Source organism: Bartonella sp. CL266QHHD, assembly GCF_042195355.1.
Taxonomy (GTDB): Bacteria; Pseudomonadota; Alphaproteobacteria; order Rhizobiales; family Rhizobiaceae; genus Bartonella.
In genome coordinates this window covers 1-57,671 of record NZ_JBHIOD010000008.1, presented here as the reverse complement: position 1 = coordinate 57,671, position 57,671 = coordinate 1, and the positions used below count along the sequence as shown (strand labels likewise).

At 37.7% G+C, this 57,671-nt stretch carries 39 protein-coding genes, 1 rRNA gene and 1 pseudogene (1 of these 41 running past the window's edge); 13 read left to right on the top strand and 28 right to left on the bottom strand.

All coding sequences use genetic code 11. The annotated features are described in order from the left end of the window. The 20 genes from ACFIK7_RS00385 to ACFIK7_RS00290 all read right to left on the bottom strand — a co-directional run. Positions 1 to 65, bottom strand: the 5' portion of a protein-coding gene (locus tag ACFIK7_RS00385; RefSeq protein WP_375662731.1) for a BID domain-containing T4SS effector. It extends 3,154 nt beyond the left edge of the window; only the first 65 of its 3,219 coding nucleotides appear in the window; its start codon is at positions 63 to 65; its stop codon lies beyond the left edge, outside the window. Between the two features lie 317 nt (positions 66 to 382). Continuing rightward, a complete protein-coding gene (locus ACFIK7_RS00380) occupies positions 383 to 2,263 on the bottom strand; it encodes a BID domain-containing T4SS effector (RefSeq protein ID WP_375662730.1) in 1,881 nt (626 codons plus the stop codon). 211 nt (positions 2,264 to 2,474) lie between these two features. Next, a complete protein-coding gene (locus ACFIK7_RS00375; protein ID WP_375662729.1) occupies positions 2,475 to 3,755 on the bottom strand; it encodes a BID domain-containing T4SS effector in 1,281 nt (426 codons plus the stop codon). A 353-nt stretch (positions 3,756 to 4,108) separates the two neighbouring features. After that, entirely contained in the window at positions 4,109 to 4,951 is an 843-nt protein-coding gene (locus tag ACFIK7_RS00370; RefSeq protein ID WP_375662728.1) for a BID domain-containing T4SS effector, read from the bottom strand. A 341-nt stretch (positions 4,952 to 5,292) separates the two neighbouring features. Further along, complete coding sequence (locus ACFIK7_RS00365) at positions 5,293 to 6,840, bottom strand: BID domain-containing T4SS effector (RefSeq protein WP_375662727.1); 1,548 nt, start codon at positions 6,838 to 6,840, stop codon at positions 5,293 to 5,295. 310 nt (positions 6,841 to 7,150) lie between these two features. Beyond that, entirely contained in the window at positions 7,151 to 8,749 is a 1,599-nt protein-coding gene (locus ACFIK7_RS00360; RefSeq protein ID WP_375662726.1) for a BID domain-containing T4SS effector, read from the bottom strand. Next, entirely contained in the window at positions 8,743 to 8,964 is a 222-nt protein-coding gene (locus ACFIK7_RS00355; RefSeq protein WP_375643570.1) for a hypothetical protein, read from the bottom strand. Before ACFIK7_RS00355 ends, ACFIK7_RS00360 begins: the two co-directional genes overlap by 7 nt. A 1,066-nt stretch (positions 8,965 to 10,030) precedes the next feature. Continuing rightward, entirely contained in the window at positions 10,031 to 11,947 is a 1,917-nt protein-coding gene (traG, locus tag ACFIK7_RS00350) for a Ti-type conjugative transfer system protein TraG (protein ID WP_273790952.1), read from the bottom strand. A gap of 155 nt (positions 11,948 to 12,102) precedes the next feature. Continuing rightward, complete coding sequence (locus tag ACFIK7_RS00345; RefSeq protein ID WP_375654521.1) at positions 12,103 to 13,734, bottom strand: BID domain-containing T4SS effector; 1,632 nt, start codon at positions 13,732 to 13,734, stop codon at positions 12,103 to 12,105. A gap of 10 nt (positions 13,735 to 13,744) precedes the next feature. Continuing rightward, positions 13,745 to 13,918: an antitoxin VbhA family protein gene (locus ACFIK7_RS00340; protein WP_275065231.1), complete on the bottom strand. Its 174-nt coding sequence runs from the start codon at positions 13,916 to 13,918 to the stop codon at positions 13,745 to 13,747. 107 nt (positions 13,919 to 14,025) lie between these two features. Continuing rightward, the gene (virB11, locus tag ACFIK7_RS00335; protein WP_273790955.1) at positions 14,026 to 15,096 is read right to left on the bottom strand and encodes a P-type DNA transfer ATPase VirB11; all 1,071 of its coding nucleotides are present in this window, start codon (positions 15,094 to 15,096) and stop codon (positions 14,026 to 14,028) included. After that, positions 15,093 to 16,253 (bottom strand): type IV secretion system protein VirB10, encoded by a 1,161-nt coding sequence (gene virB10 / locus ACFIK7_RS00330; protein ID WP_375631334.1) that lies wholly within the window; start codon positions 16,251 to 16,253, stop codon positions 15,093 to 15,095. Before virB10 ends, virB11 begins: the two co-directional genes overlap by 4 nt. Beyond that, positions 16,246 to 17,112 carry a P-type conjugative transfer protein VirB9 gene (gene virB9, locus ACFIK7_RS00325; protein WP_375660912.1) on the bottom strand — a complete coding sequence of 289 codons (867 nt, stop codon included), beginning with the start codon at positions 17,110 to 17,112 and terminating at the stop codon, positions 16,246 to 16,248. Before virB9 ends, virB10 begins: the two co-directional genes overlap by 8 nt. After that, positions 17,109 to 17,813: a virB8 family protein gene (locus tag ACFIK7_RS00320; protein ID WP_273790958.1), complete on the bottom strand. Its 705-nt coding sequence runs from the start codon at positions 17,811 to 17,813 to the stop codon at positions 17,109 to 17,111. Before ACFIK7_RS00320 ends, virB9 begins: the two co-directional genes overlap by 4 nt. Then, positions 17,767 to 18,081: a type IV secretion system protein VirB7 gene (locus ACFIK7_RS00315; protein ID WP_273790959.1), complete on the bottom strand. Its 315-nt coding sequence runs from the start codon at positions 18,079 to 18,081 to the stop codon at positions 17,767 to 17,769. Before ACFIK7_RS00315 ends, ACFIK7_RS00320 begins: the two co-directional genes overlap by 47 nt. A gap of 210 nt (positions 18,082 to 18,291) precedes the next feature. Beyond that, a complete protein-coding gene (locus ACFIK7_RS00310; RefSeq protein ID WP_273790982.1) occupies positions 18,292 to 19,269 on the bottom strand; it encodes a type IV secretion system protein in 978 nt (325 codons plus the stop codon). Continuing rightward, entirely contained in the window at positions 19,256 to 19,741 is a 486-nt protein-coding gene (locus ACFIK7_RS00305) for a type IV secretion system protein VirB5 (protein WP_375660914.1), read from the bottom strand. The genes ACFIK7_RS00310 and ACFIK7_RS00305 overlap by 14 nt, the downstream gene beginning before the upstream one ends. Then, positions 19,738 to 22,092 (bottom strand): VirB4 family type IV secretion/conjugal transfer ATPase, encoded by a 2,355-nt coding sequence (locus ACFIK7_RS00300; protein ID WP_375637760.1) that lies wholly within the window; start codon positions 22,090 to 22,092, stop codon positions 19,738 to 19,740. Before ACFIK7_RS00300 ends, ACFIK7_RS00305 begins: the two co-directional genes overlap by 4 nt. Before the next feature lie 22 nt (positions 22,093 to 22,114). Beyond that, complete coding sequence (locus tag ACFIK7_RS00295) at positions 22,115 to 22,423, bottom strand: type IV secretion system protein VirB3 (protein ID WP_212112790.1); 309 nt, start codon at positions 22,421 to 22,423, stop codon at positions 22,115 to 22,117. After that, a complete protein-coding gene (locus ACFIK7_RS00290) occupies positions 22,424 to 22,744 on the bottom strand; it encodes a TrbC/VirB2 family protein (RefSeq protein WP_273790962.1) in 321 nt (106 codons plus the stop codon). Positions 22,745 to 23,142: 398 nt separating this feature from the next. On the opposite strand from ACFIK7_RS00290, the gene ACFIK7_RS00285 reads away from it, so the two are divergent. Together ACFIK7_RS00285 and ACFIK7_RS00280 are read left to right on the top strand one after the other, a co-directional pair. Then, the gene (locus ACFIK7_RS00285; RefSeq protein WP_375654523.1) at positions 23,143 to 23,868 is read left to right on the top strand and encodes a hypothetical protein; all 726 of its coding nucleotides are present in this window, start codon (positions 23,143 to 23,145) and stop codon (positions 23,866 to 23,868) included. Positions 23,869 to 24,948: 1,080 nt separating this feature from the next. After that, on the top strand, positions 24,949 to 25,050 hold the full coding sequence (locus ACFIK7_RS00280; RefSeq protein WP_375662725.1) for a hypothetical protein: 102 nt from the start codon (positions 24,949 to 24,951) through the stop codon (positions 25,048 to 25,050). 1,112 nt (positions 25,051 to 26,162) lie between these two features. On the opposite strand, the gene ACFIK7_RS00275 is transcribed toward ACFIK7_RS00280, so the two are convergent. After that, the gene (locus ACFIK7_RS00275) at positions 26,163 to 26,522 is read right to left on the bottom strand and encodes a helix-turn-helix domain-containing protein (RefSeq protein ID WP_375637740.1); all 360 of its coding nucleotides are present in this window, start codon (positions 26,520 to 26,522) and stop codon (positions 26,163 to 26,165) included. 1,181 nt (positions 26,523 to 27,703) lie between these two features. Here ACFIK7_RS00275 and ACFIK7_RS00270 point away from each other — a divergent pair. From ACFIK7_RS00270 to ACFIK7_RS00260, 3 genes are all read left to right on the top strand, one after another. Then, positions 27,704 to 28,549, top strand: coding sequence for a TIGR01459 family HAD-type hydrolase (locus tag ACFIK7_RS00270; RefSeq protein ID WP_375660101.1), 846 nt, complete (start codon positions 27,704 to 27,706; stop codon positions 28,547 to 28,549). Then, positions 28,549 to 29,550 carry a bifunctional riboflavin kinase/FAD synthetase gene (locus ACFIK7_RS00265; protein WP_273790966.1) on the top strand — a complete coding sequence of 334 codons (1,002 nt, stop codon included), beginning with the start codon at positions 28,549 to 28,551 and terminating at the stop codon, positions 29,548 to 29,550. Before ACFIK7_RS00270 ends, ACFIK7_RS00265 begins: the two co-directional genes overlap by 1 nt. 1,328 nt (positions 29,551 to 30,878) lie before the next feature. After that, a complete protein-coding gene (locus ACFIK7_RS00260) occupies positions 30,879 to 31,019 on the top strand; it encodes a hypothetical protein (protein ID WP_375662724.1) in 141 nt (46 codons plus the stop codon). A 655-nt stretch (positions 31,020 to 31,674) separates the two neighbouring features. On the opposite strand, the gene ACFIK7_RS00255 is transcribed toward ACFIK7_RS00260, so the two are convergent. After that, positions 31,675 to 32,004, bottom strand: coding sequence for a TIGR01244 family sulfur transferase (locus tag ACFIK7_RS00255; RefSeq protein ID WP_375610590.1), 330 nt, complete (start codon positions 32,002 to 32,004; stop codon positions 31,675 to 31,677). 993 nt (positions 32,005 to 32,997) lie between these two features. On the opposite strand from ACFIK7_RS00255, the gene parA reads away from it, so the two are divergent. From parA to ACFIK7_RS00220, 7 genes are all read left to right on the top strand, one after another. Next, complete coding sequence (parA, locus tag ACFIK7_RS00250) at positions 32,998 to 33,627, top strand: ParA family partition ATPase (RefSeq protein ID WP_273790968.1); 630 nt, start codon at positions 32,998 to 33,000, stop codon at positions 33,625 to 33,627. Next, the gene (locus ACFIK7_RS00245) at positions 33,624 to 33,854 is read left to right on the top strand and encodes a plasmid partition protein ParG (RefSeq protein ID WP_273790969.1); all 231 of its coding nucleotides are present in this window, start codon (positions 33,624 to 33,626) and stop codon (positions 33,852 to 33,854) included. Before parA ends, ACFIK7_RS00245 begins: the two co-directional genes overlap by 4 nt. 1,091 nt (positions 33,855 to 34,945) lie before the next feature. Continuing rightward, entirely contained in the window at positions 34,946 to 35,233 is a 288-nt protein-coding gene (locus ACFIK7_RS00240; RefSeq protein WP_273790970.1) for an EexN family lipoprotein, read from the top strand. A gap of 186 nt (positions 35,234 to 35,419) precedes the next feature. Then, entirely contained in the window at positions 35,420 to 35,689 is a 270-nt protein-coding gene (locus ACFIK7_RS00235) for an EexN family lipoprotein (protein WP_375662723.1), read from the top strand. A gap of 3 nt (positions 35,690 to 35,692) precedes the next feature. Then, positions 35,693 to 35,911: an EexN family lipoprotein gene (locus ACFIK7_RS00230; protein WP_375662722.1), complete on the top strand. Its 219-nt coding sequence runs from the start codon at positions 35,693 to 35,695 to the stop codon at positions 35,909 to 35,911. A gap of 884 nt (positions 35,912 to 36,795) precedes the next feature. Then, positions 36,796 to 36,942 carry a hypothetical protein gene (locus ACFIK7_RS00225; protein ID WP_273790973.1) on the top strand — a complete coding sequence of 49 codons (147 nt, stop codon included), beginning with the start codon at positions 36,796 to 36,798 and terminating at the stop codon, positions 36,940 to 36,942. A gap of 2,826 nt (positions 36,943 to 39,768) precedes the next feature. Next, positions 39,769 to 40,173: a flagellar protein FlgN gene (locus ACFIK7_RS00220; protein WP_273790974.1), complete on the top strand. Its 405-nt coding sequence runs from the start codon at positions 39,769 to 39,771 to the stop codon at positions 40,171 to 40,173. 405 nt (positions 40,174 to 40,578) lie between these two features. Here the strand turns inward: ACFIK7_RS00220 and rrf are convergent. The 5 genes from rrf to ACFIK7_RS00195 all read right to left on the bottom strand — a co-directional run bounded on the left by rrf (position 40,579) and on the right by ACFIK7_RS00195 (position 52,765). After that, positions 40,579 to 40,693, bottom strand: a 5S ribosomal RNA gene (gene rrf / locus ACFIK7_RS00215). A 1,326-nt stretch (positions 40,694 to 42,019) separates the two neighbouring features. After that, a complete protein-coding gene (locus ACFIK7_RS00210; RefSeq protein WP_375662721.1) occupies positions 42,020 to 45,004 on the bottom strand; it encodes an autotransporter outer membrane beta-barrel domain-containing protein in 2,985 nt (994 codons plus the stop codon). Between the two features lie 133 nt (positions 45,005 to 45,137). Next, positions 45,138 to 47,216, bottom strand: coding sequence for an autotransporter outer membrane beta-barrel domain-containing protein (locus ACFIK7_RS00205; RefSeq protein ID WP_375662720.1), 2,079 nt, complete (start codon positions 47,214 to 47,216; stop codon positions 45,138 to 45,140). 147 nt (positions 47,217 to 47,363) lie between these two features. After that, positions 47,364 to 49,775, bottom strand: a complete 2,412-nt coding sequence (locus ACFIK7_RS00200; RefSeq protein WP_375662719.1) for an autotransporter outer membrane beta-barrel domain-containing protein — start codon at positions 49,773 to 49,775, stop codon at positions 47,364 to 47,366. Positions 49,776 to 50,293: 518 nt separating this feature from the next. Further along, positions 50,294 to 52,765 carry an autotransporter outer membrane beta-barrel domain-containing protein gene (locus ACFIK7_RS00195; RefSeq protein WP_375662718.1) on the bottom strand — a complete coding sequence of 824 codons (2,472 nt, stop codon included), beginning with the start codon at positions 52,763 to 52,765 and terminating at the stop codon, positions 50,294 to 50,296. A 2,371-nt stretch (positions 52,766 to 55,136) separates the two neighbouring features. Between ACFIK7_RS00195 and ACFIK7_RS00190 the strand changes: the two are divergent. Further along, positions 55,137 to 55,726: pseudogene (locus ACFIK7_RS00190) on the top strand (integrase arm-type DNA-binding domain-containing protein); the annotation flags it as partial. Positions 55,727 to 55,837: 111 nt separating this feature from the next. Here ACFIK7_RS00190 and ACFIK7_RS00185 read toward each other — a convergent pair. Next, the coding region (locus tag ACFIK7_RS00185) for an autotransporter outer membrane beta-barrel domain-containing protein (RefSeq protein ID WP_375662717.1) at positions 55,838 to 57,671 on the bottom strand (1,834 nt) is incomplete at its 5' end.

Sequence of the window (57,671 nt, the reverse complement as noted above, 5' to 3'; positions counted from 1 at the left end):
ACAGAGTGTTGTTCTTGCAATTCTTCCTGTGTAGAGGAGGCACAATGTTCTGTGTTTTCTTTCATGCATATTTCCTTTCAAATGGTAACATTATTTTTTGAAATCTTCTTTGTTTACATTTTTTGCCTTATGTTATTTTCATAGCGTTTTCTTCAAAGAAGAATGCCTATTTGAATGATTGAAAAAATTGACCTTATTCGCATGGAACAAAGTTAAAGTTTATAATTTTGAAGTATTATCGTGAAATTTTATCAATGAATTCTGTAAAATAATGGGGTGTCTTATTCAAAGTTTTCTGTATTTCACACACCGTCTTTGATGCAATCTTGGCAAGATAATTGCACCAAAGTTTTGGATAAAAAGCCAACAATTAGGAGATTTATCACGACAAAGCCATTGCTTTTGATGTTTCGGCTCTGCGCGGTCGAACTTGCGGCTGGTCTTCTTGTCTAGAAGTTTCTGTAACCTCTTTATGCCGCTTTGCTGTTGAGCGTTCAGGCAGCTTCAGGGGCTGCGATAAGCTTTGCTGCTTTTGTAATTTTTTATCGAAATCGGTAGGTGGTTGATAACGTTTTTGTTGTTCTGCCTGATGGTTTTGCACAATGGTTTCTCTTAACTGTTTTATTGTATCAGCATAGTCCTTAATGGCGGTACAAAGGGTAGGGATATTTTCTTCAGCGGCTTTGCGTGCTCCGTTTTTTATGCCAAGGGTTTTTCTACCAGCAAGTGGAGCAAAAGATGTAGAATCCTTTTCAATTTGAAATACAAGCTCTTCTCCCATCTCTGGAATTTTGTGCATATCTTCCATTCTATATTGTAAAATAAATGGATCATCATAAACAATTTGGCACCAATATTGGATCTCTCTTTGACCATATTGAACCGATGGATCTTGTTGAACTCTGCGGGCAATTTCCTGATTTGAGAGAGGCTTTATTTTCTTTTCTGAATTGAGCGAATTTTGTAAATGTTGATTTATTGGATCTTTCTCTTGTGCTTGTCGCTGATGTTGTTGTTCCGTGTGAAAACCTTGTGAAATATTTTCACTTTTTGTATATTTTGAAGTATACATATAACCGTTAATAGCAGCACATAGGGTAGGAAGAGTTTCTTCAGCTTGTTTGCGCGCGTTATTTTTTATGCCGAGAACTTTTCTACCAGCAAGCTTAGAAATAGACTTAGGCTGTTCTGTAATATCCCATAAGAGCTGTTCTCCCATATTGGGGTTTTCTTTGATTGCTTCTATTCTTTCTTCTAAAATAAGCCTGTTGCCATAAACCTTTTCGCACAAAAATCGTATTTCTTCTTGATATGCTACGAGTAACAGCTCTCTTTCCATTGTATTAATAGATGATTTTTGTCCGTGAGACGGTTTTGGTTGTTCAATTGCTGTGTGTGGAGAGGCAGGTTTTGGGACGATAGTATCGCTTTGTTTTCTGTTTCCCATACGGTGCGGTTTTCTTGAAGGAGGGACGGCATATGTTCCACTGTCTTGTGATGATGAACTGCTTTGCTGTCTGACTTTCATATGTGATGGTGTTTTGGGTCTAACACTTGGGTCGTATGTTTCAGGATTTTGGATTTTTGTACCGTTTTGCACTCTGTCTCTCATGCGTGGCGATGTTTGCGAAGTAGGCGTTGCATAGAGGTGTTCTCTCTCTTGAACCGTTGTTTTGTTTTGTCCTCTATCTTTTGCACGTGGTGGTCTTTGTGGAGCTGCTTTTGTGTGCGGAGAGGAGTTTTCTTGGATTTGTGAGCTGGGGATTTTTGTTCCGGTTTGTGCTTTTTCCCTCATGCGTGGGGGTGTTTGCGAAGTAGGCGTTGCATAGAGGTGTTCTCTCTCTTGAGCTGTTGTTTTGTTTTGTTCTCTATCTTTTGCACGTGGTGGTCTTTGTGGAGGCGTTTTTGTGTGCGGAGAGGAGCGTTCTTGGATTTGTGAGCTGGGTTGTAGATTTTCTTTTGTGCGTGGGGGTTTGGGCGGAGCTACTTTTGTTTGTAGAGGAGGTATCTCTTGGGTTTTGGTGCTGGGGATTTTAGCGCTGGAGGGCATTGTGCTGGTTTGAGTGTTTGCTCTCATGCGGGGGGGGGGCGGTGGCGCAACCTTTGGGTGGTGTGATAAATTTTCTGGGCGTTTTTCTACAGTTGGTTTTGGCAAATTTTGAGAAACTTGGGAAGGAGGGGTTCTGGTGGGGGATTGTTCAGCCGGTTGTTGAAATTTTTCCATCATTTCGGTGATAAAAGGGGAGGGATTTCTTTTTTTCATGCATGTTCCTTTCAAACTCTTCCAATATTGTTTTTAAATACTATTTAAAAACGTACGTTGGTTTTTATTCTGTTTTATGCTTTTTTACTCGGTCTTTACGAGAGCAGATATGAAACTGAATGGTTTCACAAGATGGGGCTTTCTTGGCGCAAACACCCCTGTTCTGTGTTGCGCCAAGATGTTAGATTTAATGTGAAAACTTATGTCCTGTTTAGCTGGCAAAAGCCATCGCTTTTGGGGCGATAGTTTTGCGAGGACGAATATCTGTTTCTCTTTGTTGCGTAGAGGTTGTTGCTTCTTCATGCGTTACTATTGAAGGCTCGGGGCGTTGAGCAGACTGTGAGACGCTTTGTTGTTGATGCAAGTTTTGCGATCTCTCAGAAGATGCTTCATTGTGTTCTTGTTTTGTCTGCTGAGTTTTTGAAAAGCTCTCTCTTACTTGTGTTACAGCCGTTGCATAATTGTCAGTGGCGTCAATGAGGTGAGAAAGACCAGCTTCAGCATGCCTGCGTGCTTGATTTTTAAAGCCACAAAAGTTACGACCAGCGTACTTGTGAAAAGATTGAGGATTTCCGACAAGTTGCTGTGCGAGTGCTTCTATTGTTTCAGGGTTTTGGAAAAGTGTTTCCACTTGTGATTGCAAAATGTTTGTGTTGCCAAAAACAACTCCGCACCAATATTGGATTTGGGCATGGTGTCTTTTGACTTTTGAATGTTGGTGAATTTGGGTAGAAATTTCTACTTCTGAAAGCGTTGCTTTTTCACGTTGATCTGGTTTTTGTAGAAGTTTAGCGACGGCTTCCTTCCCCATAAAGCGTTCATAGTTTTTGAGTTCTTGCTCTGGAGATTGTAAGAGGTTCTCTCTTGCCTGTTTTACAGCTTCTGTATAACAATCAATGGTGATACTGAGAGTGGAATAACTCTCTTCCGCTTGTCTACGCACTCGATTTTTAAAGCCCAACATGCTGGTGCCTGGAAGTTTAGCAATACTTTCAGGATAGGCTGCCATGCGCCATGAGAGTTCTTCTCCTGCAGCTGGATTTCTTTGAATTTCTTGCATTTTTTCTTGCAAAATGTTTGGGTTGCCATAAGCACTTGCGGATAAACGTTGGATTTCTTCTTGATAGGTTCGAACCAATGAATGGTGTGGAAGCAATTGAATGATTTCTTCCTCTGAGAGAACTCTTGTTGTCCTTTGGGAAACTTGTGAAGGAATTGTTGCGTGTGTCGTTTCAGTTTTTTGCGGTCTTTTGGTCGAGCTGCCTCTTGTTAACGAAGCTGTTGGATTTGTTGATGCATATACAGTTTCTTCGCTTAAAAGAGATTGTCTTTCCTCATCTTCTTCCGGTATGGATGACAGTCTTTTGCTTTTTGAAGGCGTTTCTTTAGGAAGGGGGGCTGCGCCTGAGACCTCTGCCGCTGCTTGTTCATAGAGCTTTATAAGTTCTTGTATTGAAGAGGATGGAAAAGGATGAGGGTGGTTTTTTTTCATGCATGTTTCCTTTCAAAAATTGTTTTAGAAAACCTCTTTGGTGCATTCTTGCCTTTTATGCTTGGATCGCTTTGAGACAAAAGAAATATCGAGCTGAATGAGTTTCCAAAGATCTGCGTTATTTGCAATCAGCTTAATGGACATTTGTGTCTTTTATACAGTTTTTTTGTGAAATATTATCAATAAGTTATCAATAGTTGTCGTGAATTACAGGCGCCATTTTTAGGACTATCTTTTGTAACATTCTAAAACAATTCTTGGCGCAATCGCGATGAAACGATTTGCGCCAAGAAACTCACTGAAAAAAAATTACATGAAAAACAAAAACTATCTGTTTTTACGTCTATGCCTCCTTACATGGCATAAGAAAATCCTTTTTCTCCTTGTCTTTGTCGTTGAGGGCTGTGCTCTGGACTATTGTGTTCTTGTCCTCTTGTGTGATGATGATGACGATGATGGTGTCTCTCAACTTGCTGAGAATTTTCTTGACGGCGTCTTTGTTCCGCTAGAGGGGTGTGCAATAGCTGTTCCGTTGCATTTTCTACAGCTTTCGTATAACCATCAATGGCATCAACGAGCAGTTTAAAACCGTCTTCAGCTGCTTTGCGTGCTTGATTTTTTAAGCCAAGTGTGGAGCGTCCAGCAAGCCTATGCATAGATTCAGGATTTTCAGCAAGTTGATTTGAAAGCTCTTTTCCTTTAGTGGGATCTTTAAGTATGTCTTGCAAGTGCTGTTGGAAAAGCGTGTCACTGTTATAAACAGTTGTACCCCAATGCACGACCTCTTGTGCATATGCTTGAACTTGTGGATTTTTTAAAAGTATGACACTTATTTGATCAGCTGTGAGGGAAGGTGAAGATCTTCCTCTTTGGTGCGAAGAAACCATTGTATAGTCGGTTTCAGATTCTTGTTGCCTTTGATTATGGTGTCTCCCTTTGGAAGGAGAAATACTGCTAACAGTTGCGTATGTAACTTCTTCTTCGCGTTTTGGGGGAGCAACCTTTGTGTAATCGGTTTCAGATTCTGGTTGCCTTTGATTATGGTGTCTCCCTCTTGAAGGAGAAACACTGCTAACAGTTGCGTATGTAACTTCCTCTTCTGGGGTTGGACCGCGCTGGTTTCCTCTGGTTGGTTTCTTAACTTGTGCATAGAGGGCTTCTGGATTTGCAGAAGGATGTGGATGATGTTTTTTCATACATATTTCCTTTCAATATTTTTAGAAAACCTCTTTGGTGCATTCCCCACTTTTAGTTTTGATAACTTTTATATAAAGGAAGATATCCAACCGAATGACCGCCAAAGATTTTGCGCTATTCAATATTGATATGTAATGAACATTTATGTCTTTTATACAGTTTTTTTATGAAATTTTATCAATAAGTTACAATAAATTACAGGATCCACTTTTAGAACTATTTTTTGTAACATTCTAAAACAACTCTTGGCGCAATCGCTATGAAATGATTTGCGCCAAGAAACTCACTGAAAAAAATTACATGAAAAACAAAAACTATCTGTTTTTACGTTTATGTCCACTTACATGGCAAAAGCCATTCCTTTTTCTCCATGTCTTTGTCGTTGTGGGCTGTGCTCTGGACTATTTTGTTCTTGTCCTCTTGCATGACGATGATGGTGGTGGTGTCTGTGTTCTGCTTCTCTTTCTGGACTTTCTTGTCTTTGACCTCTTTCTCTTTCATGCTCCCGTGTAAACTGTTTATGGAGCTTTTGTGCCGTATGTATATGCCTCTCAAGAGCTGAGCAAAGGGGAGAAAAACTCTCTTCAGCTTCTCTGCGGCTTGGAGATTTTACACCAAGTATTTTGTGACCTGCAAGCTTACCAGCGCTTTCAGGATTTTCTGCAAGGCTCCATAAGATTTGCTCTGCACTTTGAGGGTTGTCAAGAATTTTAGCAAGGTGGTTATTCAAAGCATGTTCGTTACCATAAACAACTCTGCACCACTCTTGCGTTTCTCTTACACCATATTGAAAGTCTACGTTTTTTAAAAGCCTTGTTGTAACCACATCTTTTGGGGTTCTGGGAGGGGGTGTTGCTGCTCTGCCAACACCTTGGTAGATAGGATTTTCTAGTTGTTCAGACTCTTGCCCGCCTTCAGCCCCCATGCCAACCGTTGTATAGACAGATTCGAGTGGTCTTTGGGGAGAGGGCTCACCACGTTCATCAAAGTTAAGCTCTGCATAGAGATGTTCCGGTTCTTGGCGATGTCCTCCACCCTGTGCTCCTCCACCAATTGTGTCATAGGGTGTTTGCCAACCTTGCGCTTCCAAGTCCGTTATTTTATAGGGGTCTACGAGTCTGTCGGTGCGCCGCCCATCACTTGGTCTTCCACCAAGTCTGTCATAGGGATTTCCTAGTGGCTGTTGGGGAGCATAGATCGTTTCTGCTGGTTGTTGAAGTGTGTATTGTTGTTGGTTGCGCTGTTCTTTGGGTGGTTTATTAACCTTTGCGTAGAGGTCTTCTACATTAGGAGATCCTAGGTTTTGTTGGTCAAGTGGCTTTTTGGGAGCAAAGACCGTTTCTGGTGGTTGTTGAAGTGTATAGTGTTGTGGGTTGCGCTGTTCTTTGGGTGGTTTATTAACCTTGGCGTAGAGGTCTTCTACATTAGGAGATCCTAGGTTTTGTTGGTCAAGTGGCTTTTTGGGAGCAAAGACCGTTTCTGGTGGTTGTTGAAGTGTATAGTGTTGTGGGTTGCGCTGTTCTTTGGGTGGTTTATTAACCTTGGCGTAGAGGTCTTCTACATTAGGAGATCCTAGGTTTTGTTGGTCAAGTGGCTTTTTGGGAGCAAAGACCGTTTCTGGTGGTTGTTGAAGTGTATAGTGTTGTGGGTTGCGCTGTTCTTTGGGTGGTTTATTAACCTTGGCGTAGAGGTCTTCTACATTAGGAGATCCTAGGTTTTGTTGGTCAAGTGGCTTTTTGGGAGCAAAGACCGTTTCTGGTGGTTGTTGAAGTGTATAGTGTTGTGGGTTGCGCTGTTCTTTGAGTGGTTTATTAACTTTTGCGTAGAGGGGGTCTTGGCTCTGTGGTTGTGGATTCTGGGGGGCTGGTTGTGGGTGACTTTTTTTCATGGCTGTTTCCTTTCAATATTTTTAGAAAACCTCTTTGGCGCATTCCTCACTTTTTTGATAACAACTTTAGGATAAGGTAAGATATCAAATTAAATGACCTCCAAAGATTTCGCGCTATTCATATTGATATATAGTGGACATTTATGTCTTTTATACAGTTTTTTTATGAAATATTATCAATAAGTTACATCAAATTAAAGGATTCATTTTTAGGACTATTTTTTGTACCATTTTAAAACAATTGGTGAGCGTAATGGAGATAAAATGATTGGCGCTAAGAGTTAGTTGGAAGGCAAAAGTTCACGCGTTTTTAGCCGGTAAGAGCAAGCGATGAAGAGCGACTAACTTTCAAGCTGCGGGCTTGACATTGTGCTTCTTGGGTGTTCTTTACAGTATTCGCAATTTCTTTTGCTTTGCTTTCCGATGTCCCAAGGAGGCACGCTAGTCTGGTATGATCTTTTTCTTGTATGGCTTTACGCTCTTCTGAGGATAGACGATTGTGTAGTTGGCGCGAAAAGTGATGGAGTTCTTGTCGTAGTGTTGGAGAATGCAATAAAGCTTCCTTTTGTTGTTCTCTTGGTAAGGCAAAAAGGTTTTGTAAATTTTTTCCAGGTGTTTCGACAGCGTGACTCAGGCGATTTTGTTCTCTTTGATGTTGCTCTAAAATTTCTTCTTTTGTTTGTTGTGTTATTGTGGCATAATTTTTAAGGGCTTGGCTGAGTTGTGGAGCAGTTTGTTCCGCCAGTCTGCGATTTGGGCTTTTCATGTCAAGTATTTTTCTCCCTGCAAGTTTAGAAATTGATTGAGGGTTTTGTAAAATTTCATCAGCAAATTGATTTCCTAAGCTTGGATCAGCCGTTAAGATATCTATTTTTGTATTTAAGGCGTGGATTTTACCATAAACGAGTTTTGATAAATTTTTGATTTCTTTTCGGCATGCTTCAACATAAGCGTCATTTGAAATCTTTGTGAATAACTCTTCATGGGTGAGAGATTCTAATGTTTCTTTTGGGATCAATATTTCTTTTACATTTTGAACGTTGGTTTTTTGAAAGCAGAGGCGAGTACCGTTTTGTAATGTTTTGACGAGTTCTGGGGGGAGATCATCTTTGTGGCCGACGACGAAAGCACCCTCTACTTCCATGACAAAACCTTCTGCTGAAAAACCTCTAAACACGCCTTCGTAGGTTACATCTTCTTTTGTTGCAACAACAACACGATTGTTAATTTCATCCAGTCCCGCGTTTCTCATTTGGGAGATGAATTCTTTTAAAACAAGGGATTTTTGCGGATGTGTGATATCTTCAAAAAGATCTTTCATCGGTTGGGAATTGCCATATTGCACGGCTTCAATACAAGCTGCTGTCATGCGTCCTTTTGTGATGAAAGAAAAGTCAATGGTATGTCCTGCTGCTTGTCCAAGTTTTTCCATAAACATTCGATTGACGCGCCCATTCCCTTTTCTGAAAGGATGTGCGTGCTCGAGCGCCATAAAAACTTCTGCGGCATTTTCAGCAAATTCTTGGCGCGATAAACCTTTTAAATTGTTCTTCTCATTAAGTGTTTTTGTGAGTTGTTTTAGTTCTTTTTGAATCTGCGGTCCGATAGCAAAAGGAACTTCATAACCTTTGGGACGCATCGCCGGCATATGGGCAGTGGTGCCGTCTTCAAATGTAAAGGATGTATCGCGGGTGTGACCCGCCCATTCAAAAGTTTTGTGGAAGAGGCTCCAGTGGATTAGTTTTAGATAGGAAGCATCAAATTTTTGTGGAAGTGGTTCGTGGCGAAAATTGACGGCTTCTCTGGCGGTATCATGAGCACAGCGTTCATACAGTGTTTTGGGGTCTTTTATGCCATATTTATTTTTGAGTGTTGGGGTACCTTTATATAGATAATTTTGCTCTAACATATAATCTCTCCTAAGTAGGTAGGGTGGTGGTTGATGAGCGTCTTAAACGCTGCATGTGAAAAATTCCCCTTCGCGTATTCTTTTGAGATTTTGGTTGTTATGAGAGGAAGCACTTTTCCCTCCAGTGTATGGATAGTTGTAGCAATCGTTTTGTGATGCTTTTGAAAGGTTTTTGGTGTAAGAGGTGCAAAATGTTCTGTTATGATTGTTTTCATGCATATTTTCTTTTTTCATTTATTTTTGAAAAGTTTTTCTGATGGTTCCTTTGTTTATTACCTTGTTCTGTAAAATACTGGTATTGAGGGCCTTGATATGAATCCCATGAGTAGTTAGAAAATGGATTTTCTACAAATTGACTTTGGGTAAAATCTTCGTTCTTTGAGGTGTAAGGAAGAGGTCAAAAAGAAAAATATTGCTTAAAATTGTTGTTTTTTTCCTTTAACAAAGTTGTTTGCAAGAGCGCTTTGATGAGGGGCGTGGATATGGCGGGTGCGATCGCTCTTGGTTAGCGGATGGTGCTGGTACTTTTTATACACAGTACTCAGATTGGTGAATCTATGGGCAAAAGCAGTTATCAAGAATTTTTCTCCATTATGTTTTTCTTACTGCTCCATATGAATATCTTGCCATACGAACATCTTGTTTGTGTATTTTTGCAACAAAATGTTTTTTATTTTGTATTGTTGCTCTTATTGTATTGCGCTGCTCTAAGATCCATAAGAGAGAAAACTCTTTCTTTGGTTGGGAGAAAAGCCTTTTTCAGCGCTTTATCATTAAAATAGAACACTTTATGATATCGTAAAGGGGGAAAAGCTTGTATAAGAATGATTTATTCATTTTGATGTATATCTTAAATGTTTTTTGGGAAAAAATCGATGTTCTTGAGTGTGGGTGTTTTGAGAGTTCTTGTCTCAAAGATCAATCTTTTGTTTTTCTTAAGTCTTGATATTGGTGATTAGCGTTGTGAAATGTTTTTGGTTGTTTGTAGGGGATAAATTATACACAAAAAGCTTTGTAGGAATGTATTTGCAGACTTTCCCAAGTGGAGATGTTGGTTTAGTTATAGGTGATTTGAGGGGGTGGTATTTTTATAAAGATGATGGGCGCTGGTAAAACGATACACAAAATACAAAAAGGAAAAAACACGGATTTTTTTATCATGTTTTCCTTATATGTGTGAGGAAGCGTTCAAAAACTTTTTGTTAACGGGTTTTTAAAAAATAGAAATCTATGTTGTTTTTGTGGTTGTTCTTTTCATAGTCAAGATCTCATAATAGGAGGTTAGTTTTTCTTTTGTGGGGCAAAGCGGTTTTTTGCAGCTGCGGCTAACATTTCTTTTCTTCTGAAATAAATGGCGCGACCACATCGCAAAGGGGGGTGTCCTTGCATAAGAATAATTTGTTCATCTTGACGCATTTCTTGAATAACTTCATGGGGTAAAATCAGGGCTCTTTGTTGGTAATTGACGTTGTATGAACTCTTTCCTAAGGATAAGCCTCTTGATTTGCTTGTTCCGGTGACTTCAACGGTCATTTGGCCACAGCGTTCTGAAATGTCTTTGGCTGTTTGGAGGTCTTTAATGGCAGCATAGCTGACAAAAGAGCAGCTTTCAAACCATGAGCGTGCTCCGGCTTCTCCAAAGTGATTGACCAACTGACCAGAGGATTGATAAAAAAGCATTAAGGATGTACCGTATTTACGTCCACGATCGCGTGCTTCTTCTAAAATATTCATATAGCCTAGAAGATCAACTTCATCTAAGACAAATAAAACACGCTTTTTATAGTTACCGTCTGCTGTAACCATGGCATTGAGAAAGGCGCCAATAATTACACGTCCAATAGCTGGATAACTGTTTAAAATGCTTGCGGGGAGATTGAGAAAAACATCTGTATTGCCATTTGCAATATCTGAGGAAAAAAAATCATCTCCGCAGACAAGATCTGCGTAATTGGACAAAGAAAGCCATTGGGTATCTTTTGAGGCGGTTGTATAGACTCCTGAAAAGGTTTGCTCTGCCATTTCTGTAAAAATACCAACCATTTCACGAATAAAAGGAGAAGGTGTTGTTTCTTGAATCATGCGTAATTGATTAACAACAGCTGTTTCTGATTGAGAGAGAATGCCACGCAATGTTTTTAAATTGCGTTCGCTGTCTTCATATTCATCAGAAAATACAACGTGAGCAAGAAGAGCTGTTAATAAATTATGGGCTTGTGTCGAGAAATATTCTGCTGAAGAATTGTCTGATTTTTTATCTGTAAGGAGCAACTTGGAAAAGCTTACAATATTCGCTTCGCGTTGTGTGCGTGGTACGCTGTCGTCTAAAAGCCAATCGATGACATTAAAATTTTTTGTTAAAAATGAATTGGGATCGAGAACAATGACATTTCTATTCCCCATCTTTTGACGCGCAAATTTGACCATTGGGGCAACTTCTGTTGAAGGATCAAGACAAACAATAGACCCTGGATAGGTTAAACACGTAGGAACTACTGTACTTGTGGTTTTATAGCCACCAGAACCAGCAAAAAAGATCATATGAGTTGAACCAAAATCAAGATTAAAGGTTAGCAAAGGGGCTGTTCCACCCTTTCCCCATGTTGTTTTATTGCCAGGCGCAAAGGGAATTTTGCACACATTATCTTGATCAACACGGTATCTTTCACCCACAACAATTTGCCCATTGGCAGGAAAGATTTTTGCTGCCTCTCTTAAATTCATCCAAGAAGCCTCACCAAAAACACCTTTTTTTGCACGCTTGACCTTATTTTTAGGTGGAGAGGTTGTTATGAATTGAATGATGGAAAGAAAACCACCAATGATGATGCCAAAGACAACCATGGGGTCCATGAATTGAAGCGCATAGCTCCACGTTATTCCTTGTTGGCCAACATAGGGACTTAAACGTTTTATTTCACCACCAATATAGTAAAGAGCGGTTGTTCCAAAAAAAACAACGGAGACAAAAGTGATTATTTTACGTAAGTGCAGTTTTTGCGACAGACTATACAACAATGAAACAGCAGCCGTTAGTGCTAAGACTAATAAAGGCTCAGAACGAAGAGTCCAATAAATTTGATCGCTCTTTAGTCCATTTGTTATTAACAGTAAAAAATGAGGGACAAGGAATATCGTTAAAGCACCTAAAGCGATTGGTGTTAAAATAAGTACCATTTGTGTTTTGGTATATTTCATTGTATTTTACTCTCAATTCTATCAGAATATGTTGCGAAATGCTCTTTTTCAGGTACGTGATATTAACTCTCATCTCTTTTTGCAAAGGTGCAGATAACGCCAAACAGTTTTCGTTTATGAGCCTTTCTCATCAAGGAGGAAGGTTTTATCCATTCTTAGCAGGCCATAGCGAATGCTTTGGAATGGCGCATTGTGCATATTTGTGCTTGCTGATGTACTTCTTTGGTTTGCTTAATAATTTGTGTAATTTGTTTGGCTTTATTTTCTGATACACCAATGCTTTGAGCCAGTGTTTCATAATCATTATTTTGAACTGCTTTATGTTCATTTGGTGAAAGACGGGTGTTGATCTTTTTTACAAAGTTGCTGAGCTCTTTTTGACATAAAGAATTTTTTGCTAAAGCTTCTTGCTGTAATTCTTTTGGCAAGGCGAGGAGATCTTGCAAGCTTTGACTTGGCATTTCTATTGTTTTTGCAAGGCGACTTTGTTCTGTTGCATGTTCTTGCGTGATTTCCTTTTCAGCATATTTTACAGCATACGCGAAATTTGCAACGGCAGTACAGAGCATACCAATATGATTTTTAGCGTTTGCACGTGCCTGATTTTGTAGTCCACATAAACTGAAACCTGCAAGACGAGAAACAGAGCTCGGTGCCCTTTCAATCTTGTTGGCGAGCTGTTGGCCTAAGCTTGGATTTTTGATGATTTCTACCATCTGTTTGTCTAATGTTTTTGTATTACCATAAACAATTTTTGACAGTTTCTGGACCTGTTTTAGGCTTACGTGGACACAGGCATCTTCTGCAACCATTTGGGCCGTTTCATTTTTTGTCAAAGGGGCTAATTTCTCTTCTGGAATAAGAATGCTTTCAAGCTCTTTTGTTTTGGGAACGGTAAAGGTAAATTTATCACCGGGTTTTAATGTTTTGAGTTGTTCTGGTGTGAGATGTTCTTTATTGCCGATAATGTAAGCTCCTTTTACATTGCAGGCAAAGCTGTTAAGACCAGCACCTCTATAGGTGCCCGTGTAGGTTTCACCTTCCTTTGTGACCATAACAGGGCGATCATTCACACTACGCCCAAGTTCTTTCGTGTTGCTCATGAATTCCTTTAAAAGAGGTATTTTATTGGGATTAGAGATATCGTCAAACAGATGTTGCATTGGTTCTAGATTGTCATTTTGTATTGCTGCAACACTAGCAACCAACATGCGTTCTTTTGTAACCAGTGAAAAATCAAGCTGATGCCCTGCGGCTTTGGCAAGATTTTCAAAAAAGATCCGTTGTGTACGTCCGTTGCCTTCTCTAAAGGGGTGTGTATAGTTGAGAGAGGCAAATATTTTGGCTGCTTCATAAGCAAATTCTTTGCATGATAAATCCTGCAAATTATTTTTTTCGGCAAGCGTTTGATCTAATTTTTGTAAACCTTCTTGTAATTCGCTACCGACTGCAAAATTTGTTATTTTTTTCATTACTGGAGCGACGGCAGTAGTACCATCTTCAAATGTAAAGGGAACATTGCGGGTTTGTCCAGCCCATTCAAAGGTATTTTCAAATAGACATTGATGAATAAGGCATAGATAGGAGCTATCAAACTTTTCTGGTAAGGGGGCTTCACGCAGATTAACCATCGCTTTTGCTGAATCATGCGCACATCTTGCCGTAAAAGCGTCAAGGTTTGTTATTCCATATTTATTTTTTAATGTTTTGCTTTTAGGATACATATAATGTTCAGGGGAAGGCACTGTGGATGTCACATCTGTTTTTTTTAATTTTTCTTTTGGCATTGTAGCTTCCTTATAATGTCGTGTTGTCCATAAGAGTATTAAATTCCTCGAGTGAAATATTCCCCTTTGCGTATTCTTCTAAAATTTTCAACGTTTTGGAATGAAGCGCTATTCCCTCTATTGCATGGGTGCTGATGGCTGCTTCAACGGCTTCACGGCGTTTTTTCAATTCTTCTTCTGTCATCGATAAAAGATTTTCTCTGTTTTCTGTTTCTTTGGTTTTCACGCATTTTTCCTTTTATTTGCAATCGTTTCTTTAAAAGAGCCTTTGGCAGCCGGTGTGATCTTCCTTTAGTCCCCTCCAAAGATGTTTCGTTGTTTGAAGGGATCGTAATAAATTTCTGTGACTTTAAATTTTCCTTCAATCCGTTTGCATTGGATGATGATATCAATCATTGAAATCAACAGTCCTCGAATATCATCACGCTCTAAATCACCACCGCCTTCACTTTCTTTGACCAAAAGGGTCATCTGCTCAAAGGCTGCAAGGGCTGTTGAGGCATGAACCGTTGTAATGGAGCCTGGATGACCTGAATTGACATTGCGGATATAATAAAAGGCTGTACCATCTCGAAGTTCTTGCAAAAGAATACGATCAGGACGCATCCGTAAAGATGATTCAAGCAACTCTTTGGGGCCAACGGAGGCTAAGCCTTGTCCATCTTTTGAATAGAACATTGAGACATGGTTAGGGTGTGGTATCACCAATTCTTGTGTGTCTTCGATGGTGATAATACGCTCTTCTTGAGGGATTTTTGCGATTAATGCTTTTGATAATGTTGTTTTACCCGAACCGGTTTTTCCCGCAATTAAAATATTTTTTTGGCATTCTACAGCTTGATTTAAAAAGGAGACAAAGTCTTTATTACAGTAGGCATGAGCTAAGTTATGCTCGATGATTTTGAGTTCGTTAAAACGAGAATGATAGTCATGCAAGGGCGTGAAAGATACCCGTTCACATAGCGAGAAGAGGCCCTTATTTGCGAGCTCTTCGAGAGAAAAACTCTGCGATGACGGTTTACGAATTGTCATACTAATCGTGTCTTTTTCGACAGCGGGCGGAATGACAATTTGAATACGCTCATTGCCTGGTAGCGTTGCAGATAATATTGGGTTTTTGTCCGATATGTTTTGCTTGGAATAGGATGCGACAACTTTCGCAATCCCCATAAGCTCATTAAAAGAGAGAGCCGGAGCTTCTATTGTTTTCCATCCATCAAACCCTTCAGTCATTACTTGATAGGGACGATTGATAACAATTTCAAAGAGACTATCATCTTTCAAAAAAGTACTGATGGGTTCAAGTTTTGTGAGAACAATCGCAACGGTTTCATCGCTCATGGTATGTAAGTTTGAGTTCATTCTAAAGTTACCGCCGAATTTTTGTAAAAGTTTCTTGAAACAGCTCGATTGATAATCTGTTTTTTGTTTTCGATGACTTTCAATTTATAAACGCTGGAAAAATCTAAATCGCGGGCAACAAAGATATTCACCATTTCCCCTTGGTTTTTGGATAATGTTGGAGGAATATTGGCGTAATTTTCTACGAGAATGTTTGCGATGTTTTGTCCTGAAGAGACTGTTTCAGTTTCTTCTTTTTCCTGTTTTTTTGATAAACGTTTATTGGCATAGTGTGTTACATCTTTTATTAGTGATACAAGAAGCGCAGACCCAATCCTCTCAAGCCAATGGTTATCAATATCTCCATCCATACCAGAACGCCCTAAAGCATCCGTTGCCGGTGAAGCTAAGGATATAATGATACCATTGGGGGTTTTTGCTCTATTCCATAGTACAAAGAGACGTGTTTGGCCTTTTTTCAATCCGGCGCGATATTCACCAACAATTTGGGTGCCTTTATCAAGAAGGACAACACGACCATTGTCTGATAAGATATCTCTGGAAACAATACAACTGGCAAAACCTTGTTGATCACTGTTTATGGCTGTTTCTAAAATACAAGGGATAGACGTTCCCATCGCGATGATGTAGTTTCGATTGCCAAGGGTTGAAGCACGAATACCTTCAAGCACTGTAGGTTTAAGAAGATGATTAAAACGTTGTGTTATTTCATCAGGTTTGCTTTCAAGTTGGTGAGGCAAAACACCATTATTTGTTTGTGAATTTATTTTGCCTTGTTGTGTACTTGCATAAGCTAATACAGGAGCACGTTGTGCTGCTTCCAGCAGTGAGTTATCAGAATTTAATTGATTGATGTTTGGTGTTGGTAGCTCGACTTTTGGTAATAGAGCGTTATTTCGTTGAGGCTGTTCAAAGGGGGGAGGGGTAGGCTTTGCAGGGCGAAAAAGCTCTGTTTGTTTTATAACGTTTCCTTCTTTTGAAGATTCAATTGGTTGTTTTTTGTCTGTAACAAGTGTTGAATAGGCTAAATAAAGACAGACACTGAAAAGAATAATAAGAGCAATAGCTTTCCCCACATTGTTCTGTTGACTTTTCCCTTGAGCATTTTTTATTGTATCGCGATCATTAATGCTTTTTTCATCCACGGTGTTATTCATGGCTGCTTCCTAGGTTCATTTTACGTTGTACAGATGGTGATGTCGTACCTGTTTCAGGATTAATTCCTTCTGGTACGAACCTTTTATTAAAGATGCACAATACTTCATTCCCACGTCGTAACGTGAATTGTGCACCTGTTGCATGAACAATAACTTTGTTGCCTTTAATCGATTTGGGAATAAGCGCTTCTTGCCCATCAGGCGATACAATGTAAATGGCAGGGATTTCAATGTTGCCTAAAAAGATAAAGGTTGTTGTTTTCCCATTATCATAGACAGAAGCGGGTTCAATAAGGGAAGAGCCTTGGGCTTCATAAGCCCAATTGCGTGGTCCAAAATCTTCATGGATATTTAAAATATCATTGACAAAGTTTTCTTCACGTTGTTTTTCTTTTTCTGCTTCGGCTAATTTCTTACGTAATGCTTCATCTTCTGGGTAACGAAACTTTACCAAGAAATACGTCTCATTGCCGGCTGAAACATCACCTTCACGGACTTGTAGCTCGAATTGATAAGAGCGTTGTGTTCCATCTTGGCGGCTTGTGACAATTTGTAAATTGGTCACAGGTTGGACTTCACGTGGTTTGAGAAAAACAAAGTGTCCAGCCGGAGCAACTTGCCAAGCAACCGAATTTCCAATTCCTACATAGGTTACTTCTTCATCAACGGCAAATTCTAGTTGAACCGAAGAGCGAATGGAGCCAATGATTTGTACGACGTTGTAGGGGTCATAATTGACAAATCTGATGCGGTTATCTTTACGTGCACTGACAGGCGCTGTTTCTGCAAGTGAGAGAACTGTGTGAAAGCTGAGAGTGATCGTAAAAATTAAAGAGATTGTTTGTAAAAGTCTGATCATTTTATCACCTCTGGATCAGATCTATATTCCGATACTTGAAAACCAAGAGGGTTGATAAGACGATCAGACGTTGAAATGTGTGCGTTCACGTAGGAAAAATTTAAGATTGAAATCCAATGGGAAATATTTTCTTTTTCATTAAAGTCTCTGATCGTTTTATAGTAACGAACTTGGATAAGATCTTTGCTTATAAAAGAGATTGATTTGATTGTGACCGTAGCAATCATGTTATGATAAATATTTTGCGGACTTTCTGGATTATTGCCCGCGTACCATTTTGCAAAACGGTTTTGTTCTTTTGGAGAAGATAAAAGAGAAACTAAGCGAAAATTGTTTTCTGCTTCGGATGCTTGAAAACCTTCACGAGCACGAACATATTGGCTGGCAAAATAACGCGTTATCGCTTCATCATAGTCGTTAGGGGATTCTTTTAGGGCGCTTACAGTATCAATAATGCCTGTTGAGTTATCAACGCGGATAACAAAAGGCTCTACTGTTTTCAAAGGCGTCAAAGCTGCGACAGCTAAAGCCAGCGCAATCGTCATCAATCCCAAAAGCACTGTTAAAGCCATGGAAATTTTCATCCGCACGCGCATGCTATGCATGCGATCAATGTCAAATGAGCGCGCTTCTTTTATATATTCTTCAAGGGCATCACTTTTCACGCATAACCTCCACTTTTTTATCAGATCGTGCTTCATGAATAACCGGCTTTAATAAAGCTGAATTGAGTGCCAAATTGGCTGTTACCTTTTCACTTTCCAAAGTATTGAGAATGATGGGAGTGGTAACAGGCTTTACGCTCTTTTCTGAGTGGACAACGTTTTTATTGTCCCAATTCCACTTATCTTTATTTAAAGCACGTGTATGTTTGCCATTACAGCGTGGTGGTTTTTTAGGGCCACTCAAAGAGGCACAACCAGTAAGAGCGATTGTTAGGACCATAACAAAAGTTATTTTTCGTTTCATTTTTTGAACTCACAAATATCTTGGAATACAATGCATGAGAGCCTTTATTCTGAACATTTTTACAAATTTATATGATGCAAGATTTTGATTGGTTTTGTTGTAAGACCCAAGATGCTAGATCTTTCATGGAAAAAGATCATGGTGCGTGCGCCAAAGGGCGCACGCAAGGCAAAAACAAAAATGCTTATTCTTTTAAAGAGGTGCTTTATCTTAAAATCGACCACGACCACCTCCGGATCTTCCTGCTTTTGCCGCCGCACCTGCCGCACCTTTACCGGCAGCTCCTGAGATTTGTAAAGTGGCACTTTTTATTGCATTCCCACTCGCTCTTGCACTATTGGCAAGCATTGTGAAAACCTGTCCTCCTGAAGAGACAGCAGTGTTAAAGTATGGTCCGCCAGAGGCCAGCGCTGTTGCAATACCGGGAAGCGCACGGAAGATAATAACCCCTATGATCGAAATGACGATGACAGGGGGGAAAAGAACATAGATTGATTCATATGAAACTTTGAGAACCTGTAGGATAACTTGACATATAATGGTTCCAAGCATGATCACGAGAACTTGTAAAATGGTAAAATTGATCAAAGTTGTAATCCATGCATCGGAGTATTTTCGCGTTGCATTGAACAAATACAAACTAATGAATAGAGGACCAAGACCTATAATCATGACGAGTGCAACTTGTGCAAACATTTGCACAATAAAACCACCTATACAAAAAAGAATAACCGCGAGAAGCATGATAGAACCAAGAAGACCCACAATGATCTTTTCAAAAAACCAAGCATTGTATAAGACTTCTTGATAGCGCGAACTTGCCTTTAACAAAATATAATCAAAAACATTGGAGCTTGCAGGATTGCTGTTAAGCGCATTCCCAATAGCGTTGGATAAATCTTTGAAGAAAATATCCTTGACGTAAGTATTAAATGTATCCGCATTCGTTGCCATTGTTGTAACAACAACGATTTTAACAACATTATTGAGAAGACTATGCATGGAAAGCGCAACGCGACCTGTCATAACATTATAGCCATAAAGAAAGATAAAAATGATTGCAGCGAGATTTAAGGGCGCTGAAATAGCAGAAGATAGCCCACTCACCGTTGTGTCCATCACATTATCTAAGGGTTTTAAAATATACCCAGAAACGCTTTCAAAGGGAGAAAAACTAAAGTCTGACATTTGTATTCGTACTTTCAAGTTTTTCTTTTAATTGTTTTTCTTTTTCTTTTAATTGTGCCTCAAGATGTTTATGCTTTTGTTGTTCCTTTTCTTCACGTAATTCATCTTTTGTTTTCGTATCTCTTGCTTGAATCATATCGAGAGACTGAAGTTTTAAAGAACTTACTTGAAGATCTGCTTGAAGAAGAGAAAGCTTTACTTGAATCTCTTGTCGAAGGGTTTGCAATTCTTCGGGTTTTGTGTCTGGTTTTGATTTAATATTTTCAAGTTGATTACTTATTTCTTTAATTTTTTTTGCAGTATCTGTTGCAGTCTTATAAATGGTTTCAGCTGTTTCTGATTTTGCAGCATCTAATTTTTGTGTGTTCTCGAGTGCTTGTTTATAATATTCCTCCGCATCGGGTGTCGTTTGTGATATTGCATGAGAAATAAAAGAAAAAGATAACAGTGTAACTAAGCCATATTTTTTCATTGATTTTTTCTCCTTTGATAAAATATGGGCAGCCATTTGTCAGGGTCAGCTCCATATTCGTTGATAATTTCATTCATGAGTTCAATGTTTTTTGTTGTGCCGCTTAAAACGGCGATCTCATCATTCATTCCACGTAAGTTAAGTTCTGCAACAACGGAACTTTGCCCCTGTTTGACGAGAAAACGACGGGATTCTCTGCTTAATTCTGACTGTATCAGTTCAAATTCACGCTCAGTAAGTTTGAAAGCTTCGACATAATCATTATAATTTGCTTTTTGATTTGGAAAAAATATTTGAGTGGGGCACTGCTCAATAATTGTGTGCGCGATTGTTGAGTTCAAAGCGTCTTTAGGGCTTTGTGTTGCAAAGAGCATCATGCCATTTTGTTTACGGATTGTTTTTAGCCGATCTTGAGCAAAAGCTTTGAATGAATCATCTTCCAAAGCTTTCCAGAATTCATCAACGACAATAATGATGCGCCGCCCATCAATCAAATCAAGAATGCGGTGAAAGAGATACATCATTAAGGGACGCCGAATTTCTTCATTGTCTAAGAAATCGGTCATGTCATATCCAATGAATTGCGCATTTAAATTGAGATCATCTTGATCATTATCAAAAACCCATCCTAAATCATTGCCTCTAATCCAGCGTTGCAGCCGTATGGCAATCCCTTCTTTGGATGTGTTGTCAAAAAACAGTTGAAGTGCACCAAGAGAGCGCTGGGTTGGGGGTAAGTTTTCTAAGGAATCAATAGCTTTGGCGATATCTTGTCGCTCTTCTTCTGTTACGATTTGCCCTTCAGCGCTTACCAGCTTTAAGATCCAATTACGAAGAAAGATTTTATTTTTTTCGGTGTATTCCATGCCCTTTAAGGGAGCAATACCCGTGGGCTGCCCGTTTTTTAAAGGTTTGTATTTCCCTCCTCCAGCCCGTACAAAAATCTCTGCTCCTTGATCTTTATCAAAAAAAACCATTGTTGGATTGTGTTTTTGTAATTGTGCAAGAAGAAAATTAACAATCACTGTTTTACCGGATCCCGATGGACCACAAACAAACGTGTTTCCAAGATCGCCATAATGAAAATTAAAATAGTAAGGTGAACCAGCCTGTGTTTTTAGCAATGCGACAGCAGCTCCCCAAACATTATCGTTCAGTTTGCCAACGGGAAAAGAATGGAAAGGCGATAAAGCGGCAAAGTTTCTGCTAGTAATGGCGCCTGAACGCGCCCGATAGCTAAAGTTTCCAGGAAGCTGTGCCCACCATGCTGCTTCCAATCCTAAATCTTCTCTGGCAATCACCGCTCCTCCATTGGTTAAATGGGAACGTGCTTTTGATAAGTTTTCAGACAATATTTTGGGATGATCAGCAAAAACAGCTAAAGAAATGTGGTGTTCTCCCAAAACAAAACGGTTTGATTCTAAATCATCTAGCGCTTCATCTAGTGCATCGATTTGTGAGCTAGCACGATCAGCTGCATTGATCATTTGATTTTGTTTGCGGCTCATAATCGCACTGGCGGCTGCCTTACTTTTAAAGACAAAGGATTGTGTTAAAATGAATTCAAATGGCACCGTAAGCAGACCATCAGTCATACCTGGGCGTGTTTTAGAAGGATACTCTTTCCATCCAAACATGCCCACAAAGCGTTCATTGCTTTCATGGCGAATTTCGATAATTTCTTTCCCAAAAATAACACGATCCGAGTAAATTGTTGAAGCAATAGTTCCAAATGTGAGAGGAATACGCTCACGTCTTCCCCCTACCAGCTGGTGGAGAAATTCACTTTGTTCGGAAAATAAAAGTCCTTCATGTTCATAGATTGATAGCAGACGGACTTCATATTCTTCCAAACCTTGCATAAGATCTTGACTTAACTCTTCGAGTTTACGAATAGCTTCCTCATCGGGTTCAGATTGTGTTTTCTTCGCTTTGCTCAAGCGCTGAAAAAATGAAACCAGCTTTTCTGTTTTATCCGCTGCCGGATTCCAAAGCAGTGAAATAAACAAATCATTTCTATACAGTTCTTGTGAAACCATTTTCTTTTTATATTTTTCATCTAATGTTGTTGCAAAAGATGAAAGAAAATGACCTTCTGGGTATATCGTTTCACGGCGGCGGATGATGTGAGAATATAAAGCAAGCCGTTCGTCTGCGATATTTTTTAAAAGGGTGTTTAATTGGTTGTGTAAAGAATTTAATTGATCAATATCCGCAGTGTCAAAATTTATACCCTCAACAGCCAACACAACCATTAAACAACGTGAATTTAAAGCAACGACATGTTGGTTGATGTAGCGTATATAGGGAATATATTCTTCAGGCAAAGTTTCCCGTTTCATTATTGACATCTGTTTCACCGGCTTCGTTCCTTCAGCTTAGTTCCTTATAAGTGCGGATAAGGCGTAAAGGGGAGGTCGAACCTCCTCCCCATCTGTTGAGGTTTTTTTGTTTTCCTCGGGTATTGAGCCATGCAAATAATACGCGAAATTGGTTGTGATCATACTTTGTCACTTCTCGCAAAATAAAGTGCATCCCAATCCCAAGACCAAACATGGTAAAATCACTGGTCAAAATGAAAAGAATGGATGTCGCCATGACATTAAGCGCCATCGCTTCCATTGTAACACCAGCAAACATGGCTGGGCGCGTACAGGCAAGGAAAAGAGTATCTTCGTTCATTTATGTTGTGCCCGCTAATTTACCAACGAGAGCAGGGGCACCAAAAACAATAGCAATCCCCAGAACACAGTAAGCTGCTTTGCGTAAGTCAATAAAGCCGTACATCCAACCAATCCCCACAGCAGCAACACATATAATTGCAATAAGCTTTGCCGTTGCACCCGTCATCATTGCGACAATGTTGCCTAAAACACCATCAAGATTCCCGAAACCACCTCCACTAGCAGCAGGAGCAGCATAAGAAAGATCAGATACAAAAACTGCCGTAAAAAGCAGCATGGTCACGATAAAAATGATGTTTTGGAATCTATTATCTGTCATTTTACCTCTCTTTAACAAATAATATTTGTTCATATGTCGACATTCCATTGCCTCTAACAAACTGGAGAGTGTTGTCATTTGATGACAGTTTAATTCTCCTCGTTTGTTTGTTTTAAAAGCCTTGATCGTGGATCTGTTCACTCTCAAGCTCTTCTTCTTAAAGAGACAGAAGTCTTTTCAAATTGAGATTGTGCTACATGAAAATGGCAATTTTAAGTTGTACTCGTTTGTAAAAACAACAATATTAAAACAATGCAAGAAGGAATATTATTCTTTACAAAGTGTAGTTAATATGCAACACAGATATTTGAATTTTTTCTTTAAAAACAAGGGGATTGCTGATAAATAATGTGAAAGGATAGAAAAACAATGAATTTTTTGAGCGAGCGTGTTAAGAAATGCTATTTAAATTGATTGTTATTGTTTACATTATGGGTTCCATAGTGTGGGGATTAAGCCAATATAAAGATAAAATGGATTTCAGCATTCTTAAAACATTTGAGACGCAAGATATACAAGATATTGTCGATCTCTATCGAGAAGAAAAAAAGTTGGGTAAATCTATCACCAAACAGCAATTAGAAAAAAATGAATCAGCTCTCGATTTGCAGAAGAGTGTTTCATTAAACGATGTTGCAAATAATGCTGTTGTTTTTCATGGTAAGGCCTCTGTTACAAGTGGGGTTACATTTAAATTACTGACGCCTTCTGCACAATCTTGGCGATCACATATCATCCGTGATATTCATCTTTATGGTGTAGACACATGTGCACCCCGTCAAAAAGCAAGATTAAATGATCAAGAATGGCCCTGTGGTGTGGTTACAATGGCTTGGCTTGTCACCAAAACACTTGGGCAGGATTTATCCTGTAAACAGGCTTTGATGCACAATGGTGTTTATTATGCGCAATGTTTTGTTCAAGGGGTTGATTTAGCTGAGGCAGGTCTTACAGAAGGTATGTTGGTACTCTCAAAAGAGGGAAAAAATCCTATTCCAGCCCAGTATCATCATGCGGAAGAAAAAGCACGTGGCAACAAGATTGGTCTTTGGTCAAGTGATTTCACTGAACCTTTAAAATGGCGGAGAGATAATGGATCTTACAACCCCTTTGCAAGTCCGTGATTGGTTTTAACGAACATATTTACTTAAATCTTTATAGAGAAAGCTTTATCAATAAAATTGTACCAAACCATAGAGCAAATTTGAATAAACCGTGAGATTATTTTCGTTTATGAAGTAAATGGATGATACTTCCTTTTTCAGGGAGGTTTGCTCTCAAAATCGCTCTTCTATTTTTACTTATGTGTTTTATACAAGCAGGAAAACTTCATTGTTGGTGGCAAAGCATTTTTGAGTATTTGTGTTTGAAGGAGAAAGTGAGACGATAAAAAACGCTCAAGAAACGGATTTCTAGAGCGAAGTTGAAAAAGTAAAAAATGAACAGCCCCCAAAATGGGATAACGTTTGATATAACTGATAGAATATTTTACAATGCCTTAAAAGAATTCCTAGCAAAAGTTTTCTTCATCAGAATTTTATCTTCAGGATTGGATCACGTTTTTTACTTCTTTAAAAGTGATCAATCTGTTGCATTCCTTGAAAAACTTTCATAATTATCTGCTTCTAAATTCAGATTTCTAAAAGATGGATGGATTTCAAGTAGACTCTACACGAAGAAATCTTCGTAAAAATGATTTGCCTTGTTGATTGTTTTCTATGTACCATAAAACGTTTCTATTTAAGCATTCGATGGGGGAACAATAATCAACATACAAATAGGTAAAAAGAGCTCATACTTTTTTGTTATGGCTTTGTCACCCATTGATCGTGAGACTTAAGTATTATAATGCTCATAGGCTTTCTATAGGGCTAGGGGCGATTCCTATTGCAATGTAACTATTTGAAATCAGTTGGACAAAAGCATTAATGCGCCTTCTAATTTCGTCATTTGTGTTTAGTTTGGGCTCTTTCCTTCTCATTGTATTTTATGACAAACTCATATGATAGCTATTGTGAGCTCTTCTTTGCGTTATTTTACTCAGAGTGTTCACTTTGAAAGCAAGTCAGTGATAGTGAGGCTGTATTCTCATACAGTGTGAAAATTCAACCCTCATTTGGGGGGATGATATTAACAGATAAGATATTTAAAGAGGGATAAAATGAAAAAAAATTATTTTATTATGCACGGCTCTATTATTCGTCGTGGGGTGTGAAAAAAACTATAGCGTAGAAGATTTTAAAAAAGATGCAAAATTAAAAGAAGAATGGGGAATGAAGTGTTTTTTTTTCAGGACAAGCTGTTAAGGAATCTAAAAACTGTCAAAATGTCTTACAAGCAGATACTGAAATGTTTTTCTCGCCAAAGCTTGATGTTACAGACAGTGGTCATGCATCTCAACAGTAAAGTGTGATATAAAAATTCTAAAATAAAGAAGTTACGGCTCAACGAATGCTCGCTTCTTCAATTGTTATAGCGGAATTTTTTATCATTTTTCATCTTTCAGATGAGCTCCCTAAATCATATTCGCAATCCTATTGTTTGTTTCAACTTTATCAGATTGAGGATTATGATCATGAGAGAACTAGATACATTGTCTTATAGAAATATCTCTCAAGGTATCCAAGCCTATTTTGCGACGCTGTTCGTAAAGGGTATAAGGGTAAATCCATTGAGCCCCCCATCTTTACGCTTCATAACGGAGTAAGCCTTGCACCATGACACAGTTTGTCAGCTTGTGGGTGTTGCTTACAGCTCTTGGTAATTGAGAAGGTTCATAAGAGCCATTTTTAATTCTTACATAATAGTTTTTATCCATACGCCTCTTCCCACTTGTAACCTGCTAGAGATATAGTTTTGGTTGATTCAACATGGAACAGATTTGAAATGAAAGAATCTTACGATATTCTGGATTCTCATTTAACATGTAAAATAATGAACACTCATTATAAATCAACATGTTGCCTTATGATAGAGTTGCTGTAGCATTGAGATTTTAGAGGAAAAATATGCCTTTAAAACTTTATAACAGATACTAAGTCTTTATAGCAGGTATATTAATGCACATCATCTAAAATAAAGAGAGCGTCCATAGCGAAAAGGTAGCCCCTTTAAATACGGATAAATGCTTATTCTGTTGTACTGTAAAACGCTATCGTTTGCGGGTGTGGTGATATAAGACATAAGACTTTATACATGGGGTGTTTTGATGAGAGAGTGTGATGAATATTCAAGGGAGGGCTTGCTTGTATAATTTTGTGAAAGGAACCATATGAAATGGGAATCTGAGAAGGAGCTATTTTTGAGAAGGCGGATTATTCATCAACCGGTTTAAGAAGGGGGTTGCATCCTTTGAAGGTGTGGGGAGAAAGCCAAGAATAGGGCGTGTAGTACCCTATAGCTATGCTTTTAAAGCGTTTTAATTTTGATCACAAATTAAGTTTAAAATCGCTTTCTGCTTGACAGATGTGAGGACTCTAAAACTTTTTAAAAGCAAATATTCCTCTTTGCTCGAGGCGATTTCATCATAATGGTACGGGGTGTTGTCTTTTTTGATGATATCAGTGTAAAAAAAGGCAAGTGGAACATTCAAAATATCGGAAATTTCCTTTAAACGCCCTGCGCTCACGCGATTTAAGCTTTTTTCATACTTTTGGATTTGTTGGAAAGTGACACCTAAATAATGCCCTAATGTTTTTTGAGACATTTTTAGCATTTTTCGCCTAAAGCGAATCTTTTTGCCTACAAAAAGATCAATATTAAGATTTGGAGCTTGCATTTTCCCCCCACCGGTTGCGAGCGCCCTCGCATGAGTATTCCGGGAGTTAAAAGTACTGAACTCAAATCAGCATTTTGCTTTTAGTGCTGAGAAGCACTTGGACATAGCAAAATCTCTCGGAATTCCGAGATATCCGCAAAGCGGGGTCAATTCATGTTTGAGTTTTCAGGCTTTTAATCCCTATTGGTCGTTGCGTATGCGACCAAGACACTTTCTGACTCATAAAGTAATTTTAGGAGATTGGCAATAAAAATAGTTTTTCTTGAGACGGACAGATTTTTCCAAATGAGAGGTTGTTTGCCTTTCAAACTTTTAAGGTTTGCTTACTAAACGCATGACATCAGATATGCATTTTACGAAGGTAAACCTTGGTTTTTAAGCTCAAGGCACCGCTTACGGTGTTGCTCTTAACCAATAACCAAAATGGCTTGTTTTGATGCGTCTGAGATATCATGATGATAGGGGAAAGCTTTTATGAGTAAAGAGCCCTCATGCAAAATAAACTCAAAACATTATAGATCTGATTGTTGTATATTCACATGTTTGTTTTAGAAGATATTTCTCAATGTTAGCGTCTATTTTACAATGGCGCTTCGTAAAGTATATAGCGTAAAAGCCTCTATGAATGGGATAAAAGCTATATTGAAAAAAAGATGCTCGGACGGCATATACTCTCGGCCAGTTCAAAATATTACGACAGTTTTTGCCTTTGAAAGGGAGCATAAGAGCTATTTTTTCTTTCTTTACGTGTTTTTATCTGTAGGCTCTCCGTTTATAATGTGTAAGTCAATAGTTTTGATTGATTCAATATAAACGGATTTGAAATGAGAAAATATATTGGGTTTTCTCATGATGCATGTTTTTAAGAGGGGGATACGTTTATTTTCTCAGTGAAGAATTTGAGTATTTTAGATAAAAAACTCTACCAACGTCGTTGTTGTTAGAATTAAAATTTTTATGAGAAAAATGAGCATTGGGGAATGATAAGCTTTTGCTATCAAGCATTTTAGAATTTTGCACAACTTAATGATAACTTAGTTATTTTATCATTTCTTATGATCTCTATAGACGATAAAAAGTTGGGATATGGTTTGAGAAAGCAGATGACACAAGTATTATCTTTCGGTAAGTAATTTTGAAGTAAAAGACAGCTTTAAATGACAAATAGAGATAGGTGCACCATGAATGAAGTTACCCATATTGAGACTATTATAGCGCATTATGATGCTGTTTTTTGTGATGTGTGGGGTGTTGTGCATAACGGTGTACATGCATTTGAACCAGCGTTGAAGGCGTTGTATAAAATCCGACAAATGGGAAAAACTGTCATTTTATTGACCAATTCTCCTCGGCTACGGGAAGATGTTGCTGCTCAATTACAAAGTATGAATGTTCATAGCGACTATTATGATGCCATTATCACTTCAGGGGATGTAACGCGCGATCTTATTCTGACTGCTCCGCGTAAAGTTTTTTTCATTGGTCCACAGCATGATTTGGTGCTGTTTGAAGGGTTAGAGTGTGAATTTGTTGAAGAATGGGAGGCTTCTGTTGTCGTCTGTAGCGGTTTTCTTGAGGATTTTGACGAAGAACCCTCTGCTTATGAGGAGATGTTTCGTCGCATGCGGTCGCGGAATTTACCTTTTATTTGTGCGAACCCAGATGTGATTGTCCATTATGGAAATAAAGAATTTTGGTGCGCTGGTGCATTGGCTCGTCTTTATCAACAATTAGGGGGGGAGGTGCGCATTGCTGGAAAACCTCACGCGCCTATTTATGAATGTGCCTTTGAAAAACTTCAAAAAATACGGGGAACAGTAGAAAAAAGTCAAGTTTTAGCTATTGGTGATGGTCTTTTAACGGATATTAAGGGGGCGGCTCATTTTGGTCTTGATGCCCTTTATATTATGGGGGGGATTCATCATTATGATTATACGCAAAATGGTGTGGTTGATAAGCAAGCTTTGCATTCTTTTCTTGAACGTCATGGTTATAAACCACAAGCAATCATGTGGGCACTTCAGTAATGACTAATTTTTTGCGTCTTCAGGGAATTCATATGTTTCCCTCGGCTTGGCGGGGAGCAGTGTTGGCACTTGGAAATTTTGATGGTGTTCATTGCGGACATCAGGTGGTGTTGCAAAAAGCGCTTGATTTCGCCCGTATAAAAAAGAAACCAGCAGTTGTTTTAACCTTTGAACCCCATCCAAGAAGTTTTTTTCAACATTCAGCTCCTGTCTATCGTTTGACAGAGGCAGCTGAAAAAGCTGAAATTTTTAAAACCCTTGGCTTTGACTGCGTGATTGAACAGCCGTTTGATGCACAGTTTGCCGCTCTTTCAGCGGACGAATTTATCAAGTCGTTTTTAAAGGAAGTTTTTGATGTTTCAGTTGTGGTGACAGGCGAAAATTTTCAATTTGGTCATCAGAAAAGCGGAAATGTACATCTTCTTTGCCAAAGGGGAGAGAAATATGGATTTGAGGTTGTGCAAGTTTCTTGCGTTTCTCGTTCTCAAGATTCACAACCTTTGATCATTTCTTCTAGTTTTATTCGGCAACTTCTCTCACAAGGGGAAGTGGACAAAGCAGCCCATTTATTAGGGTATCACTATCGGATACGCTCCAATATTATTCAAGGTGAAAAACTTGGACGTCTTTTGGGATTTCCTACCGCTAATCAAATGTTGCCTCCCCAAGTTCGTTTGGCTCATGGTGTTTATGCGGTACGTTTGCGTCGTGCGAACGGTGTTTTGTATGATGGTGTTGCAAGCTTTGGTTGTCGTCCAACGGTTGTTAAAGATGGTGCGCCCCTTTTGGAAACCTATTTGTTTGACTTTAACGACGACCTTTATGGGGAAAGCTGTACCGTTTCTTTTTTCCAGTTTTTGCGAGGACAAGAAAAATTTGATGGGCTTGAACCTTTGATTGCGCAAATGCATCGTGATGAAAAAAAAGCAAAAGAAATTTTAAAGACAGTACAACCATTATCAACGTTGGATAGGCTGCTTACTTTTAAAAATATGTCCTAAACTGATCTGAAAAAGAGAGAAGAGCTGTAAAAATAGCACTTAAAGTGATTATAATCACAAACATATATTCCAAAACATCGTGGAATATATGTTTTTTCCGTTGTTGAGAGGGAGAATCGAATATCTGAAGATCTGATTTTGGCATCATTTTTTTCAAAGTTAACTTTATGGTTTTTGTTGTCATTCAAAACTTTACTGCTTGTTTCTTTCTGATACGTTAAAACTCATCATAAAAGATGCAGTAAAGAATAAGCAACCAGCCTATTTAGCAATAATAGACGTGAAGAAGGAGAAAGGCTGTTTTTAAAACCTCTTGCGATTTTAAGCTTATAGTTTGATAAAATTTAATTGATGACTTTTTTTATTTTAAAAGTTTATTGTTTCTTTTTTCTAATTTGGCTTATTATGTCATTTATGCCGTATCATCGTTTATGATGAGAGTTGGTTCGTGTAACCTTACGCATGTGATATTTTGTATTATGTAATGAATATTTTTACAAAAGTTTTGTTTGTCGAGTCTTGTGAAGAAGATTTAGTGCTCAGCAGCAGTTTTCGTGCTAACCAATCACGTAAACGAGAATGAAGCTGCTGGAAAATGCTTTAAGTTTCGTTTCTCTTGTATATTGTGATGGGGAATGCATATTAAGGAGACTGCGATTGATTGTAGATAAAAGAAATCATTGCGAGAAAGCAGGTGTATTTGTTTCAAAATTTCTAATGCTTTTGATGGATAAAGGCACAATTTTGTTGTCGTAACACGTCAATCTTTCAGATTTTCAAGTTAAAAACTATCCATATATTTCCTTTGTCTTTCACAAATGTAACGCCTATAATGAAAAGGAAAGACAGTCTTGTAAGGATATGAAAACACAAAGCCAATAATGTTTTGTTGTTTTTTGATAGAAATATTGGATAAAAGTTAGAACATCTTTCCAATCTATGTTCGGTCTATTCGTGACTTTATCGTATTGTTTTTCTTATAAAACTTTTTCTTTAGCGATCCCAAACGCAGCAATATGGCAGTAATATGTTTGAGACAAAGATTAAGGCGCTTTAATGCTCTCTCTACTGTTACAGCTTTTGTATGCTAGATGAGGAGAGCCCTATTGCATTATCCATTTGCGTAATCTCTGAAACCGGTTTACAGCCTTATTGGGAAAAAATATGAAGTTATAAAGGGGAAAATCAGTCCAGATGACAGTCTTTTTTAAATTCGGCTTTGCTACTTTCAAAAGGGTCCAGAGCAATATCTCTTAAATCATGAAAATAACAGCTTCAGGCTTTTGTTGTTCTTTGAATAGGATATCACGCCCCACAGGTAAAATAAAATGCTGGAATATCCTTGTTTTGCTAATTTATGCGCTTCTTTTGAAGAAATATCTCTCAACGCTTCCCATATTCATTTTCATGATGGCTCTCATGAATGGTATCGTTCAAGCTTCGTTGAGCGCTATCATCTTTATGCCTAATAAAAGAGCAATCCGACACCATCCGTTATATTGACAAGCCTTTAGTGTTGTACAGTCTAGGCTATTTGAGAGCGTTTATGAGAGTTTGTTCTTAACTCGTTTTATTTCACACGAACACTTCCTGCTTGTGACATGCAAGAAACACGCTTTTGATTGCTTCACTATAAATAGACTTGAGAGAATCTTACGGTATTAGGATTTATCATTCAACGTGCAAAATAATTAATTGTTATAAATCAATATGTTGTAGTTAATCATAGATTATGGCTTACGGCTTTTTTTATAAAATACTCTGCACGCCTTTTATTCGGAATATGGGGTTTTCTTAGTGGTTTTACTGTCGTTTTAGGTGTCTGTGGCGTACGAATGAGCTCGTATTGGTAAAGGAAGAGAAAAAGAAGGTGGAGTAGTGATAAAAAGTGAGGTGAAAATAATTTTCTTTGATCATCATATGAATTTTCACGCATTTTTATGGCGTCGGGTGTGCATGCTTGTTGTATATTGAGGAGCAAAGCTTGCTTGTAGAGTTTTATGAAGTGGCAAGCCAAGGGAAAGGCGCAAGACAAAGATTATTGACAGATTGTTTTTTACAAATCGATGTGTATTTAAGAATTTTCGTCTTTTAAGGCGAGGAGGAAGTGTGCGAACCCTCTGTTTAAAGACGCGCTAAACGATAAAGATGCAGCGAGCGTGATCCGTGATGACAATAGGCAAGAAGAGGCAGAGAGGCTGTTTTTAAAATTGTTTGCATGGCTTCAACAGCTGACTTTTCTATAGTTGGAGGAGAAATGGGAATGTGATAGGCTTTTATGCCATATTCATTTGCGACCGTTTTAATGCTAGAAAAGTCAGGTTGATGGAGCTCTTCGTGATCGGGGCGGTTACAGATAATTGTTTTAAAACCAGCTTGTGCCAATGTTTTGATATTTTCTATGCTAAGTTGGGCGCTGATAAAAATATCAGGTTCAATTTGTTGTAAATTCATTTTTGTTTATTCCCAATTGCATGATCTTCACGATACCCTCTGGTCTGGTATATAGAAAGAACATAATGAAGGTAAGTTTTTCAGTGGCATCTTAACAAAAATATTCTTTTTGTCGAGAAAATCTATTTGGGAAAAATGAGCTATAAGATGCAAAATATCTCACTCCGCAATATGTTCGTTATGCGATTTATGAAAGACGGATGTTTGGTCTTTATGGATAATCTATAGTGTTTACTAAACATAGACATTTCATTGTGTTGCTTGTTTACGCGCTTGCTAGAGGCACCCTTATTTCTCTTAAGCCCATTTTACTCTGTCGAGCGTCAAAGAGTATAAAATTCATGGATCACCACCCTTTTTACGCTTATGAAGAAGGAAGTCGGCACCTATTATATTTGCCAGCCCCCAATATTGTAATAGTTCTTGGTACTGGAGATTCTGCATAAGAAGCATTTTAAATCCTTTTTTGTACAGTTCTTGCCCACACGCCAGCCCTGCTTGTACGTACAAGAGATATGATTTTGATTAATTTAATATAAGAGGCATGAAATGAGAGAATCTTCCTGATTTCGGCTCTCTCATTCAACGTGCAAAACAATGAATTCTCCTTATAGTTTGTTGTATATTCAGAGTGGAGCTTGTTTGTAGAGTTGTATTAAGTGGATTGCATGAAGGGAGAAGCCCAAAAGGCTGGCGCAAAATAAGAAGCTGGATCATTTACAGCGCATTGTTTACAGATCGACATGGATTTAAGAATCTTCGTTTTAGGGAGGGGGAAGAAGAGCATGCCTCTTTTAAATTTATTTTGTTCTTTTCAAGAATATCATCTTCATAATGTTTTTGCTCATGCTAAAAGAATATTATAAAAAATTGCGGGCTATTGTTATTTATCCTAAAAATAGGAGAAATGGTTATTTTGCACGTATTGGATGCTTGTTTCTTTTATTACTTTCTGTATAATCGTAAAAACGATAATGCTGAAAGGCGTAATAAATGATTATTGGACTTTTGAATCAAAAGGGAGGTGTCGGAAAAACGACGTTGAGTGTTAATCTTGCGGCCAGTTTTGCCCGTACCGGTGCACGGGTATTGCTTATTGATGTTGATCCACAGGGAAGCGCATTGGATTGGGCTGCTGCGCGTGAAGATGCACCTTTGTTTTCGGTTATTGGTTTACCGCGTGCAACGGTTCACAAAGAGATTACACAGATTGGTCATGGTTATGATCATATTATTATCGATGGTCCTCCGCGTGTAACTGATCTTGCTCGTAGTGCTCTTATGGCTTCGGATTTGGTGCTTATACCTGTTTTGCCTAGTCCCTATGATATTTGGGCAGCGGATGGAATTGTAAAGCTGATTGACGAAGCACGTGTTTATAAAGAAAATCTCAAATCTGCTTTTGTTATTAATCGTAAAATAGTCAATACAGCGATAGGGCGTGATGTGAACGAAGCTCTTGGCATATACCCTGTGCATGTTCTTTCTTCTAGCGTTGCGCAGCGCGTGATTTTTGCAGAAGCAGCAGCACAGGGGAAGGCGGTTTATGAAGTTGATAAGCAAGGACCAGCAGCAGCAGAGATTGAAGCGGTTGCAGCCGAAATCAAGGAGTTAGCGCGATGAATAAAAAAATTAAAATTGGCACAAAACCAACGAATAAATCAATTCCTTTAACAGCGGATGCATGGGTAGGAAGCCACAAAGGGAGCATGAGTGGAGGTATGAAGCGCCTCACGATTGATATACCAGAAAGTTTGCATCGGTTGATTAAGGTCAGTTGTGCAAGTCGTGGAACTAAAATAGCTGATGAGGTCCGCGAATTGCTTTCACAAAAATACGGAAAAGTGTAAAAAATGATACGATAATTTCGTTGGTTTGAGTGCTTTTTCTAGAGATGATATCGATTGTTTTTATACGAAGTTAATAATAAAAGTGCTCTTCCTTTTTCACGATGGTTGCTTCATTCAAGTTGTTTCTCATAAGGTTCTGTATCATCGCATGAAAGAGCTATGAGTTTGCGAAAAATTCTCCGTTTCAAATTTTTCCCTATAAATGTGATAATCATCATACTACTTGTGATCTTATCCGCTAGATGAGTAGATAAGTTTATTCTTCCATAAAAATTATCTTGATAATGATTTTAAACATCAGGTTATTTTTTTGTTTATTGTACTTAATACATGCGTAAATAATGTAATTAAGAGTAGCGTTGATTATTTTTTTCTGTTATGCAGCAATCCGTTTTATTAAATTATATTCATGTTTATAAGGGGGGGGGATAAAAATAAGTAAAATTTACTGATATTGACGCGCTATAAGTTTTCCTAATAAACAAAAGAAGTCATTGAGCATATTATAGACAATATTTCTTACATTTATATGATTTTATAGTCTTAAATAGTTAATGCCAGTTGTAATGATACGCAAGGCAATAGGCTTTTTTCTTCAATTGGAATGTATAAGATCGCTTTTTTAGCATTTCTATTGGCTTTTAAAAAGTACAGGGGGGACTTAAAGCTTTCTTTCTTTTCCGGTGGTTTAGAAATGATAAGAGCGCAATCTGTTGATTAAAAGGTGTATTTTTTCGTTTGCAGGGAATTTGCAATGGATATAGGCATGACGAATTTTGGGTAAGATATCGTGCTGCTTCTCGTTACCAAGAGGTTCTTGAAGGAAAAGAAATGATTAAAAAGCTTTTTGAGAATGTCAAGATATCAGAATTTTTGCTGAAGTTTTAACACTTCAAATACAAAGAGCTGCCGTGCAGATAATGTTACAAATACAAGTCTGATAAATGAAAGCAGTTTTCATGATTTAACATGTTTGCGTTGGAAGTGTACGTATTTGCAAAGGAAAATTAGACGCAAGGTCACAATATAGGAGGGGATGTGAATCCAAAGATATTGTTAATAAAATATAAAACAAAGAGAGGGGTTAAATCATGAACAAGATCATTATAACAGCGCTACTGCTTTGCGTGGGACTTGTCGTTTCTGGTTGTGAAAAAACTTATAGCGTAGCAGAATTTAAGAAAGATAAAAAATTGATGCAAGAATGGGGAAAGAAATGCGATAAAATGGGCCCCTCTGCTTTTGCAACCAAGAATTGTCAAAATGTCATGCAAGCCGATATGGAACTTTTTCAAGAGCATTATAGAAATCTTGCAAAGGAACTTCGTGAAAGTAGCAAAAAGGGGAATGAAACTGAAAAACAGCAGGACAATAATTAAATCATAAAAATATATTGATAGCGGTATTTTTCTTTGTACGCGATTTATCATCATAGATTGGGAAAAATCGCGCACAGAAGTGGATTTTAAAATTTTTGAAAATGCACAATGAACCGAATGTACAATTTTAATCGGGTGCTAAATTGTGTCCTAAACTTTGTAAATTTGAAAAAGGGGAATTTATTGATGAATAAAGCCATTATTATAGCATTGCTGCTTTGTACTGGACTTGTCGTTGCTGGTTGTGAAAAAACTTATAGCGTAGCAGAGTTTAAGAAAGATCCAAAATTACTCGAGCAATGGGCAATGAAATGCATGATATCAGGGGATTTAGATTCTCAAAATTGTAAAAACGCAGATAAAGCGTATCGTGAAGTTCATGCCCGAGATTGGCCTGGTTCGAGCTTTGTACATGATGACGAGAAAAAAACTGAAGAGAAAAAGGAAGGGAATTAAATCATGAATAAAGCCATTATTACAGCATTGCTGGTTTGTACTGGACTTGTCGTTGCTGGTTGCGAAAAAACTTACAGCGTAGCGGAATTTAAGAAAGATAAAACATTACTCGAAGAGTGGGCAAAAAAATGTGAAAAGCTGGATCAATCTTCTATGGAGAAATCTAAAAATTGCCAACATGCCAGACAAGCATATATGGAACTTATGTTTGGCATTCATTAAAAACATACAGTTCAATAAGTAAGGAATTATTTAGTTCTTGATTCTATTGCGTTTTTTAGGCTCTCTCTAACTTTTAGAGAGTCTTTTTATGGCTTCAAGAATTAGTCGTTTACGATCTGTACTCTTTGTGTAAACGGATGCTATACTGTCATTTGTTCAGCCCAAAAGTGCTTTCAATTGTAGATAGTATTTCCTCTCAATGAGTTGTTACGTGTTACTGCTAATTTTTTAATGTTTTGGTTACATGTATTTAAAATATGAGATTAAATCTATCTTTGGGGTGTTTTTTTGCCTTTATCACAAATAAATGTTTCATCACACTAAGATCGTCTTTAAGTGTTGCGGCTAATTTCGGAAAAATTGGGAGGAAACATTTGTTTGGAAATTACTTTTCTCTGTTTTAATAAAGAGAAAAACATTCTAAATGTAATTATTATCGTTTCATACTCAAATGTTTTTCTCAAACTATTTTAAAAAATTGCTTTTGATTTGAGAATATTATAACATTAGTTAAGATGTGAGGCAGTTTTGCTAGGACGGTTTTGCCGGATTTGTGAGGAATTGAGCGCCTTCCACACCTTTTTATTTTTCCCTTCTCTTTTCTGAGTTTGCAAGGGTTTCCCTTGTTATTTTTTTATCTTGATTGTGTCGTAATATTATCATGTTGAGCGGTGGAGCTCATATAAAACTTTACGTATGAGGTGTTTTTTGTTCTCGAGTGCGTGATGAATATTTTTTTTGAATAACACTTTTATTTATAAAAATAATTTAATTATTTTATACTGAATAAGGATCTCGAATATAGTAAGATTCTCTTATTCCAAATCTGTTCTAGGTTGAATCAATTAAAACCATCTGCTTGCACGTTACAAGCATGGGGAGCCGTGTGGATAAAAACTGTTGAAGAAAGAAGTAAAAATGCCTCTTATGAACGATCTCAAGTGCTAAAGATTGTTGCAACATTTGGGGCTGGAAAAGTGTGTGATGCTGCTGGTTTATTTTCTCATAAGGGTAAAGATGGTTTTCAATAGATTTATTATAAGCTTCATGAAATATTATCCTTTAAAATTGTGATATGCCCTGAAGGGGGGAAGCAAGAGGAGCTTACTCAATAATGGAGACAAAGTATTTACAGATCGGATCTGGTAGAAAATTTCGTTTTTTAAGGTGGGAATGAAGTTGAGATTCAAGATAGCGTGAAAAGACGGACACTGATGGTTAAAAATGCATACAAAAAGCAGAGTTTACACTCAAATAGTTGCAAGTGATGTTTGAAATTGGGTGTGTGGTTTATCTGTAGAATTAAAATTTTTCTTTGATCTTATGTGAAATTAAGATGCTTATTTGCGCAAATTACAATAAGCCAAGAGAGTATGCTTAGTATATTTCTATTACGAGAACTAAAATAACAACAAAAGCATTGATGGTGATAATCAAGGTTGAGTAAAGCATAGCGGCTTTTACGAGATCAGCCATAAAAACCTCTTTCTGTTCTTTTTGAGGTGATTTTATGAATAACAATATGTTACATATCTGTAATATATGCTGCTACAATATATTCGGCAAGCTTAAAATCGTTCCTTTTTTATAAAAGCTTAAGGAGTGGGAGTATTGTGAATCCTAAAAAAGAAAGCTTTAAAAGGACTATTGATTGCTTTTGTAAGTTTTGTGTTGCTGGAAACTTTTTTTTCCTGTTATGCTATAAAGCACTGTCATTTATAACGGTAATATAAGGCATATAAGTTTTCTTGGAACGTTTAAGTATTTTTTAGTGTGCGATGAATATTCGTAGGTTTATTTGTTGAGCCTTTCGTTTAAGTGAATCACAAGAGTGGAAGTCAAGAGAAGATCGTTTGACAAAAATTCGGACTGCGTACAGAGCAGATGGAGTTAAGATCTTGGTCCTTTAAAGTGAGCGGAGGAAGACAAAAATGTTTTTTGATCGTTTATCTCATAGCAAGATTGGTTAATGCTGTTCTAATGGGGCATGTTTTACACAAAAGTAAAGAACGTTCCAAACGAAATATACTTATGTTGTATATTAGTATTGCATATTTATGTACTTGTTTTAAAGAAACATCTCTCAACGCACACGACAGACATTTTACGATGACATTCGTAAATGGTATAACGGTAAATGTAACTAGTATAACAGTAAAGCTCTCGTGAAATAATATAAACTTTGAATAATATAAAAATCTGTAGAATGCTATCATCTTTATACTTATGAAAGAGCAAGTCACAATCATCGTACGCTTGCTTCCAATATTTATTATAGTTCTTGGCATTTGCTAAGGTTCATAAGAGGCATTTTTCTTTCAGCGTATTTTATCAACACATCAGGGCGTTGTTTGTGATGTGCAAGCAAGTGATGTTAATTTATTCAACATGGAATAGATTTGAAATGTGATGATTATGAAAGAGAAGAGCCGCATTTAAAAGGTTAAAAACGAGAGAAAGTTCGTAACAAAAATTGTACCTTGATTATAAAATGATTGTTTCTCTGTTTTTATACTAGTAGCGCATGTAAAGCCGCGATATTAAGAGCAAACTGTTTTATGGAGCGAAATAATCTATAGGAAGATACTGTGGAAATTCTGAAAATATCAATGTGGGGGAGCATTAAGCATTATGCATTGGATAATATTTTGATTTATAATGATAATCTATCGTTATTCAACTTGAATTAGAGCCCTGAATACTGGAATTTTTTTCATTCCAAATTTGTTTCGTGGTGAATTAATCAAAACAATGTCTTTTGCAGTTACAAGCAGGGAGCTCCCATGCGCAGAGAAATTGTACAAGAAAGGCCACGCTTTTATGAACCATCTCAAGTGCCAAGGGTATCAGAACATAAGGGGTTAGAACAATATGTGATGGTGCTGGCTTGCTTCTTTTATTAAGCGTAAAGATGGAAAGTGCTCAATGGATTTTATACATGTCATGGAAGATTTATCATTATACCATTCATGGGCCGCGGCGCGAAATAGGCTTGGGTGCACTTAAGAGATGTTTCTTTAAAACAAGCGCGTGAATATGCGATTGAAGACGTATCGAACTGATTAGCTAAGAAACTCTTGAAAAGGTTCAAAAAATCTTATATAGTCGTTCATTGCAAAGAAAAGCGAATGATAACTTAAAAAAGGAAGATTGATGGCTGTTTAGCTATTTTAAGATGTCTTTTTTTATATTGCTGTATGGCTGATCTGTTCAAAAGAGCATTCTTTTTGTGTTTTATGCGAAATACTGCATGTGCGCGGAAAGAGCATGGGAGAGGGGGTGTCTTTTTGAATGGGTGCAAACTGATCTTGTAGGGTGCCATCTTATGGGACGCCAGAAGGTATACAGGTTTAGGTGCAGAGAGAGCCATACGGTTATGGAGGGTAAAATGCTGCTATCGGTAAAATGCTGAAATTTTTAATGGGCTTACGTTTTTATATGCTGCAAGATAGGCTGCGGGTTTTTGTCGGCAGATAGTTTTTGTGGCCGAAGTTTTCGTGAGAGCATTGTTGTTTTCTGTTGAAGACGTACTGGTGATAAAATAGGCAAAGATAAAATCGGTAAAGCGAAATAGACAGAACAAATATGGAAGTTTCGATATTGTCGTAAGGTTTGAGTTTATAGCGTTTTGATGAATTAGTATAGCCGCAATGATGGTTTTGGAGCAAAGCAAGAAAAATATTTGAAGAGAATGCGTTGAAAGTTGAAGTGGTATACGCTTTGAAGGATTGTCGTGCTGTTGTTTGAGCAATGTTTGCACCACGAGCTTGGTTGAGTGTATCAGCATTGAAGAGAACCTGTTTAATCTCCCTCATTTGAAAGTAAGATTGAACAATAGTGTTGAAGGGGAAGTAAAAATGTCTGTAGTGCAATATGGTGATGATAGTTTTGCAGCAAAAGCAAAAGTTCTTGATAATAATCTTATTGATCGTGATTGGGCGATGACAAAATTTGTTGCTGCTGTTAAAGGATTAGCTCAAGTTGTTGATTATGAAAGCAATATGCTAGAGAGCAGTGGTGTTCCAGATTACGAAGAAATAAATTTGCGTAAAATACGTGGTTTGCGTGATCTTAATAAATCCATGAGTGATGTGAAGCGCTATATGAATCAAGATATTGAGCATGAGGTTGAAAGTTTGTTGTCTGATTTACAAGAAAAATTACAGCGTAATAGTGAATTACTTCAAACACATTTAAATGCAGTTAATGATCTTTCTAGAGCTATACAACTATCTGGACGTGCAAAAGAAATAGAGGAATGATCAAATCTGCTTAATACGGGCTGTTCTAAGTCATGACAATGATTAGGTAGGGCAGTTGATTTGGATAAATAGTGCGTTTAGTGAGTAGACTTGTTTTAAGTGCATTTGGGTATTTAAATTATTATCCTGTTGTACTGTAAAACGCTGTTCTTAAAACAGTGTCTTTTAAGGTGTAGTGATGTGAACCGCATGCTTTGGGAAACTGGCTGAAAGAGAACTCAGAGAAGGCGGATTATTTACAGAGAATTGTTTGCAGACTAAGTTAATAGGGGGCTTCATTTTTTAGTTTAGGGAGAGGCGATCAAGAGGATATTTAGACCAGCCTGTGATGCCTTAAAAACAGCTTCCTTGGGGCTGTGGTAATGTAAGGTTTATACATTAGAGTCTTTTGCATGCATTTAGCAGACCTAGCGGCGACTTACTCTCCCGTGCCTTAAGGCAAAGTACCATCAGCGCTGGAGCGTTTCACGGCCGAGTTCGGGATGGGATCTGGTGCATTCACTCCGCCATAACCACAAAGTCAGCAAAAAGCATGAATGATGAAGAGTATGTGATGAATATTGCTTATAAGCCTCATGGAGTATTGTTCTTTGAAGTGTGGTGATATGAAGCGGTTCGTTGTTTAAATCTATATGTTTGAGACAAAAATTAAAGCGGTTTAATATTTTCTTTCTGCTGTTTTTAGTTTTTGTATGTCAGATTGGAGAGAGCATCCAGATTTGAGTGGATATATTGCGTATATCTTTGTTGGCGTAATATTTGAAATGGGGCGGCAATCTCATTGGGAAAGAATAAAGGGGGAGAAATCAGCTTCCCTCTGTCCTGCCGTCCTTTAATTTAGCTTTATGTCTTTCAAAAGTATCTAAAGCACTATCTGTTAAATAATGAAGATTACGTATTGTTTCACGCTTTTTTTATTGTGTTTTTTACTGGGGGCACGTCCTTCATGCACGACAAAATGCTCAAAATAGAATGGATTTGTTATTCCTAATTCACGGCCTTGTTTTAAAGAGATATCTAAGCTCTCAAGTCTATTTCGTGATGGTGGTTGTGGGGCGCAACGACATCTTTGATGCAACGGCGCTTGTGAATGGTATAATAAAAAGTCCCCATGGAAATAATATAAAATCTATAGGGTACGACCATCTTTATGCTTAATAAAAGAGCAATTTGATATTGTTATATTCTTTGCTTTCTTCCAATGTTGCTACAGCCCTTGGCACTTGAGATAGTTCATTAGAGGCATTTTTAATCCTTTCTTAATAGTTTTTTATCCCTATGGCTCTTCCCCCTTGTCACTTGCAAGAGATATGGTTTTGGTTGATTCAACATGGAACAGGTCTAAAATGAAAGAATCTTACGATATTCTGGATTCTCATTTAACATGCAAAACAATTAATTGTCTTTATAAATCAAATGCTTGTCTTATGATGGAGTTGCTGTAGCATTGAGATTTTAGAGGAAAAACATGCCTTTAAGAATTTATACCAGATACTAAGTCTTTATAGCAGGTATATTAAATGCACATCATCTAAAATAAATAGAGCGTCCACAGCGAAGAAGGGGCTGACTTTTTTTAAAAATATGCATGAATGCTTATTCTGTTGTGCTGTAAAAACATCATCGCTTGAGGTGTGGTGATATAAGACATAAAACTTTATGGGGTATTTTGATGAGAGAATGCTAAGATATTCAGTTTTTTATTCAATATGCAAAAGAAATATTATAAGTCAAAATCTTCTTTGATGTGATAATGATTTTTGAGAATTTAAAAATATATATAAATTTAAATAAAAAAGCAGCACTTTGTGCTGCTTTTTTATTTAAGTTAAAATTAACTTCTGCTTTAGAAACGATAACGTATTCCGCCAGACAAATTGGTGCCAGATACACCGGCTTTTTGCAGTTTTTGCCGATAGCTGATATCGGCGTTTAGTACGATATTTTGAGAAAGATATGCGTTCACCCCCATGCCTCCCTCAACTGAAGAGCCGGTAGGATCAACATGAAAGGTATCAGCAATTTTTATTGTTTTACCATCGCCAAAAGTTCTGATAACATTCATTTTACCATAGAAGGAAACAGCCTTGTTTTCTTCAACAGCCATTATCGTTTTTGTTAAACGTCCACCAAAACGGATCAACCATTGATGTGGATTGCCCATGTCTACTTTTAAGCCATTGGTATCTGAGAAAATATCAAACATGAGATTTTGATAAATGAATTGAGCTTGTGGTTCAAAGACCAGCCCTTTTGTATTGGTTGCTAATTTCTGACCAATGGTTGCAGATATATTAAGCATCTCGGTGCCATCCAATTTTGCGGCATTCCCAACAAGAGCCGTGCTAATATTTCCTTTTAAGGTTCCGTAAGAAAGAAGTGTGTTTAGATATATACCATTGCTATGTTGGATGCTGCTGTAAGCGGCAAGAGACCATTTATCAAGAGTTGTCTTTTCAGAATCTTGCATCTCTTTTGGCGTAAAGGCAAGTTTTCCGTATGTTCCTAAAAGACCAAAATGTGTGCTTATGTCTTTACCTTCCAAGGCGGCTAATATGACACCTATTTGTAAAGCAGTATAGTTTACATCAGCACCATAGCCATAATGTAATGGATCGCGGTTGGAAGATAAGGTGACTTTCTCGCCGTAGGAAGAGAAAAAGATACCATTTTTTTTATTGTCTTTTGCCCCAAATACTGTTGTGCGCATATTATCTAACAACGCGTTTTGATTGTTTACATCAGTAAATCCAGCAGAAAACAAAGTATTAGATATGGTTAAATAGTTTGCTACCTGTGGTAAAAGGGCTCGAACCTTTTTATCCTTATCAATGTAGGCATTCTGTAAGCGAAAATCCCAGAAATTACTGTTTTTACCAAAAAGATTTTGGCTCTCATGAGATGTTCCAGGTTTATAGCCTGTAAGTACATACTTATAAGGTTGTTTCCCTATTGTCATATAGTTTCCTGCTAACGTGAAGGAATTTTCATTTGCTTGTCCGGAAACTTGAATGATTGAAATCCCATGTGTCCCTAAAGGAAGTGACGCCATGCGTTCTTCCCAAACAGCAGAGCTATCGGTTATTTTTTTATCTGTTTCTTGGAGATTGATGTGAACAACAGTACTCCCTGAGACATCACCATTAATCACAATGCGATCAGTCTGTTGCTCCGTGATAGGAGAATGTTTATTCCATTGAGTGTTTACATAAATTTCTGCAATACCTGTTGTACTATAAACCGCTGCTGTGTGGGTCGTTTCGTCTTCTTGCGAAAGATTAGGTCCTATAAACAGAGTTTGATAATGTCCCTCCATTGGCTTGTCAAACATAATGACACTGTCTGTAAGGTGCAATTCAGAAAGATTAGAGTATGATTTTTCATCAACATCAAACTGTCTATAGTCATTTAAAATATTATCATTATTTGTGGCATTTTTATTCGCCTTTAAAAGCCATTTCGTCCCCTCTTTTAGATCAAAAACTGTTCTATTATCTTTAGAAGTTCTTACCCGACCTTCTAAAGAAGAGTGGTCTGCAACTAATGTAATAGTGTTTGTGGAGGCACTTTCGTTCTTTATATTTTTTAATAAAATATCGGCATGGACTTCTGAATTTTTAAGGTTGACTTCTCCGTCTACGCCTGTTCCATAAAGGTTGATACCGCTACCATGTTCAACAAAAAGCTTTGTATTCTCTAGAGTTACTTTATCTTTATTAGGAATAGCTTGTTCTTGAACGGCGTTGGCATTTCTTTCAGCATTGCGTGTATATTGTTTTCTAGGGGTATAGTATTGATTATTGCGGAAAATAATACCGTCTGCTTCATAATTTCCCGTGACATGTACGCTTGAATCCTTAAGTTTGATTGTGCCCCTCATGTTTAGTAAACCAGCTGTTTCTGCTGTTGCAGTAATACCTGTAGCATCAATTTCTCCACCATCTGATACGCTTAGTGCAACAAAACGTGCATCAACTGTTCCCCCTATCATGTTGACTTTTGAATTATTTCCATCTGCATGTACAGCAAAACCATTGTCTTGAATTTTTTTGTTATGTAGCGTTATGGTCTTACCGTTTGTAGCCTCAACTCCAGAGCTTATATCCTCAGTTTGTGCAGGTTTTTCAGGTTGTTTTGTTGGCGATATTGGTTTTTCAAGCTCTGATTTTGCAGATACCTTTTGTGTTGAGGCAGATTGCACGGGCGCTGGTTTTACAGATTTTGGCGGTACCGGTAATGCTGATTGTCCAGTTTCTAGTCTTAAAGATATTGGCTGTGCGAGTTCTGGTTCTTTAGGCGTTGGCGATAGCTCTGTTGTTAGTCTTGTAGCTTCCGTGCTTGTAGGTTCTGACTGTGAGGATACAGCAGAATTTTCGGGCGTTTTTTTTCTGGAAGAGTTTGTAGAAGAGGATGGCGCCCCTGAACGTCTTCTAGATTTTGCTTCCATTCCTGTCGTTGAAGCTGTTCCTATCGCTGGAGATTGTGTAATAGTGTCTTGTGTGGCTGTAGGGGTAGATTGTACATCTTCTGTATTTACTTCAAGTTGCGTTTTTGGAGGTAGAGTGCTTGTGGAAGTAGGCGTTGTAGATTCACTCCCTGTAGGAGAAGAGCTTCTGGTTGTTCTTGTAGACCTAGATGTTGAAGGTGGATACGAAGATGATGCATTTGAATAGGGATTAGAAGGTCTGGATGCACCTATTTGATGAGTGGGTTGCAGAGAAGAGAGAGCTATCGTAGGTTGTGTATTCGTATCATGAAGAGCATTAGACAAGCTGGTGGAAGAACAAAACAGAACTCCAGAAACTGTGTATAGTAAAAAACTTTTTTTCATATGGATGTATTCCTAAATGTTTCCCCTCTCTTAATAGAAGATAAAACCTTGGCCTCATTATGTTTATTTTGTAAGAGACAAAACGAAACATAATGAGAGCACGTTATATTTCAAGATAGGAATATAAGTATTTTTAAAAGTGATAGCGCATTCCAGCGGAAATATTTATTGCAGAGATGCCATCTTTTTTGAGTTTATGTTGATAGCTGAGATCACTATGAAGCTCGATATTTTGCGATAAGTGCGCCTGAATACCAAAACCACCTTCGATTAAAGATTCCATAGCAGCAAACGGAAAGTTTTCACTAAAAGTGTTGATCATGTTCAGTTTGCCGTAGAAGGAAAGGGCATGGCCTTTGTTTTGTGTCAAACGTCCACCAATACGGATCAACCATTGATGAGGTTTGCTTATGTCTATTTTAGAGTTATCGCCATCTGATTTAGAGTTATCGTCATCTGAGAAAGAACTCCTATCTGATAAAGAACCAAGCATGAGACGTTGATACACAAGTTGTGCTTGCGGTTCTAGGATTACACCTTCCAAACTGGTTGACAGTTTTTGACCAATAGTTGCCGCGGCTCCTAATGTTTTACTATTCTTCACTTTTGAGGTATGTTTGATGAGAGCTGTGGCGTTATCTTCTTTGAAAATTCCATAAGAGAGAAATGCACTTGCATAGATGCCACTGTCATGCTGAATATTTCCATATGCGGTGAGTGACCATTTATCAAACATATTTTTTTGAAAGCTCTCCTTGTTTTTAGGAGTAAAAGATAATTTTCCGTATGTTCCGAAAAGGCCAAAGTTGCTGCTGATATTTTTATCTTTTAGCGCTATTAATGTTGCTCCTGCTTGCAATGCAGCATAGCGAATATCTGCTTGGACACCATCTTGTTCTGCTTGAACCTTGGAAGAAAACGTGCTCTTATTGCCATAAGAGGATAAGAAAACGCTTCTTTCTGGATGATCTTTGGGTTCAAACATTGTTATTTGCATATTGTCTAACAAGATATTTTGATTGTTGACATCACTAAACCCAACAGCAAACATCGCGATAGGCATGACTAAAGAGCTTTCTTCTTGTGGTGTAAGAATTGTTCTTTTTGCTGTCCCTTCAAGAGAAGTAGAAGTTGCGGTTGCTTTATCATCATCTGTAAGTTTAGAGGTGCTCTCTGTAGCCGCGGTAGCGGTATTTCCAACTTTTGGGAGCAAATTCATATGCGCTTTTTCGGATGGAAGAGTCGTTTTCGATTCCGAGGAAGTGGTGTTTGTTTGGGGATCAATATCAGATTGCGAATTTTCATTTATTTTAGGCTGTCTCATTCCATGATCTGTTCTTGTGAATGAATTGTCCTTTGAATTATCCTTGTGTTGGGCAGCAACATGAGCGGGTGGTAATTTATCACTAGAGCGTCTTTGTCTTGTACTGGAGACAATAAGAGGTTGTCTATTCTCTTCAGATGAAGGAGAGGTTATATCTCCTTTTCTCTCCACGTTGGTTATTTCATTATTGTTCAAAGCTTCTAATACCGCTTTGCGTAAAGTATTGGAAAGTTCCTTGTTGCGTTCTTGTAAAGCACTATCTATTTGTACTGCTTTATTTTGCAGTTCAAACCAATTATGATTGTTTTGGCTCACCCATTGTTGGCGCGCGGTATTAAAACGCTGTTGATTATCAGCATCAAGAATTTTTTCTGCTTGCACGGCATCGGAAACTACTTTGTCGTAGCCACGTAATAAATTTTCTCTTGTTTTTAATCGGTTCTGACGTAATTGTTCAAGGTATGCTATGGCTTTCATCATATGTTGCATATCCAGATGGTGTTTGTTTGCCATGGCTTGGGCACGTATATTATCCACTTCGTGGTTCACCACGTTCATATGTGCATCAGAACCGTAACGACTTTCACCTGCAAAAGAGTTGTTAATCGTATCTCTTACACGATCCATATGATTTTCAAGTGCTTGGTTGAAGTGCGAATTATCTTCCATCATGGCGCCAGAGGCTATCTTTTCAAGATTTTTTTCTGCTTGTGTTGGTGTGTTTATTGAATCAATGGCATGGCGATATTGTTCAGGTAATTTCATGATCCCTTCAAGAGCATGGCGTTCCTGGTGGCTTAGACCAGAGTCGGTGCTGGTAGATGTGAAATTAAAAGAAGAAAAAAATAAAGCACAAGCGGCTGTACATAACAAAAGATTCTTATGCATAGAGATGTTCCTTAAGATATTTTCTTTGTTTTGCTAAAAATGAACCACTTTTTGACACATTGCGTTTTTTTGTAATGTAGCAAAATATAAGCAGCACTGTTTTTCATCTCAGCGCTGCTTACGCGTCAAAATAGAGAGCTAAGATTTCTAAAAGCGATAACGCATTCCACCGGAAAAATTAATTCCAGAGAACCCAGCTTTTTGAAGTTTATGTTGGTAATTAACGTCAGCATGAAGTGCGATATTTTTAGAAAGCTGCGCGTTAATGCCAAGCCCACCTTCAAGGGACGAGCCCATAGAATCGAGATGGAAAGATTCCATAACATCGATAGTGCGCTTCTCACTAAAAGCTTTGATGACATTCAATTTACCATAAAAAGAAAGAACACGATCTTTTTCAATAGGAAGCATTGTTTTTGTTAAACGCCCTCCAATACGGACCAACCATTGATGAGGTGGCTTTATATTAACTTGGAAGCCATCAATATCTGAAAGAGTGCCAAAGGCAATATGTTGATAAATAAGTTGTGCTTGTGGTTCAAATGACACTCCTTCAACACCAGTTGCTAGTTTTTGTCCAACGGTAGCTGATGTATTTAATGTATCCGTATTGTTTAATTCTGTGGTGTTGCCGATAAGGGCTGTTGTAATATGTCCGTTTAAAATGCCGTAAGAGAAAAGTGCATTAACATAGAGACCACTGTCATGGTGGAGGTTCCCATAGGCCGTAAAGGACCATTTATCCAGTATGCTTTTGTCAGAACCTTCCATATCCTTTGGCGCAAAAGCGAGCTTTCCATATGTGCCTAAAAGACCAAGATTCGCGGTCATATTTTGATTTTCTAACGTTGCTAATGTCATGCCTGCTTGTATAGCAGCATAGTGAACATTAGCACCATAACCATATTCCAATGGACTACGGCTGGAAGATAACGTCATCTTGTTGCCATAAGTCGATAAAAATATCCCTTTCTGTTTATGACCTTCTAATCCGAAAACTGTTGAGTGCATATTATCTAACAGTGTATTTTGATTGTTTATATCAGCCAAGCCAGAGGAGAATATTGCATTATGCATAACTAAATAGCTTGCCATTTGAGGAACAAGAGCTTTGATCTTTCCTTCATCATCGAGAGTCGCACTTTGCAAGCGGAAATCCCAGAAATTCTCATTTTCTTCCAAGGGAGCTTGTCCGTTGTTTTCTTTTCCAAGAGATGATGCATTGGTATTTTGCGCAGCTTGCTTTTTTGATTCTTGTGGTATTGCGCTTAAATGACTTTGTGCCCTATCAGCTTTCCCACGGCTGGATGTTGGTCCATAGCCATTGAGTATGTATTTATAGGGTAATCCATCCATTGTGGTGTAGCCATTTGCCAGCGTGAAGGCGGTTTCTTCTGCTTTTCCAGACACTTGAACAAGTGAGAGACCACGCGCATTCAAAGGAATTGAATCTTCTTCATCATCGAATGGTTCTGCATGCTTTGAAAGATTATTGAAATAGATCGTTGTGGTGCCTGAGACATCACCATGAACAAGAACACGGTCAGTTTTTTGTTGTTCTTTTGTAAGACCATTACTCCATTCGGTATTAAAGTAAATCCTTGCGTTGCCCAATGCATTGTAAACCGTTGTTGCATCGGAGCTTCTGTTTTGCTCTGCTTTTTGTGGATGTCTTCCTACATGCAAGGTTTGATAATGATTGTCTGCTAGTTTATGCGGCGCATTAAATATGATAGAGCTATTATTAAGGTTTAGGACTGAAACGATTGATTGTGCTCGTTGCTTAAGATCAAGGAGCTTGTAATCAAATATACTAAAACTATCTTCCAATTCAAATAGACTAATTTTTAAATGCCACTTGCTGTTATTGCTTAGGGTGAAAACCGTTGTATTTTGAGGAAGCGTTTTTGCTCTTCCTTCCATAATCGAATTATCAGCCTCTAATGTAAAAGTAGCAGGTTGAACCTCGAAGAAGGGTGAGACTTCATTTTTTAATAACATATCAGAACGAATTTCTGAGTTTTTAAGGTACACTGCATTCGTTTTGGGATAATAAGGTCCGAAAATACCTACACCGTCGTTTACAAGAAGTTTTGTATTATTAAGGATTGCTTTGTTTACAACTTCTTCTCCTTCTTTTATTGTAGAACTTGAAATATAACCAAAATTGATACCATAGACTCTGCTATGGCCTATGACCTTTAATGTTGAATCTTCAATATGGATTGTGCCGTTTGTGAGTGACAAACCATGCCTTTTTGCATCTCCCACAATTCCTTTGGCATTAATTTGACCACCTGATGTTGCAGAAAGCAAAGTAAAGCCTGAGTGCATTACTGAGTTTGTAATGGCAATATGACCTTTCTTAGCAACCACGGCATCATACTTACCACGAACAAAAACATTATGAAGGCTCTTCTCTTCTCCATTAGCTACTTGGACCGTAGGAATTTCAAGAGGTTGTTTATTTGCATAAGTTGGAGCAAAATGAGAAAAAATGAAAGTTCCAGCAATTGTACATAACAAAAAATTTTTCTTATAAATATATTTCTTATACATAGATATGCCTTTAGTATTTGGTATGCTTTGATGCTTACTTCATTCCCCTGATGGCGCAAGTACCCGATCAGTTTTTATATCATTACGTTTTTATTGTAAATAACAAAACGAATTATATTTATACTGTTCTCTATGATTTAAAGTTTTTTAAAGAAAAGCGTTTTTCATGGTCATAAAAAGTTGGGAAAAATGGACTTCATAAAATCGAGCTTGATAAGTATTTTTGTTTTAAAGTGCTAAAAATCAAAATATTTTGTATTTTTTATCGATATACAATAATTTTTATTGAATCCATTCGATTTTTATAAATCAAAAAGGCAGCTTTCTAGAGACTTCAATAGTCATTAAGAGATAAAGAGTTTTATTGCATTTGGTTTGAATGAAATTAATCCTTTCAAGAAAGCTGTATAGAAAGAACCATCATTGATGCCTCTTTCCGAAAGATTGAAAAAAAGCAGCACACGCGTACTGCTTTTTTCTTAAAACTGAATAGACTATAAATTGTTTTTTGCTTTTTCTTAAAACTGATAGCGTATTCCGCCTGAAAAGCTTGCTCCTGATATACCAGTTTTTTGAAGCTTATGTTGATAGTTAACATCAGCATGAAGGGCGATATTTTGTGATAATTGTGCATTTACACCAAGTCCACCTTCAAGGGCAGCTCCCATAGAATCAAGGTGGAATGGTTCACCAATCTGTATGGTGCCATTGTTAGAAAAAGCTTTAACAATATTTAATTTACCATAGAAAGAAAGAATACTGCCTTTTTCAATAGAAATCGTCGTTTGTGTTAAGCGCCCACCAACACGCACTAAGTATTGATGAGGATTTCCCATATCTACATCAAACCCATCGACATCTGAGAGTGTGCCAAGCATGAGACGCTGATAAACAACTTGTGCTTGTGGTTCAAAGACCAATCCTTTCGTACTGGTTTCGAACTTTTGTCCAATGGTCGCCGATGCACTGAATGTATTAGCGTTTTTCAATTCTGCAGTCTTTCCTATGAGAGCTGTGGTGATATCTCCCTTGAGCATTCCATAGGAAAAGAGAGCATGGATATATGTACCATTATTATGGTGCAGTCCACTATATGCAGCAATTGACCATTTATTGAGTGTACTTTTGTCAGCACCTTCCATATCTTTTGGGGTGAAAGCTAATTTCCCATATGTCCCGAAAAGCCCCACATTGGTGGTCATGTTTTGATCTTCTAGAGCTACTAATGTAAAGCCTGCTTGTAAAGAAGCATAGTGAATATCGGCACCATAGCCATATTGTAATGGCGTACGGTGAGAGGATAATGTCATTTTATTGCCATAAGTCGAGAAGAAGATCCCTTTGTTTTTATGATTTTTTTTCTCAAAGCCTGTTTCTTGTATCGTGTTCAGTAAAGTGTTTTGATTATTTACATCAGCCAGTCCAGCTGAGAATAGTGCGTTAGGCATGGACAAATAGCTTGCCACTTGAGGAACGAGAGCTCTGATCTTTCCTTCATCATCGAGCGTTGCACTTTGCAAGCGGAAATCCCAGAAATTCTGATTTTCTCTCAAATGGTTTTGTATGCTCCCTATTTGCTCAGAATTTGGTGTTGATTCAACTTTTATATTATTCTCACTCCTTAAAGCTATTCCGCCAAATGCAGCGAAGGTCGTGTCGGTTTTTGAGTCCTTTTCTTGTGATTGTTGACTTACTTCTCCTAAATGGCTTTGTGTGCTCTCTGCTTTTCCAAGACGTGATGTCGGTCCATAGGCATTTAAGACATATTTATAAGGCAAACCGCCCATTGTGACATAGCCATTTGCTAGTTTGAAGGCATTTTTATCTGTTTTTCCAGATACTTGAATGAGCGACAGTCCACGCATATTCGCGGGAATAGAAGCTTCTTCTTTTGATGACACACCTTTTGAAAGGCTATTGAAACTAATTGTTGTGGTGCCTGTTACATCTCCATGGATAAGAAGGCGGTCCGTTTTTTGTTGTTCTCTTTCTAAACCATCACTCCATTCTGTATTGAAATAAATCCTTGCATTGCCTACTGCATTATAAACGGTTTCTATAGCGGAGTCCCTGTTTTCATGTGGATTAGGGAGCTCAATTGTCCGTCCTACACTCAAGGTTTGATATTGACTCTTTGCCAGCCTATGTGGCGCATTAAACACAATAGAGCTATTATTGAAGTTCAGTACTGAAACGGTAGACAGCGCTCGTTGCTTAATGTCATGGAGTGCATAATTAAATGAACTAAAATCACGATTTATGTCGTATTGACTTACATTTAAATACCATTTGCTATTGTTGTTTAAATTAAAAACAGTCGTATTTACTGCTAAGGTTCTTGCTCTTCCTTCTATAATCGAATTATCGGCAGTTAATACGAAAGTCACAGGATGAGGATCTGAATCTGTTTTCTTTTTTACATTGTTTTGTAATAATACATCAGAACGAATTTCTGAATTTCTAAGTTGAACTTCGGCAACAGACTTTGAAGATGACGGTCCTAAAATACCGACACCATTTCTCACAAGAAGTTTTGTATTGTTAAGAATTGCCTTATTGATAACTTCTTCACCATCTTTCAGATAATTTATGCTATGAAAAACAATACCGGATTTTCTTTTGGTTTCTATGAATGAATCTTCAATGTTAATGATACCGTTTTCAATTGATAGACCAGTATCCAAGGCATTGACTTTCACTTCTTTAGCATTAATACGTCCACCTTGTGATGCAGCAAAAGCAAACGAAGCTGAATGTATTGTTGAGTTTGTAATTGTGGCAATTGCTTTTTCTTTGGCATACACTGCGCTCGATCCATTGCGGATAAAAACATTATTAAGAGTTTTTTCTTCTCCTTTCTCCAGCTTAAACTCACTAATAATTTCAGGAGGTTGTCTATTTGCATAAGTTGGAGCAAAATGAGAAAAAATGAAAGTTCCAGCAATTGTACATAACAAAAAATTTTTCTTATAAATATATTTCTTACACATAGATATGCCTTTAGTATTTGGTATGCTTTGATGCTTACTTCATTCCCCTGATGGCGCAAGTACCCGATCAGTTTTTTATATCATTACGTTTTTATTGTAAATAACAAAACGAATTATATTTTATGGTGTTCTCTATGATTTGAAGTTTTGCTTCAGAAAAACTTGTTCATGATCATAAAAAGTCGAGAAAAGTGGATTTCATAAAACCTAGCTTGGTTAAGCTTATGCTAAAAGCACTATGAAGTATGATATTTAAAAACTGTCTATTAAAGATAATCGCTATAAAAGCTCTATCGCATTGAGATGTATTATTTGATGTACTCACCAAAACGATCAGAAAATTTTCTCTGCTAGAAGAAGTGATGAGGGGGCTATTCACAGGCTTTCTTTAAAGAAGCTTTTCCTTAAGGGTAGCAAAGTCCATTTTTCTAAGGTCGCACAGCCCATTTCGCGATGGTTTTCATGAATGCTATAACGCTAAAGCTATAGAGTCCCATCATCTTTATGCTTACGAAGGAGCAAGCCGATACCTTTACGGCTTAATAAAAGAGCAACCCCATTACATACTTTGCTAGCTCCCAATGTTGTGTGGATAGCCTTTGGCACTTGAGGCGGTGCATGAGAGGAATTCTTAGGCTTTTCTTATATAACTTTGCTTCACACGCCAGTCCCGCTTGTAATGTGTAAGTGAATGATTTTGATTAGTTCAACATGGAACAGATTTTAAATGAGAGAAATTTACGATATTCAGAACTCTAACTCAATGAAAGTAACGCTAAATTATCATTATAAATCAATATTTTGAATATTTCATTTAAAACATCTTTTATTGATACAAAAAGAACTTTATTGAGTTGTTTCATTTTATAAATGAAAAAATTAGCTTTTTTGAGCGTTTTGTATGTGAAAGATAAAGCGCTTGTTGTTAGATTTTCTTTTCATGCATTAATTTTCTCAAAACTGTTTGTTTAGAAGAACCAGCAATGGAAGTGTAAATAAATCTTTATAGATAGCGACAACACATCGTAAAGAAAGAATTTATTTTATTGCTATAATAGATTGTAAATAACAAAAAAATACACTCCGTTTTTTTGTTAATAGTAAACGGATCAATATGCTTATTTTTTTATAATTTTATATTAAAATTGGTAGTGTATTCTATCAGAAAAACTTGTCTCGGCTATACGTCTTTTAAAATTTTTTCTGATAGTTTACATCAATATAGAAGGTTAAATTGTGAGATAACTGTGTATTGTGCTAAACGCACCTTTAATGGCAGGATCTATCGGATTAAGGTAAAAATGAATACCAATCTGTTTAGTATCATCAATATCAAAGTTTTTTAAGGAAGTTCACTTTCTCATACAAGGATGGGGTACAATCTTCTACGGTCCTAACAATAGTTTTTGTTAGATACCTACCTATCCGGACTAACTGGGGAGGCTGTCTGATTTAATTTTAAGATCATCAATATGTTAAAAGTTGGTAAAAATCAAATCCTTAGCACACAAATTATGTTCGTGGTTCAAAAGGTTAGTTCTCTGATTATTCTTTGCAAATTTTTGACAAATAATTGTTGAGGCAATTAACATTTTTACAGCATAACTTTAATAGTATTTTTTATAGAAGTTTTAGAGATATCTGCTGTACAGATATCACAAGGGAAGAGTGTAGCCATATGAAAACACCATTATGCTCTGTTATATTGTAAGCTATGATTGATGATTTATCCAGTGTGCTTTTTTTCATTTTCTATATCCTTTGGAGTGAATGAGAGTGGCTGTAGGTTCCTATCTATTTCAAATGTGTAGTGATTAACTTTTCATTTTTCTAATATCATCTTTGCTTGGACAGCTCTATGGCGCATATTAGCACCATATCTATCTTCAAAGAGGAGCATAATCAAACGGTAGAGTTTCTGTACTTCCATAAGTGAAAAAGCAAGAAATCTTCTATTTTTTAAGATTTATTCTTAATGCTGTTATCTTTATATTATCTAAAAATACACTTTGCTTAGCTTTATGGGCAAATTCGATGATGAATAGCTGCGCAATCCGTGTGAAGAGGAGGAAAATTGTATTTAAGTAGAAAAGAAAACACTTCAGGAAAAAATGGATTTCATGTACGAAAAGGCTGCATACTTTGTGACATATTCTAGATAAAAATAACCTTATCTTTTATCTTGATAAAAATGGTATAATGTAATGATTTATAATGATAATTTATCGTTACTTTCATTGAGTTAGAGTTCTGAATAACGTAAGATTTTATCATTTTAAACCTGTTTGTCTTAAATCAAGAAAAACCATTCTCTTGCACACCACAAGCGGGGCTGGCGTGTGGGTAAAAAATGTATAAGAAAGGACTAAAAATGGCTCTTATGAATCGTCTCAAGAGCCAAGGGCTTTAGCAACACCCACGAGCTGGAAAATATAATGATGGTGCCGGATTGCTCCTTCACAAACGTAAAGATGGTGGTACTCAATGGCTTTACCGTTATATCTTTCACGGGGGGCGCTGTTGCTAAATGGACTTGGGTGCCTTGAGAGATGTTTCTTTAAAACAAGCTCGTGAATTGGCAACTGGGTGGCGTGCTGTTTTACGTGAGGGGCGTGCCCCCATTAAAGAACGTGAGAAACGAAAACGTGAGGCAATGCGTAATCTCCATTACTTAAAAGACATTGCCTTAGATGCTTTTGAAAGTTGTAAAGCTGAATTAAAAATGATGGTAAAGATGGAAACGGGTTTTCACCTTTAAAACTCCATATTCTCCTCAAATTAGGCTGTTTGCCTATTTCAGAGATTACACAAACAGAAATACGCAATATCCTCGCTCCCATCTGTCATACAAAAGCTGGAGCTGCTAATACAGCACTGATGCGTCTAAAGCTTTGGTTTAAACATGGGCGTTGCGCGTGGATGTTGATTTTACAGGCAGTAGAAAAAGCAAGGGCTCTCTTAAGGAGGGATAGTGTAGTGTTATTAGTATTTATAAAGCGAAAAGGCAGCATATTGTGGCTGCCTTTTTTGTTAATGCATAGAAAAGAAATACGCTGTTTTGACAGTTTTGTTTTAAAACTGATAGCGTATTCCTCCTGAAAAGCTTGCACCACTTATACCAGTTTTTTGAAGCTTTTGTTGATAGCTGACATCACCATGAAGGGAGAAATTGTGAGACAGTTGCGCATTAATGCCAACGCCACCTTCAATTGCTGGTCCCATAGGATCAAGGTCAAAGTTTCTGCCAATCTGGATGGTACCATTATCACCAAAGGTTTTGATCAAGTTTACTTTTCCATAGAAAGACATCGGACGGTTGTTTTCAGTGGAAATGGTTTTTGTCAAACGTCCACCAACACGGATCAACCATTGAGAAGGATTGTTCATATCAACGGTAAAATTATCAGCATCTTCAATGGTATTAAACATCAAATGTTGATAGGCAATTTGTGCTTGTGGCTCAAATGTTAAACCTTCCATTCCGGTTGCAAACTCTTTGCCAACAGTGGTGGAGATACTAAACATTTTGGCATTTTGCAATTTTGCGGTTTTACCAATGATAGCATTGGTGATATCTCCTTTTAGAATTCCATAGGATAACAGTGTATCCATATAGAAACCATTGTCATGCTGCACGCTGCCATAAGCTGTTAGTNCTTTTAGAATTCCATAGGATAACAGTGTATCCATATAGAAACCATTGTCATGCTGCACGCTGCCATAAGCTGTTAGTGACCATTTATCCAATGTGTTCTTACTGGCATCCGCTATGTCCTTTGGAGTGAAAGACAGCCGCCCATAGGTGCCTACAAGACCGAAATGTGTTGTGGTATTTTGTCCTTCTAATGCCGCGAATGTGACACCGGCTTGTAGAGCAGCATAGCGGATATCAGCACCATAACCATATTTGAGAGGTCCGCGTTCAGAAGATAAGGTTCCTGTGTTTCCGTAAGTATAGAGGAAGAAACCGGTTTGTTTTTCCTCTTCTTTTCCTAAGACAGATGTTCTGATATTGGCTAAGAGTGCGTTTTGTTTAGCCATATCGGTTAATCCACTATAGAAGAGAGCATTTGGCATGACCAAATAGCTTGCTGTTTGTGGTACAGGGGCAACGGTAGGGATATTTGTTTCAGGATCAGGATTTGAACCAGAATTGGAGTCAAGCAGTTCGGGTTGCAAACGGAAATCCCAGAAGTTTTCATTCTTTTCATCAAAGAGGTTTTGTGCAATATCGGCGTTGCCTTGGCTTGAGTCTGGTCCATAGGCACGTAGTGTATACATATCTGGTAAACCACCTCTTGTGGTATAGCCATTTACCAGTTTGAAAGAGTTTTCTTCTGCTTTTCCAGAAACTTGAATAAGTGAAAGACCCCGGACATTGGCAGCAGCAGAGGTATTTGCTTCGATATTGTTCTCTTCTAAGCGCCCCGTGACATAAACTGATGTGTTGCCAGAGACATCCCCATGGATCAAAAGTCTATCGGTTTTTTGGTCATTTATTGCAGCACCATCACTCCAAGCCGTGTTGAAGTAAATCTTTGCATCACCCGTTGCATTGTAGACTTCTTGCGTGTCTGGTTTACCAGAACCTATATGCAATGTTTGGTAATGATCTTCTGTTGGTCCATTAAAGATAATGGAGCTGTTATCGAGATTAAGCGTGGAAATATCAGAACGAGATCTTTGAGCGATATCAAGGAGATTGCCATCATCATCTTTTTCATTTTTGCTGATTTTCAACGTCCATTTTGTATTGTTTTTCAGATCAAAGTGCACATTTCTGTCTTTAGCAATATTTGCTCTGCCCTCTAAAATAGACTGATCTGCGCTTAATGTGAAGGTGCCGTTGGAGATCGCTTTAACCTCTTTATTGTTCCAATAATTGTCATTTTTCCAAGATTTTGGA

Coding starts and splice junctions, on each gene's coding strand:
- ACFIK7_RS00380 (WP_375662730.1), bottom strand. CDS start 2,263: ATGAAAAAAAGAAATCCCTCCCCTTTTATCACCGAAATGATGGAAAAA.
- ACFIK7_RS00375 (WP_375662729.1), bottom strand. CDS start 3,755: ATGAAAAAAAACCACCCTCATCCTTTTCCATCCTCTTCAATACAAGAA.
- ACFIK7_RS00370 (WP_375662728.1), bottom strand. CDS start 4,951: ATGAAAAAACATCATCCACATCCTTCTGCAAATCCAGAAGCCCTCTAT.
- ACFIK7_RS00365 (WP_375662727.1), bottom strand. CDS start 6,840: ATGAAAAAAAGTCACCCACAACCAGCCCCCCAGAATCCACAACCACAG.
- ACFIK7_RS00360 (WP_375662726.1), bottom strand. CDS start 8,749: ATGTTAGAGCAAAATTATCTATATAAAGGTACCCCAACACTCAAAAAT.
- ACFIK7_RS00355 (WP_375643570.1), bottom strand. CDS start 8,964: ATGAAAACAATCATAACAGAACATTTTGCACCTCTTACACCAAAAACC.
- traG (WP_273790952.1), bottom strand. CDS start 11,947: ATGAAATATACCAAAACACAAATGGTACTTATTTTAACACCAATCGCT.
- ACFIK7_RS00345 (WP_375654521.1), bottom strand. CDS start 13,734: ATGCCAAAAGAAAAATTAAAAAAAACAGATGTGACATCCACAGTGCCT.
- ACFIK7_RS00340 (WP_275065231.1), bottom strand. CDS start 13,918: ATGACAGAAGAAGAATTGAAAAAACGCCGTGAAGCCGTTGAAGCAGCC.
- virB11 (WP_273790955.1), bottom strand. CDS start 15,096: ATGAACTCAAACTTACATACCATGAGCGATGAAACCGTTGCGATTGTT.
- virB10 (WP_375631334.1), bottom strand. CDS start 16,253: ATGAATAACACCGTGGATGAAAAAAGCATTAATGATCGCGATACAATA.
- virB9 (WP_375660912.1), bottom strand. CDS start 17,112: ATGATCAGACTTTTACAAACAATCTCTTTAATTTTTACGATCACTCTC.
- ACFIK7_RS00320 (WP_273790958.1), bottom strand. CDS start 17,813: ATGAAGCACGATCTGATAAAAAAGTGGAGGTTATGCGTGAAAAGTGAT.
- ACFIK7_RS00315 (WP_273790959.1), bottom strand. CDS start 18,081: ATGAAACGAAAAATAACTTTTGTTATGGTCCTAACAATCGCTCTTACT.
- ACFIK7_RS00310 (WP_273790982.1), bottom strand. CDS start 19,269: ATGTCAGACTTTAGTTTTTCTCCCTTTGAAAGCGTTTCTGGGTATATT.
- ACFIK7_RS00305 (WP_375660914.1), bottom strand. CDS start 19,741: ATGAAAAAATATGGCTTAGTTACACTGTTATCTTTTTCTTTTATTTCT.
- ACFIK7_RS00300 (WP_375637760.1), bottom strand. CDS start 22,092: ATGTCAATAATGAAACGGGAAACTTTGCCTGAAGAATATATTCCCTAT.
- ACFIK7_RS00295 (WP_212112790.1), bottom strand. CDS start 22,423: ATGAACGAAGATACTCTTTTCCTTGCCTGTACGCGCCCAGCCATGTTT.
- ACFIK7_RS00290 (WP_273790962.1), bottom strand. CDS start 22,744: ATGACAGATAATAGATTCCAAAACATCATTTTTATCGTGACCATGCTG.
- ACFIK7_RS00285 (WP_375654523.1), top strand. CDS start 23,143: ATGCTATTTAAATTGATTGTTATTGTTTACATTATGGGTTCCATAGTG.
- ACFIK7_RS00275 (WP_375637740.1), bottom strand. CDS start 26,522: ATGCAAGCTCCAAATCTTAATATTGATCTTTTTGTAGGCAAAAAGATT.
- ACFIK7_RS00270 (WP_375660101.1), top strand. CDS start 27,704: ATGAATGAAGTTACCCATATTGAGACTATTATAGCGCATTATGATGCT.
- ACFIK7_RS00265 (WP_273790966.1), top strand. CDS start 28,549: ATGACTAATTTTTTGCGTCTTCAGGGAATTCATATGTTTCCCTCGGCT.
- ACFIK7_RS00260 (WP_375662724.1), top strand. CDS start 30,879: ATGCTGGAATATCCTTGTTTTGCTAATTTATGCGCTTCTTTTGAAGAA.
- ACFIK7_RS00255 (WP_375610590.1), bottom strand. CDS start 32,004: ATGAATTTACAACAAATTGAACCTGATATTTTTATCAGCGCCCAACTT.
- parA (WP_273790968.1), top strand. CDS start 32,998: ATGATTATTGGACTTTTGAATCAAAAGGGAGGTGTCGGAAAAACGACG.
- ACFIK7_RS00245 (WP_273790969.1), top strand. CDS start 33,624: ATGAATAAAAAAATTAAAATTGGCACAAAACCAACGAATAAATCAATT.
- ACFIK7_RS00240 (WP_273790970.1), top strand. CDS start 34,946: ATGAACAAGATCATTATAACAGCGCTACTGCTTTGCGTGGGACTTGTC.
- ACFIK7_RS00235 (WP_375662723.1), top strand. CDS start 35,420: ATGAATAAAGCCATTATTATAGCATTGCTGCTTTGTACTGGACTTGTC.
- ACFIK7_RS00230 (WP_375662722.1), top strand. CDS start 35,693: ATGAATAAAGCCATTATTACAGCATTGCTGGTTTGTACTGGACTTGTC.
- ACFIK7_RS00220 (WP_273790974.1), top strand. CDS start 39,769: ATGTCTGTAGTGCAATATGGTGATGATAGTTTTGCAGCAAAAGCAAAA.
- ACFIK7_RS00210 (WP_375662721.1), bottom strand. CDS start 45,004: ATGAAAAAAAGTTTTTTACTATACACAGTTTCTGGAGTTCTGTTTTGT.
- ACFIK7_RS00205 (WP_375662720.1), bottom strand. CDS start 47,216: ATGCATAAGAATCTTTTGTTATGTACAGCCGCTTGTGCTTTATTTTTT.
- ACFIK7_RS00200 (WP_375662719.1), bottom strand. CDS start 49,775: ATGTATAAGAAATATATTTATAAGAAAAATTTTTTGTTATGTACAATT.
- ACFIK7_RS00195 (WP_375662718.1), bottom strand. CDS start 52,765: ATGTGTAAGAAATATATTTATAAGAAAAATTTTTTGTTATGTACAATT.